This window comes from Bacillus sp. AFS031507, assembly GCF_002584635.1.
Classification (GTDB): Bacteria; Bacillota; Bacilli; order Bacillales; family Cytobacillaceae; genus Neobacillus.
This window is the reverse complement of the sequence record NZ_NUOW01000007.1, coordinates 1-57,671: the sequence shown is the minus strand read 5'-3', so window position 1 is coordinate 57,671 and position 57,671 is coordinate 1. Positions and strand designations below refer to the sequence as shown.

Annotated in this window: 56 protein-coding genes (1 of these 56 running past the window's edge); 21 read left to right on the top strand and 35 right to left on the bottom strand. The window is 41.2% G+C overall.

Going from position 1 to position 57,671, the window contains the following annotated elements; translation table 11 throughout:
• The 3 genes in view from COE25_RS08845 to COE25_RS30645 are tightly spaced (at most 17 nt apart) and all read right to left on the bottom strand, a layout consistent with a single transcriptional unit that may run on beyond the window.
• Window positions 1–820: the 5' portion of a molybdopterin molybdotransferase MoeA gene (locus COE25_RS08845; RefSeq protein WP_088084794.1), read on the bottom strand. Its footprint begins 413 nt before the window's first position; the window shows 820 of its 1,233 coding nt (coding positions 1–820); its start codon is at window positions 818–820; its stop codon lies off the left edge, out of view.
• A gap of 17 nt (window positions 821–837) precedes the next feature.
• Window positions 838–1,467, bottom strand: a complete 630-nt coding sequence (gene mobA, locus COE25_RS08840; RefSeq protein ID WP_257208748.1) for a molybdenum cofactor guanylyltransferase — start codon at window positions 1,465–1,467, stop codon at window positions 838–840.
• A 12-nt stretch (window positions 1,468–1,479) separates the two neighbouring features.
• A complete protein-coding gene (locus tag COE25_RS30645) occupies window positions 1,480–1,773 on the bottom strand; it encodes a hypothetical protein (RefSeq protein ID WP_180247464.1) in 294 nt (97 codons plus the stop codon).
• An 84-nt stretch (window positions 1,774–1,857) separates the two neighbouring features.
• Here COE25_RS30645 and pdxK point away from each other — a divergent pair, with 84 nt between their 5' ends.
• The 3 genes from pdxK to bshB2 all read left to right on the top strand — a co-directional run bounded on the left by pdxK (window position 1,858) and on the right by bshB2 (window position 4,105).
• Complete coding sequence (gene pdxK, locus COE25_RS08830; protein ID WP_088084795.1) at window positions 1,858–2,700, top strand: pyridoxine/pyridoxal/pyridoxamine kinase; 843 nt, start codon at window positions 1,858–1,860, stop codon at window positions 2,698–2,700.
• Window positions 2,701–2,910: 210 nt separating this feature from the next.
• Window positions 2,911–3,243, top strand: coding sequence for a YojF family protein (locus COE25_RS08825; protein ID WP_098932519.1), 333 nt, complete (start codon window positions 2,911–2,913; stop codon window positions 3,241–3,243).
• 190 nt (window positions 3,244–3,433) lie between these two features.
• Window positions 3,434–4,105 carry a bacillithiol biosynthesis deacetylase BshB2 gene (gene bshB2, locus COE25_RS08820; protein ID WP_098932353.1) on the top strand — a complete coding sequence of 224 codons (672 nt, stop codon included), beginning with the start codon at window positions 3,434–3,436 and terminating at the stop codon, window positions 4,103–4,105.
• Window positions 4,106–4,142: 37 nt separating this feature from the next.
• Here the strand turns inward: bshB2 and COE25_RS08815 are convergent, their stop codons facing one another.
• Complete coding sequence (locus COE25_RS08815) at window positions 4,143–4,886, bottom strand: Crp/Fnr family transcriptional regulator (RefSeq protein ID WP_098932352.1); 744 nt, start codon at window positions 4,884–4,886, stop codon at window positions 4,143–4,145.
• Between the two features lie 244 nt (window positions 4,887–5,130).
• On the opposite strand from COE25_RS08815, the gene COE25_RS08810 reads away from it, so the two are divergent.
• The 7 genes from COE25_RS08810 to COE25_RS08780 all read left to right on the top strand — a co-directional run bounded on the left by COE25_RS08810 (window position 5,131) and on the right by COE25_RS08780 (window position 11,901).
• The gene (locus COE25_RS08810; RefSeq protein WP_098932518.1) at window positions 5,131–5,565 is read left to right on the top strand and encodes a c-type cytochrome; all 435 of its coding nucleotides are present in this window, start codon (window positions 5,131–5,133) and stop codon (window positions 5,563–5,565) included.
• A gap of 17 nt (window positions 5,566–5,582) precedes the next feature.
• Window positions 5,583–7,448, top strand: coding sequence for a Sec-dependent nitrous-oxide reductase (nosZ, locus tag COE25_RS08805; protein WP_098932351.1), 1,866 nt, complete (start codon window positions 5,583–5,585; stop codon window positions 7,446–7,448).
• Window positions 7,449–7,656: 208 nt separating this feature from the next.
• Complete coding sequence (locus tag COE25_RS08800; protein ID WP_098932350.1) at window positions 7,657–8,226, top strand: hypothetical protein; 570 nt, start codon at window positions 7,657–7,659, stop codon at window positions 8,224–8,226.
• Window positions 8,227–9,567, top strand: a complete 1,341-nt coding sequence (gene nosD / locus COE25_RS08795; RefSeq protein WP_098932349.1) for a nitrous oxide reductase family maturation protein NosD — start codon at window positions 8,227–8,229, stop codon at window positions 9,565–9,567.
• Window positions 9,531–10,328, top strand: coding sequence for an ABC transporter permease (locus COE25_RS08790; RefSeq protein WP_098932348.1), 798 nt, complete (start codon window positions 9,531–9,533; stop codon window positions 10,326–10,328). The genes nosD and COE25_RS08790 overlap by 37 nt, the downstream gene beginning before the upstream one ends.
• Complete coding sequence (locus COE25_RS08785; RefSeq protein WP_098932347.1) at window positions 10,325–11,002, top strand: ABC transporter ATP-binding protein; 678 nt, start codon at window positions 10,325–10,327, stop codon at window positions 11,000–11,002. Before COE25_RS08790 ends, COE25_RS08785 begins: the two co-directional genes overlap by 4 nt.
• Window positions 10,999–11,901 (top strand): FixH family protein, encoded by a 903-nt coding sequence (locus tag COE25_RS08780; protein WP_098932346.1) that lies wholly within the window; start codon window positions 10,999–11,001, stop codon window positions 11,899–11,901. The genes COE25_RS08785 and COE25_RS08780 overlap by 4 nt, the downstream gene beginning before the upstream one ends.
• A gap of 61 nt (window positions 11,902–11,962) precedes the next feature.
• Here the strand turns inward: COE25_RS08780 and COE25_RS08775 are convergent, their stop codons facing one another.
• From COE25_RS08775 to COE25_RS08765, 3 genes are all read right to left on the bottom strand, one after another.
• Window positions 11,963–13,030, bottom strand: a complete 1,068-nt coding sequence (locus tag COE25_RS08775) for a PQQ-dependent sugar dehydrogenase (RefSeq protein ID WP_098932345.1) — start codon at window positions 13,028–13,030, stop codon at window positions 11,963–11,965.
• 15 nt (window positions 13,031–13,045) lie between these two features.
• A complete protein-coding gene (locus COE25_RS08770; protein ID WP_098932344.1) occupies window positions 13,046–13,900 on the bottom strand; it encodes a Cof-type HAD-IIB family hydrolase in 855 nt (284 codons plus the stop codon).
• A gap of 71 nt (window positions 13,901–13,971) precedes the next feature.
• Window positions 13,972–14,640, bottom strand: coding sequence for a DNA alkylation repair protein (locus COE25_RS08765; RefSeq protein WP_098932343.1), 669 nt, complete (start codon window positions 14,638–14,640; stop codon window positions 13,972–13,974).
• A gap of 138 nt (window positions 14,641–14,778) precedes the next feature.
• Here COE25_RS08765 and COE25_RS30640 point away from each other — a divergent pair, with 138 nt between their 5' ends.
• The gene (locus tag COE25_RS30640) at window positions 14,779–14,934 is read left to right on the top strand and encodes a hypothetical protein (protein ID WP_168241344.1); all 156 of its coding nucleotides are present in this window, start codon (window positions 14,779–14,781) and stop codon (window positions 14,932–14,934) included.
• A 38-nt stretch (window positions 14,935–14,972) separates the two neighbouring features.
• Here the strand turns inward: COE25_RS30640 and COE25_RS08760 are convergent, their stop codons facing one another.
• The 4 genes from COE25_RS08760 to ybaK form a co-directional block, all read right to left on the bottom strand.
• A complete protein-coding gene (locus COE25_RS08760; protein ID WP_098932342.1) occupies window positions 14,973–15,206 on the bottom strand; it encodes a hypothetical protein in 234 nt (77 codons plus the stop codon).
• Between the two features lie 306 nt (window positions 15,207–15,512).
• Window positions 15,513–15,950 carry a hypothetical protein gene (locus COE25_RS30635; protein WP_180247463.1) on the bottom strand — a complete coding sequence of 146 codons (438 nt, stop codon included), beginning with the start codon at window positions 15,948–15,950 and terminating at the stop codon, window positions 15,513–15,515.
• 127 nt (window positions 15,951–16,077) lie between these two features.
• Complete coding sequence (locus tag COE25_RS08750) at window positions 16,078–17,181, bottom strand: PRK06851 family protein (RefSeq protein ID WP_098932341.1); 1,104 nt, start codon at window positions 17,179–17,181, stop codon at window positions 16,078–16,080.
• 100 nt (window positions 17,182–17,281) lie between these two features.
• A complete protein-coding gene (gene ybaK / locus COE25_RS08745) occupies window positions 17,282–17,758 on the bottom strand; it encodes a Cys-tRNA(Pro) deacylase (RefSeq protein WP_098932340.1) in 477 nt (158 codons plus the stop codon).
• 305 nt (window positions 17,759–18,063) lie between these two features.
• Here ybaK and COE25_RS31485 point away from each other — a divergent pair, with 305 nt between their 5' ends.
• Both COE25_RS31485 and COE25_RS31480 read left to right on the top strand, forming a co-directional pair.
• Window positions 18,064–18,807, top strand: coding sequence for a cobalamin-dependent protein (locus COE25_RS31485; RefSeq protein WP_257208747.1), 744 nt, complete (start codon window positions 18,064–18,066; stop codon window positions 18,805–18,807).
• A 340-nt stretch (window positions 18,808–19,147) separates the two neighbouring features.
• Window positions 19,148–19,825, top strand: a complete 678-nt coding sequence (locus tag COE25_RS31480) for a hypothetical protein (protein ID WP_257208746.1) — start codon at window positions 19,148–19,150, stop codon at window positions 19,823–19,825.
• 49 nt (window positions 19,826–19,874) lie between these two features.
• Here the strand turns inward: COE25_RS31480 and COE25_RS08735 are convergent, their stop codons facing one another.
• The 11 genes from COE25_RS08735 to COE25_RS08685 all read right to left on the bottom strand — a co-directional run bounded on the left by COE25_RS08735 (window position 19,875) and on the right by COE25_RS08685 (window position 33,076).
• Window positions 19,875–20,582, bottom strand: a complete 708-nt coding sequence (locus COE25_RS08735) for an ABC transporter ATP-binding protein (protein ID WP_088084811.1) — start codon at window positions 20,580–20,582, stop codon at window positions 19,875–19,877.
• Complete coding sequence (locus COE25_RS08730) at window positions 20,582–21,361, bottom strand: ABC transporter ATP-binding protein (RefSeq protein ID WP_088084812.1); 780 nt, start codon at window positions 21,359–21,361, stop codon at window positions 20,582–20,584. Before COE25_RS08730 ends, COE25_RS08735 begins: the two co-directional genes overlap by 1 nt.
• Complete coding sequence (locus tag COE25_RS08725; protein WP_088084813.1) at window positions 21,358–22,311, bottom strand: branched-chain amino acid ABC transporter permease; 954 nt, start codon at window positions 22,309–22,311, stop codon at window positions 21,358–21,360. The genes COE25_RS08730 and COE25_RS08725 overlap by 4 nt, the downstream gene beginning before the upstream one ends.
• 15 nt (window positions 22,312–22,326) lie before the next feature.
• Window positions 22,327–23,205 carry a branched-chain amino acid ABC transporter permease gene (locus tag COE25_RS08720; RefSeq protein WP_088084814.1) on the bottom strand — a complete coding sequence of 293 codons (879 nt, stop codon included), beginning with the start codon at window positions 23,203–23,205 and terminating at the stop codon, window positions 22,327–22,329.
• Window positions 23,206–23,388: 183 nt separating this feature from the next.
• Window positions 23,389–24,561, bottom strand: a complete 1,173-nt coding sequence (locus COE25_RS08715) for an ABC transporter substrate-binding protein (protein ID WP_088084815.1) — start codon at window positions 24,559–24,561, stop codon at window positions 23,389–23,391.
• 320 nt (window positions 24,562–24,881) lie between these two features.
• Window positions 24,882–26,087 (bottom strand): MFS transporter, encoded by a 1,206-nt coding sequence (locus COE25_RS08710; RefSeq protein WP_098932339.1) that lies wholly within the window; start codon window positions 26,085–26,087, stop codon window positions 24,882–24,884.
• Window positions 26,088–26,404: 317 nt separating this feature from the next.
• On the bottom strand, window positions 26,405–28,219 hold the full coding sequence (locus COE25_RS08705; protein ID WP_098932517.1) for an ABC transporter ATP-binding protein: 1,815 nt from the start codon (window positions 28,217–28,219) through the stop codon (window positions 26,405–26,407).
• Window positions 28,220–28,269: 50 nt separating this feature from the next.
• Window positions 28,270–30,000, bottom strand: coding sequence for an ABC transporter ATP-binding protein (locus COE25_RS08700; protein WP_098932338.1), 1,731 nt, complete (start codon window positions 29,998–30,000; stop codon window positions 28,270–28,272).
• Window positions 30,001–30,175: 175 nt separating this feature from the next.
• Window positions 30,176–30,526: an ASCH domain-containing protein gene (locus tag COE25_RS08695; RefSeq protein WP_088084818.1), complete on the bottom strand. Its 351-nt coding sequence runs from the start codon at window positions 30,524–30,526 to the stop codon at window positions 30,176–30,178.
• Window positions 30,527–30,602: 76 nt separating this feature from the next.
• On the bottom strand, window positions 30,603–32,318 hold the full coding sequence (locus COE25_RS08690) for a GMC family oxidoreductase (RefSeq protein WP_098932337.1): 1,716 nt from the start codon (window positions 32,316–32,318) through the stop codon (window positions 30,603–30,605).
• 17 nt (window positions 32,319–32,335) lie between these two features.
• Window positions 32,336–33,076: a gluconate 2-dehydrogenase subunit 3 family protein gene (locus COE25_RS08685; RefSeq protein ID WP_098932336.1), complete on the bottom strand. Its 741-nt coding sequence runs from the start codon at window positions 33,074–33,076 to the stop codon at window positions 32,336–32,338.
• Between the two features lie 129 nt (window positions 33,077–33,205).
• Here COE25_RS08685 and COE25_RS08680 point away from each other — a divergent pair, with 129 nt between their 5' ends.
• Window positions 33,206–33,916 (top strand): hypothetical protein, encoded by a 711-nt coding sequence (locus tag COE25_RS08680; RefSeq protein ID WP_098932335.1) that lies wholly within the window; start codon window positions 33,206–33,208, stop codon window positions 33,914–33,916.
• Window positions 33,917–33,954: 38 nt separating this feature from the next.
• Here COE25_RS08680 and COE25_RS08675 read toward each other — a convergent pair whose 3' ends face one another.
• From COE25_RS08675 to COE25_RS08660, 4 genes are read right to left on the bottom strand one after another with little or no spacing between them, the layout of a single operon-like run.
• A complete protein-coding gene (locus COE25_RS08675) occupies window positions 33,955–34,755 on the bottom strand; it encodes an ABC transporter permease subunit (RefSeq protein ID WP_098932334.1) in 801 nt (266 codons plus the stop codon).
• Window positions 34,756–34,777: 22 nt separating this feature from the next.
• Complete coding sequence (locus tag COE25_RS08670; protein WP_098932333.1) at window positions 34,778–35,575, bottom strand: ABC transporter permease subunit; 798 nt, start codon at window positions 35,573–35,575, stop codon at window positions 34,778–34,780.
• A 4-nt stretch (window positions 35,576–35,579) separates the two neighbouring features.
• Window positions 35,580–36,464 carry an ABC transporter ATP-binding protein gene (locus COE25_RS08665; protein ID WP_098932332.1) on the bottom strand — a complete coding sequence of 295 codons (885 nt, stop codon included), beginning with the start codon at window positions 36,462–36,464 and terminating at the stop codon, window positions 35,580–35,582.
• Between the two features lie 12 nt (window positions 36,465–36,476).
• Window positions 36,477–37,100, bottom strand: coding sequence for a TetR/AcrR family transcriptional regulator (locus COE25_RS08660; protein ID WP_098932331.1), 624 nt, complete (start codon window positions 37,098–37,100; stop codon window positions 36,477–36,479).
• A gap of 310 nt (window positions 37,101–37,410) precedes the next feature.
• On the opposite strand from COE25_RS08660, the gene COE25_RS08655 reads away from it, so the two are divergent.
• Together COE25_RS08655 and pepT are read left to right on the top strand one after the other, a co-directional pair.
• A complete protein-coding gene (locus COE25_RS08655; protein ID WP_257208745.1) occupies window positions 37,411–38,379 on the top strand; it encodes a nuclease-related domain-containing protein in 969 nt (322 codons plus the stop codon).
• Window positions 38,380–38,700: 321 nt separating this feature from the next.
• Window positions 38,701–39,924 carry a peptidase T gene (gene pepT / locus COE25_RS08650; RefSeq protein WP_098932515.1) on the top strand — a complete coding sequence of 408 codons (1,224 nt, stop codon included), beginning with the start codon at window positions 38,701–38,703 and terminating at the stop codon, window positions 39,922–39,924.
• A gap of 56 nt (window positions 39,925–39,980) precedes the next feature.
• On the opposite strand, the gene COE25_RS08645 is transcribed toward pepT, so the two are convergent.
• On the bottom strand, window positions 39,981–40,922 hold the full coding sequence (locus tag COE25_RS08645; protein WP_098932330.1) for a phosphotransferase: 942 nt from the start codon (window positions 40,920–40,922) through the stop codon (window positions 39,981–39,983).
• Window positions 40,923–41,084: 162 nt separating this feature from the next.
• Between COE25_RS08645 and COE25_RS08640 the strand changes: the two genes are divergently transcribed.
• Complete coding sequence (locus COE25_RS08640; protein ID WP_088084828.1) at window positions 41,085–41,210, top strand: DUF4023 domain-containing protein; 126 nt, start codon at window positions 41,085–41,087, stop codon at window positions 41,208–41,210.
• A gap of 64 nt (window positions 41,211–41,274) precedes the next feature.
• Here the strand turns inward: COE25_RS08640 and COE25_RS08635 are convergent, their stop codons facing one another.
• The 3 genes from COE25_RS08635 to COE25_RS30630 all read right to left on the bottom strand — a co-directional run bounded on the left by COE25_RS08635 (window position 41,275) and on the right by COE25_RS30630 (window position 43,768).
• Window positions 41,275–41,880, bottom strand: a complete 606-nt coding sequence (locus COE25_RS08635; RefSeq protein ID WP_088084829.1) for a hypothetical protein — start codon at window positions 41,878–41,880, stop codon at window positions 41,275–41,277.
• A 13-nt stretch (window positions 41,881–41,893) separates the two neighbouring features.
• A complete protein-coding gene (locus COE25_RS08630; protein WP_088084830.1) occupies window positions 41,894–43,069 on the bottom strand; it encodes a ParM/StbA family protein in 1,176 nt (391 codons plus the stop codon).
• Window positions 43,070–43,627: 558 nt separating this feature from the next.
• A complete protein-coding gene (locus tag COE25_RS30630; RefSeq protein ID WP_179195681.1) occupies window positions 43,628–43,768 on the bottom strand; it encodes a hypothetical protein in 141 nt (46 codons plus the stop codon).
• Between the two features lie 512 nt (window positions 43,769–44,280).
• Here COE25_RS30630 and COE25_RS08625 point away from each other — a divergent pair.
• On the top strand, window positions 44,281–46,680 hold the full coding sequence (locus tag COE25_RS08625; RefSeq protein WP_098932329.1) for an immune inhibitor A domain-containing protein: 2,400 nt from the start codon (window positions 44,281–44,283) through the stop codon (window positions 46,678–46,680).
• Between the two features lie 154 nt (window positions 46,681–46,834).
• Here the strand turns inward: COE25_RS08625 and COE25_RS08620 are convergent, their stop codons facing one another.
• The 4 genes from COE25_RS08620 to COE25_RS32235 all read right to left on the bottom strand — a co-directional run bounded on the left by COE25_RS08620 (window position 46,835) and on the right by COE25_RS32235 (window position 51,320).
• The gene (locus COE25_RS08620; RefSeq protein WP_098932328.1) at window positions 46,835–48,022 is read right to left on the bottom strand and encodes a L,D-transpeptidase family protein; all 1,188 of its coding nucleotides are present in this window, start codon (window positions 48,020–48,022) and stop codon (window positions 46,835–46,837) included.
• A 305-nt stretch (window positions 48,023–48,327) separates the two neighbouring features.
• Window positions 48,328–48,783 (bottom strand): hypothetical protein, encoded by a 456-nt coding sequence (locus COE25_RS08615; protein WP_098932327.1) that lies wholly within the window; start codon window positions 48,781–48,783, stop codon window positions 48,328–48,330.
• A 118-nt stretch (window positions 48,784–48,901) separates the two neighbouring features.
• Window positions 48,902–50,698, bottom strand: a complete 1,797-nt coding sequence (locus COE25_RS08610; protein WP_098932326.1) for a ribonuclease E domain-containing protein — start codon at window positions 50,696–50,698, stop codon at window positions 48,902–48,904.
• Between the two features lie 499 nt (window positions 50,699–51,197).
• Window positions 51,198–51,320 carry an LPXTG cell wall anchor domain-containing protein gene (locus COE25_RS32235; RefSeq protein WP_180247462.1) on the bottom strand — a complete coding sequence of 41 codons (123 nt, stop codon included), beginning with the start codon at window positions 51,318–51,320 and terminating at the stop codon, window positions 51,198–51,200.
• 1,769 nt (window positions 51,321–53,089) lie between these two features.
• On the opposite strand from COE25_RS32235, the gene rluF reads away from it, so the two are divergent.
• Together rluF and COE25_RS08590 are read left to right on the top strand one after the other, a co-directional pair.
• Window positions 53,090–53,797 carry a 23S rRNA pseudouridine(2604) synthase RluF gene (gene rluF, locus COE25_RS08595; protein WP_088084836.1) on the top strand — a complete coding sequence of 236 codons (708 nt, stop codon included), beginning with the start codon at window positions 53,090–53,092 and terminating at the stop codon, window positions 53,795–53,797.
• Window positions 53,798–53,841: 44 nt separating this feature from the next.
• Window positions 53,842–54,381, top strand: a complete 540-nt coding sequence (locus COE25_RS08590) for a helix-turn-helix domain-containing protein (protein ID WP_088084837.1) — start codon at window positions 53,842–53,844, stop codon at window positions 54,379–54,381.
• An 86-nt stretch (window positions 54,382–54,467) separates the two neighbouring features.
• On the opposite strand, the gene COE25_RS08585 is transcribed toward COE25_RS08590, so the two are convergent.
• On the bottom strand, window positions 54,468–56,015 hold the full coding sequence (locus COE25_RS08585) for a flavin monoamine oxidase family protein (RefSeq protein WP_098932323.1): 1,548 nt from the start codon (window positions 56,013–56,015) through the stop codon (window positions 54,468–54,470).
• A 330-nt stretch (window positions 56,016–56,345) separates the two neighbouring features.
• Here COE25_RS08585 and COE25_RS08580 point away from each other — a divergent pair, with 330 nt between their 5' ends.
• The gene (locus COE25_RS08580; protein WP_098932514.1) at window positions 56,346–57,263 is read left to right on the top strand and encodes an aldo/keto reductase; all 918 of its coding nucleotides are present in this window, start codon (window positions 56,346–56,348) and stop codon (window positions 57,261–57,263) included.
• The last annotated feature ends 408 nt before the right edge of the window (window positions 57,264–57,671 follow it).

The window sequence follows — 57,671 nt, the reverse complement described above, 5'->3', positions numbered from 1 at the left end:
CTAAAGACTGGATGACATCCGTGGTATAATCCTTTGCGCCGACCGAGCTTCCGCCGGAAAGGATTAAACAATCTACCTGCTGATAGAGTTCACGGGCCTTTTGTTTAAACTCCTCAAAATCATCACGGACAATGCCGCCATATAAGACATCCACATTCCATTCGCTCGCTAATCCTGAAATCGTCAAATAGTTGATGTCGCGAATTTGCCCTTCTACTAAGGTTTCGGTTTGATAAGGAACAATTTCATCCCCCGACGAAAGGTAACCTACTTTTACTTTGCGGTAGACCGTTACAGTTGTAACCCCTAAAGAAGCGAGTGCCCCTAGTTCCTGTGGACGAAGTTTCGTGCCTGCCGTAAGAAGCGTTTCTCCTTTTTTAATATCTTCCCCGGCCCGAATCACGTTTTCTCCGGGTGCAATCTGCTTGTATGTATTTAATAGCGTATCGACATCTTCACAATGTTCAATCATGATAACGCTGTCACTTCCGATCGGAAGCATCCCGCCCGTTGGCACATAGACCGCTGTACCTGGGCCGGCTTGTGCAGTTGGAACCTCACCCATTTTCACTTCCCCTGTAACCGTAAGGAAGCCTGGCATGGATTCGGAAGAACCATACGTATCCTTGGCACGAACAGCATATCCATCCACCGTTGAACGATCAAAACTCGGCACATTTTCCTGCGCAATCACTGGTTCAGCAAGGATATAGTGAAGCGCCTCTTCGAGCACCCGTACTTCAGTTTGCTTGGTTGCCGGTATATTTTCCTCGATTAAGGCAAATGTTTCTTCTACTGTTTTTACTTTGAAAAATTGCATGGTTCTCTTTTTCCCCCTTATACTTCCTTGTTCTGCTCGTTAAAGCGGGAAAAATCCGCTTCAGCCCACTTTTTGGCGTCTTCATACTCGTTTGGGTGATTCATATTAAAAAAGACTCGTTCTAAGTCCATACTGTCTGAGTGAAGATCTTTTTCTGTTACATATAAAACCTTTAAGTGATCGAGCAAATGCTTCATCCGGAGACGGTCCGCTTCAATCCTATGGGCAACCTCATCTGCCACCCTCTTTTGGAAAACGGCAAATAAAGGGTGCTGGACTCCATTAATGACGGGGATAACCGCATCATAATCACCGCATTTTTGAACGAGCAACTTTGCAAGTTCTCCTGAAACAAATGGCATATCACAAGCTACAATAAAATTCGTATCATATTTGGAAGACAGCAAGCCGGCATGAACCCCTGCAAGCGGTCCTTTATCTGGATAATAATCCAAGGCCATCTTCAATCCTAAAAATTGATAGTCTTCAGGATGATTGGTTACAAGAATTATATCATTAAAGGACAACTTTAGCGTATCGGCAATTCTCTCAATGTTGGTTTTTTCGTTTATTTTTAAAAGCGCTTTATTGGTGCCCATCCTGCTTGATTTTCCACCTGATAAAATAATAGCCGCTGCCTTCATCATTCGAGCACCCTCTTAATTCAAATCTTTTTCTCGCCCACCGCATGATAGCCATTTTCCTGTGCCACATAATCCAAGGATCGAGTGTAAATCTAGTAAGGCTGCTGATGGTTTTTCAATATATTGTCGTATATCAATAATTTTAATATAGCCATTACATTCTTCGCAAACCTGAATTTGCGATACCGCATCGCCTTCAGAAAACAAATATCCATATGTCCAATCGTCTAAGTTGTAATTTGTTAGCTGAAAAACGGCGATTTCGTAGAATTGCATTGAGATACTATTTCTTCTAAATCGATTTACCAAGTCTTGCACTCCAGTGAATTCTGTTAAATTTATAAAATTGTTCTATAATAAGTAGGAGGTTTTAGATACGAAGGAGGAATACATATGACGATCAAAAAGGTAATGACGATTGCGGGCTCTGATACAAGCGGCGGCGCAGGAATTCAAGCAGACTTAAAAACATTTCAGGAACTTGGCGTCTATGGAATGACGGCGCTGACATCGATTGTAACGATGGATCCGAAAAACAATTGGCACCATAACGTGTTTCCAATCGCGGTTGATACTCTTGAGACTCAACTAGAAACGATTCTTTCGGTGGGCATTGATGCAATGAAAACAGGCATGCTTGGTACGGTTGAAATTATCGAATTAGCGGCGCGAAAAATGGATGAAAATAAACTGGAGCGTGTCGTTATTGATCCGGTTATGGTTTGTAAAGGGGAAGATGAGGTTTTACATCCAGAAACGACCGATGCGATGCGCGAGTTCCTCTTACCACGCGCGCTAGTTGTTACCCCCAATTTGTTTGAAGCCGGACAGCTTGCAGGAATGAAGACTCCGCGTACTGTTGCGGAAATGAAGGAAGCGGCGGTAAAAATCCACGAGCAAGGGGCAAAATTCGTGTTGATTAAGGGCGGCGGCAAGCTCCAATCAGAAGAAAATGCGGTTGACCTGCTTTATGATGGAAAGGACTTTATGATGTATGAGTCTGAAAAGTTTGCAACTACCTACACGCACGGTGCAGGCTGTACCTACTCATCAGCGATTACCGCTGAATTAGCCAAAGGGAAATCCGTTTATGATGCTGTCGATGTCGCGAAAGAGTTTATTACAGCCGCCATCCAGCAAGGCTTCAAGCTAAACCAATATGTCGGTCCGACCTGGCATGGTGCCTACCGCAGTGCACTTTCAAAAACAGAGTACTGTGAAGATTGTGTTGAATAACCATAGAGAAAAGAGCCGATCGATTGGTCGGCTCTTTCTTTTTGTGTCATCTTTTGGTGTCAGGCACCGTGATCCTCTCTTCATCGAGCATTGATTTCGCATTTTTTTCCTGATTCTAGTATGATAGTTACATTATTAATTAAAATAGACATTAGACTTAATCATTCTATTTATGAAGGGAAAGGAGGTTGCACTTTGGAACCTATTGATATGAAAGGCGCACAGGCTGCGATTACGAGCTTTGCCAATAAAGATGTCTACATTCACCTTGAAACGACAAACGGTGCCTATGCATCACATAACGACCAATCATTTTTTTCCGCTGGTGCATTCATCCGCAATGCGCTAGTCCGTTATGAATTAGGAAAAATAACAGGGAATGGCCCGTTTCGGGTTGGTTTGAAGATCAACCTTGGCTGGATTTATGCAGAAGGGATTACACATTACGAAATAGACGAAGACAATCACCTGCTGTTAGCCGGTCACGATAATGCAGGAAAACTAGCGGTTGCCTTGGAGATTTCCAGCACCCCTTTTGAATAGGCTGTGTAATACTTGCATGTTGATTTGCGCTCCAGGCGCGTGCGGTTCGCGGGCGGTCCGGGGAGCCTCCTCGGCCCCGTCCTCCCGCAGGAGTCTCGCGCTTTCCGCTCCAATCAACATGGCTAATATATCAACAATAACCATTAACACAGCCATTGATAATAGGCAAGGCCCGAAAGGAGAATGATTTATGGATAAAGAACGTCACCTCTTGGTCGTTTTTCCGCACCCTGATGATGAGGCATTTGGTGTGTCCGGGACGATTGCGACCCATGTACAGAACGGCACTCCTGTCACCTATGCGTGTTTAACCTTAGGAGAAATGGGACGCAACATGGGGAATCCCCCGTTTACCAATCGCGAAAACCTGCCGAAAATTAGGAAAGAGGAATTGAAGGAAGCGGCTCGGGTGTTGGGCATTCAAGACCTGCGCATGCTTGGATTCCGTGATAAAACGATTGAATTCGAAGACGAAGAGAAACTCGCCAATAAAATGTTAGCTTTGATTGAGGAAGTCAACCCTTCCCTTATTATTACCTTTTATCCAGGCTATTCCGTTCATCCTGACCATGATGCCACCGGTGCGGCGGTTGTACGGGCAGTTGGGAAGATGCCTGCTGCCGTGCGGCCAACCTTACACTGTGTAGCCTTTTCGAATAATTGTGTAGACGAAATTGGGGAACCAGACATCGTCAATGATATTAGCCCCGTCGCAGAAACAAAACTGGCTGCCATCCAAGCTCACCGGTCGCAAACCGAGCAGATGTTTATTGGTATGGAAGAGAAGTTGAAAAATCAAGACCCACAAATGATGAAGTGGATCAACAACGAACGATTCTGGACGTACAAATTTGATAAGTAAACGAAAAGCCCTTCGCAGCGAAGGGCTTTTTTCAATGCTAATTTTCCCGGTGCAGCAGTGTACAAAGCGTGCACCAATCCCGGATAATAATCTTCCTCGACTTCATATCAATAATCCCATCTTTTTTTAGCTTGGAAAAAACACGGCTTACGCTTTCTCTGTTCGTGCCAACGACGGTTGCAAACTCTTGCATCGTCAAGGGAATCTCAATATCCCATCTGTTTAGACCATTATTAAATTTATTTCCCAGGCGCTCTAATGTCCTCACTTTCTTCGCATATACATCGAGCAAGGCAATATCTCGTAATTGTGAGGTCATTTCCCGTAAGGCATCGCTCATATAACTGATCATTTGCATCGACAGCTCTGGGTGGTTGAATAAATCCCGTTCTAATTCCAACTTATCCAAAAAGAAGATCTTTCCATCCTGGAGCATAGTCGCTGTCGCTGGATAGTATTCTGTCCGCTTTGTAAACAAACAGGCCTCTGCAAACACATCCCCTTTTTGCTTCACACAGACAATAATTTCATTGCCATTCTCATCCTGCTTTGTCAGCTTAACAGCACCTGAATGAACAAAATACACCCCCTTGGCCACTTCCGCCTCAGAAATGATCTGTTCCCCCTTTTTCAACTCCAGCGTTTGAATCCTCTTTTCAATAATCGAAAGCGACTTTTGTGATAGATCCTTAAAAATAACAATTTTTCGAAGCAAATCCGTTTGTATTACTTCTTGATAGACTCCTAGATGCGGATCTTTTAAACAATCGACTCGATTCATCCTTCTCACCACCCCTTTATAGAACTCTACTTTTGATAAATACTTACCATCTATTGTAAACAACTCCATCCGCTGATGTAGTGACGAAATTCACAAAATGTTCATTGTTATAAAGCCAATTGAAACAATCGGTTTCACATAACGTTCAAAATCTACCAAAAAGGTGTGAGTTAGCTCACATTTTTCTCCCTCATGAGCGTTTAGGATGAAGATGTTCATTTTATATAAAAAGGGAGGAAAAAAAGTGAATAAAGCCATTATTAGTTTTGTAGTCTGTGCATTACTTGGCTTTGGACTTGGCTACTTAGTGTTTGGCGTGATCATGGGGGATTCCGAAAAACAGCCTCAGGTGGCACAAACAGAAACTACTGCTGCCAAAGAAGAAAGTACGGATGCAAAGGAAACAACAACCGTTTCAGCTAATGAGGATAACATCCTTAACAAGAAGGGCTGTCTTGGCTGTCACAGTGTTGAAGCATTAAATATTAAGGGCGGTGCCGTAGGACCGGACCTTTCCCAAGCGTTTACTAACGTGGAAGGGAAACATGGCAAGCCGATTGAAGAATTCCTGAAGGCGCCTACTTCTACCGTTATGTCAGGCGTTATTGGCAAAAATCCATTATCAGATGAAGAACGCAAGCAAGTGCTAGAACTACTTAAACAAGCTTCTGAAAAATAAAAAGGTGGTGTAATTAGATGAAAAAATGGATTCCGATTGCATCGGGTCTGCTTGCCGGGTTTGTTGCAGCAACGATCTCTTTTGCCGATTTCTCAGCAAAGACGAATACGGAAGCTTCTTCAAGCACTAAGAGCGATGCAGAAAAGGTGTATGTGCCATTCGGTCAAAAGGATGATTATTACCTATTTGCCTCTGGCGGTCACTCCGGCCAAATGTTTATTTATGGGGTTCCGTCGATGCGAAAAATTAGAACAATTCCTGTATTCTCTCAAGATTCCGCAACAGGATACGGTTTCGATGAGCATTCCAAAAAAATGATGGGCGACTATACATGGGGCGACCTTCACCATCCAGCCTTTTCAGAAACAAAGGGCGACTATGATGGAAAATATATGTTTGCTACTGATGTAGGAAACAGCCGTGCCGCCGTTGTAGACCTTAAAACATTTACGACGAAAGATATCATTCAAGTTCCGAACACTGCCGGCCCACACTGTGCAGCATTCGTGACAGAAAATACAGAGTACATGTTCCTGCCAACACGTTTCGCCGTTCCGCTTGGCCAGAAGTATGAATCTCTTGATGACTTCAGCACACAATACCGCGGTGTTATGTCTGCTGTAACCTTTAATGAAAAGAATCAAAAACTAGGTATTGCTTATCAAGTGGCACTTCCGCCATGGTCCTATGACCTATCTGATGCTGGTAAAAAAGAATCAGCTGATTGGGCGGTAATGACAACTTATAATACCGAAGAAGCGACTACTAATCTTGAAATTAACGCATCACAAGCTGATCGTGACTATATTGTTCTTTTTAACTGGAAAGAGCTTGCGAAAATGGTCAAGGAAGGCAAGTACGAAAATATTGGCGGTCAAAAAATGATTTTCCCTGAAAAACAAAAAGGCGGAATTTATTTAATTCCTGTCGCTAAATCACCACATGGTGTTGACGTCACACCAGATGGAAAGCAATTCATCGCTTCAGGAAAATTAGCACCGACAATGACTGTCTTCTCGTTTGAAAAAGCGTTTAAAGCGGTCGCAAACAAAGACTTCGCTGGTGAACGGAATGGGATTCCTATTCTTAATTACAAATCAGTGATGGAAAGAGAAGTAAACCCTGAAAACGCTTTAGGACCGCTTCACACTCAATTTGATGACAAAGGCATGGCCTATACAACGATGTTCATTTCTTCGGAAATCGTGAAATGGGATCCAAATACAGGTGAAACATTAGACCGTGTGCCTGTTCAATATTCCCCAGGACACTCTGTTGCCGCAGAAGGTGATACCGTTGCACCAGATGGAAAATGGATTATTGCTTTAAACAAGATTGCTAAAGACAGTTACTTGTCTGTCGGACCTTCCCATCCTGAGTCAATGCAATTGATTGATATCAGCGGTAAGATGAAGGTCATCCAATCTTCACCAGTAGACCCTGAACCGCACTATGCACAAATGATAAAAGCGGATAAGATTAAAACGATTAATGTATATCCTAAGGATGTCAAGAATAAGGAAGCCGTTTACAAGCAGAGTGATACGAAAATCGTCCGCAATGGCAACAAAGTTGACGTATACGGTATTGCGATGCGTTCGAAATTCATCTTTGATGCAAAAGCAAAACGACCAGACGTCATTGAAGTGAATGAAGGAGATCACGTCACCATCCATCTGACGAATATTGATTTCGATGAGGATATTACACACGGATTTGCCATCAACAGCTATAACTTAAACATGGAAGTTCAGCCTGGACAAACCAACACAATGGAATTTGTCGCGAATAAAGCGGGAACCTACCCACTTTATTGTACAAACTTCTGTTCTGCGCTCCACCAAGAAATGAACGGTTACTTCCTTGTAAAACCTAAGAAATAATATGTTGGAGATGGGTATCAATTAAATAGATTGATACCCATCCCTGTTTACAAATCTTATTATCGATAAAATCTAGTTGCAGCACCTAGCCCCTCTTTGGTCTAAGTCAATCCCTTAAGAAGGCAAAAAACGCCTTCTTGAAGGGCTTGCCTTATGCTTGTCGGGGCTGAGCAAGGCGCTTCCACTTTATAATAAAGGCGATGTTAACATGAAGGGTAAAACGAAAAAATTATCAGTGGTTTCTTCGATATTAATAGTTGTTTCAGCCATTTTGATGGTCATCTCATTATTTTTCCCGTGGTGGCAAATGATTTTCTTTGCTCCGCAATATCCAGAGGGACTAAATATCATTGTTTACCCAAATAAACTCGAGGGACAAATTGACATTGTTAATGGTCTCAACCACTATATCGGGATGGATAACTTTAGTGAAGAAAACTTCCCTGAATTGAGCTATCTTTCCTATCTTGTTGGTGGTTTAGCTATTCTTACCTTACTAACCGCCGTCTTTCGAAAAAAATCTATTCTTTATGGATTGATTGGCGTGTCTGTAATTGGCGGCTTACTTGGGGTGATTGACCTGCGGCAGGCACTTCATGATTTCGGAACAAATTTAAGCCCTGAAGCACCCATTAAAATAGATCCTTTTGTACCGCCGATTTTGGGACATAATACAGTAGCAAACTTTATTACCAACAGTGTGCTTGGCCCCGGTTCCTATATACTTATTGGAGCATTTATCCTGTTACTCATTCCGTTATGGAAGGATCGAAAGTAAATGAAAAAAACCGCGCTCTTATCTTTCATTTTTTCTCTATTTCTACTGATGAGCCCTGAGAAAAAGCTGGCCGCCGAAAATTTACAAGCAACCATCGACAGCCTGAAAGATGGGGCGGTATTACAGCTTGAAAACAAAACATATCAGGGCAATATTGTCATCAACAAAGCAATGACGATTATCGGCTCACCTAAAACCGTTATTAAGGGCGACGGAACGGGGAACGTCATTTCTATTAAAGCCCCTCATGTGAAGCTGAGCCATCTAACGGTAACGCATGGAAGTATGAACCGGAACTCTGCTGAGGAATACGCGGCCATCAAGATTTATACAAACAGCAACGTTGTCGAACATATCAACATCCGCGACTCCTTTCACGGCATATATTTAAGCCAGGCTCACGATAATACGATTCGTGCTAACCATATTAAGGGAATGGGCAAGGGCAAAATCGCCGAGCAGGGAAATGGAATTCACGTTTATTATGCAAATGATAATCTGCTTGAAAAGAATACGATTGAAGGCACCCGGGACGGGATGTTCTTTGAATATGCCAACAACAATCACAGCTATGAAAATAATATCAGCCAGACAAGATATGGACTGCATTACATGTATTCCGACGAAAACATTTTTATGAAAAATACCTTCACGATGAATACCGGCGGCGCAGCCATTATGAACTCCAATCATTTGAAGCTCGAGGATAATCAATTTATTGTTAACTACGGCAACCAATCATTTGGCCTATTACTCCTTCAAGCCAATGATAATTTTATCGCCAATAATACCTTTTACATGAACCAGCGTGGTTTGTATATCGATCAAGCGACAAGAAACGAATTTCGTCACAACAAAATCGTTCAAAACCAAATCGGAATTGAACTATGGGCGAGTTCCAATGATCAAGTATTTACATTAAACCAAATTTCCGAAAATACGATTCCTGCGGTAACTCTTGGCGGCAATAGTGAGAATAATTCCTGGAGCAAGGATGGCAAAGGGAATGACTGGGGCAGCGCGTTCCCGATCACTGATTTAAACCAAGACCGCATTGGGGATTTTTCAATAACCTATCGTTCATCTTTATATCAATTAATGGAGGACCAAGAATTATCCTATTTATTTTTAAAAAGTCCGGCCCTGAAAATATATGAAAAAATGAATGCCGCACTTACAAATGAAGCCATTATGTTTAATGACCCACACCCATTAACAGCGTCAAATAGAACACATACGAAAGCTATTTTCCTTATTGTCAGCTTACTAATTGTGGGGATTTTAATAAAGGGGAGACACCTACTATGCATTACATTTGGAAGGAATGGAAGGAAAATATAAGAGGAAAAGGGCTTTGGCTAAGTCTAAGCATTATTGTTCTCATTTCAATCGCGATTTTATTTCGTTCCTCGGCCCTTTCATTTGATAAAGGCTTTTATGTGCTCTTAATCAACTTGTTTGATACGATTATCTATTTTATTCCGATTCTATGCCTATTTATCGGGGCCTTCTCGATTTTTCAAGAAAAGGAACAAAAAACATTGATCATGCTGCTAACAAAGACAGACTCTTTCGGAAGCTTCCTAATTAAAAAAAGCCTTGGGCTTTATGCAGTCGTCCTTGTCCCGCTGATTACGTGGTTTTTCATCTATTTGTTTCTATTAAAATTTAATTTCCAACTCGATATAAAGGGCTATTTTATCTTTGTGGCAGCAATCGGTTGTATGAGTCTCGTCTTCCTGCAAATTGGTGCGGCCATCGGTAGTTTTAGCCGCTCGAGGATGCAGATTTTAGGGTTTACGATCTTCGTCTGGTTTTACTTTTTCTTCTTACATGATTTTATCTTGCTGTCGTTCTTACCTGATGTCACCTATGAAAATGTGAAACTATTTTCTTCCGTCTACTTTTTAAATCCGCTTCAAGCGATTCGAATGTTTCTAGAAACAGGCACGGGGGTATATTCCTTTGGCCATATGTCAAGGCTCTTACAAGCATTTATGTGGACGAAACCCGTATTCTTCCTGCTCGGAAATCTGTTGTTCTGGCTTATCACTTCGTTTTTAACAGCGATTGTTTTCAACCGTAAGGAGGGGTACGAATGATCAAAGTAACGAATTTAAACCAATCGTTTGGAAAAAAAAATGTCTTAGATTCCATCAATCTAGACATTAACCCAAACGAAATATGTGCCCTTGTTGGCCGCAATGGGGCCGGAAAATCAACGTTCATCAATAGTCTGCTTGGGTTACTGCCAGTGAAGCAAGGGGAAATTTTGATTAACGGGACTGCTGTTAACAAGAAAAATGTTGAATGGAAAAAGACGATTGCTTATTTGCCGGAAAAATTCATGCTATATCCGATGCTGACCGGTCTTGAAAATATCACTTTCTTTGCTGAAGCTGTGACCAAGACGGCCAACCAGGAACGGATCGAGCAGGTGCTACGCTCGGTCAGCTTGTGGGATGACCGTGATGTTCAAGTGAAGAAATATTCCAAAGGGATGCTGCAGCGCCTTGGTTTAGCAATCACCCTTTATCAGGATTCAAGCCTGCTCATTCTGGATGAACCGACGAGCGGCATCGACCCGCTCGGAAGAAAAGAAATTTTGGAGGTCCTTGGTTCCCTCCATGATAAAACGATTCTGCTGTCTTCCCACCATCTCGATGAAATCAAGCAGATTTGCACCCATGTTGCCTATTTGGACAATGGAAAAATGGAAAAGTTTACAGTAGATGAATTCTTACAAACTCATAATTTAGGAGGAATCAGTTCATGAAGACACGAATTATCTTTAGCTTGCTTCTGCTGATTGCCTTAATCACAGGATGCAGTTCAGGCCCTGACTATAAGGTAACAGTGACGAAGGACCTTTATTTCGTCAAGGACACAGCGATGCCATTTGAAATAAAAGTAACCGAAAACAACAAGGCCGTAAAAGGGCTCGATGTGTCTGCCCAATTATCAATGACCAATATGGACCATGGCAGCTATAATGTTAAGCTTGTGGAAGGCAAAAATGGGACCTACTCCGGCAAAGTGAACCTGCCGTTGGGCGGTAAATACGAGGCCGCGTTTACATTAGAAAAAGACGGCAAAAAGGCAGAGAAAGTCATCGATCTAAATGTGACCAAGCCAAAAGGTGTCGCCATCATCAACGGCGAATGGATTACCAATGAAAATGTCAGCTTCTATAAGTTTATTAACCAGTTACAGCTGGAAATCAACCGTGAGAGCTTGCAGAAAAAATACACGGGTAAACAGTTAGAGGAAGAATTGGCTTATTTAGATTCCCAGGAAAAAACACTTGAGGATAAAAATCAATTATTAACGCAAATTATCCGCCTTCGTGCGATGGCCTTACTGGCGGATGAAAAGGGCCATAAAGCTGCCGAGACTGAAGTGGATGCAGCCCTCCTCAAAGCGCGCGAACAATATAATCAGTTCGAATCCGCTAAAAAGCTAATCAATGAGTACGGCGCAGATAAATTTTGGGCAACGGAAAAACAGCAATATCGAATGATTGTCATGTCCCAGAAGGTCCAAAAGGACTTAATTGAAAAAGTCAAAAAAGAAAACCCAAAAGCCGGCGAACAAGAAATCTACTACCAAGCCCAAAAAGAATACGAAGAACTTCTCGTCTCCCAGGTGAATTCCTTAAAGATTGAGATACTCTAGAAATAGATGGGTGTCAGGCACCATGTGAAGAATTCACATGGTGCCTGACACCCTTTTCAGTTTATAAATCTCTTAATAACACACGATATAGTTTATCGTCTTTTTCATCAGGGTTTCCTCTGCCATCGGTGTTGTTGCTGACAAAGTAGAGGTAGTCGCCGTCGACATACAGGTCTCGGATTCGCCCCAGACTTGTAATAACGGGTCTGTTAATCATCTGACGCAATCCAAATTCGCGGACGGCATTGCCTCTTAATGTTGCTGCATAAAGCTTCCCATTCGCCGCAGCCAGCCCGGACGGTGCCCACGTTTCATCACCGGACTGATACAATGGGGTTACCATCCCCGCTTGCTGTTCCGCACCTTGAATTACCGGCCACCCATAATTCGCCCCTGGGGTAATCCGATTGATTTCATCATGAGCCGATGGACCGTGCTCACTTGCATATAAAGTCCCGCCAACCCACACTAATCCCTGTGGATTGCGATGTCCATAACTGTAGACATATGAGTTTGGAAAAGGGTTGTCCTCAGGAATCGTTCCATCTAAGTTCATTCGTAAAATTTTCCCATTTAACGTTTTCACATTCTGAGCCGTTTCCGGAGTGGTCGCATCACCTGTGGTGATGTACAGCATCCCATCCGGACCGATTTTCAGCCTGCCGCCGTGATGATAGGCAGCACTCGGAATCCGATCAAGCAGGATTTTCTCCTCGGACCACACAGAACCGTTCGTCCTTAGGACAATCACCCGATTAAATTGCCCCTTGCCATCATCACTATAGGTATAATAGGCGTAAGCCTTATGATTATCTTGAAACTGAGGATCAAGAACAAAGCCTAGCAGCCCCGCTTCAGCCGCCTTGGCAAGCGGCTTTTCTAAACGAACTGGCTGGCGTTCTATTTTACCGTTTTCCATCTTAACAATGTTTCCGGTTCGTTCGCTGATGTAGAAAGCTTGATTTACCCGGTCAATTGACCATGGCACTTGCAATTTTCCAGCCAAAACTTCTATATTTGGCTGATTGACAACGACCTCTTCCTCTTGGATTCTGTCGTCCTTTTCAAAAAGAGAACAGCCCGACAACAAGACAACCATCAGTAGTAAAATAGAACAAGCTTTATTCATTGACTCCTACCTTTCTTAAATTACCTCAAGAATTGCCTTCCCTACGCCACTCTCTTCATTCGTATCCGTAATCACATCACAAAGAGACTTTATGTAATAATCAGCATTCCCCATCGCAACCGATCTTCCTGCTTTTTCAAGCATGGAAACATCATTATAATTATCGCCAATCGCCATGGTTTCAGCTAAATCAATCCCTTTTAATTTCACAAACGACTCCAGTGCAATCCCCTTTTGAGCCTGTGTATTGGTAATTTCCAAATTATCATGGCCTGACGTTGAAACGACGATTCCTTCTAGCTCTGAAAGGGACTCGTTTGCTGACTCCAATCGGTCTGCATCAAAAGAGAAGGCAAGTAATTTATAGATTTGATAGTTTTCATCAGCAAATAAAAGTTCATAATCCTCGATCGTATGTACTAGGCCATCACGTAGTCTAGCCCCAGCAGCCTCAGTAATCTCTTCTCGATTTACTTCGGGATTGGCACTCATGATGATGTCAACGAGAATGGAAACCGCCTTGTCGGCATCCATCGTGAAGGCACCTTTGTTTGTGTATACTTCGAAATAAATATCCTTTTCCCTTAGCCTTGCCGCTACCTCTCTTGCCATTTTTTTGCTGATTGGTGTGGCTGAAAGAACGACTCCTTCCTTGGAGCGTACCTCTGCACCATTCGCACAGATAACCGGGCAATTTATGCCTGCTTGAGCTAGGACGTAAGTTGCTTCTTGATACGACCTTCCCGTTGCGACAACAAATTCAATTCCTTGCGCTTGTGCTTTTACGATCGCGTCCTTATTTTCCTCACTGATTAATTGCTTCGAATTCAATAATGTTCCATCCATGTCTGATGCAATACATTTAATCATGTTGTCCACCCTCTATCCATTTTCATTATTGCCATTTTAACATGATTACCAAAACATTATCTCCCATATGCTCATGCTAAATACTTACTACCCTCGCGAACACTTAACGGTGCTAACTTTGTTCCTTCAATAAATCCCTTTACAGAGGCGGGATTTGTCTTCGAATATTCCCGTAACACCCAGCCAATTGCCTTTTGGATAAAAAATTCCTTGCTGTCCGCATTTTGCTGTATGTAATGATAAAGCAATTCTTCATTCGTTTTTCCCTTATATTTTAATTGAAAAAGCAGTGCCGCTCTTCGCAGCCATAGATTGTCGTCATTGGCCCAGCCATTAATTGTTTCGGCCACCACTTCAGAGAATTTCTCGGCAATTTTTCCAACCGGCTTGGGAGCAATCGCATCAACCGTATCCCACCAAGATTTGGTTGTAATCAGTTGCTCCATAAATGGCAAATCCGTTTTCTCGAGCTTATTCAACGATTTTTCCATATAAACCAATGCTGTATATTGGTATTCTCGTTCTTCCTTCGCCCAAAGTTCTCGAATCAAATCTTGGTTAAACGGCTCTTTTAAGATCCCTGTCTCTTGAAAAAATTGCTTTTCCAGCACACTGCGCTGTGGTTTCTTGATGCCCAAGAAGGGGAAATGATCTTTCATATATTTCTTCATCGGTTCGGCATTTGCTTCATTGCGATTTTCTTCAAATAGTTGTGTTAACAGCGCAATATTTGGCGACATCCAATTCCACCTTTTCAAAAATAATACCCACTAAATCAATAGTAATTCTCTTATCTTCCAATATTTCCTTTATTTTTTTCGAATAAACCACTTTCCTAAAACCAAACTAAATCATAGTAGAAAAGGAGGGATATTACCATGACCAAGAAATACAACAAGGGCAGCAACAATCAAAACTCCCCGCAAGCAGGGCATGCAGAGGCTGAATTTGCCAGCGAGTTTGTGAGCGGTGATAACAGCAAAGGTAATAAGCGCAATAAAGGACAGAAAAGCAAGACGAATCCAAACCCTTAAAAGGTAAAAATCGACTTTCACATTTGAAAGTCGATTTTTTAGTCTTCATTATCCTCATTTAATTTTATTGATGGGTTAAAAATAAATGCACCCGAAACACCTTCAGAGGGCTGTTTTTGCTCACCTCTGAATTGATCCTGCATTTCGAGGTTTGCACTTTCTGCTGCAGAGCGTCTTTCCGTAGATGCGTGTACCTTCCCATCTTCAAGTTGTTCGTTAATCTTAATGTTTGCTTCAACCGTTTCATTTGCTGCATTCTCGTCTTTTGCCATTATGTAAGCCCCTTTGATTTCAAAGTATTTAAGTATGTTGCCCAATTCACTCCTTTGTTATCTAAACTTTTCATATAAGTTGGAATGTTTATGGTTACACTCAACCATTGATTATTAAGATGAATGGCACCAAAAGAAAGAACTGACCCATTTCAGATCAGTTCTTTCTTACTTAGTGACAACTAAATGAACGGATTCTGTTTAAATCCATTCCGTAATATTCCCAGTGGTATCCGCGCCAGCGATACCCGGCGATCGAGGTTCTGCCTACGTAGGTTGGATAATACCAGAAGCTTCTTCCATTATTCAACCAAACATAGGTATAACGGTACAGACAGTGCCTAATTCCACCTGGGTCAACCGCATATAATCCAGCTGTTTCCTGAGGGATGTAGGTTGGCGGCGGTGCAGTCGGGGCACCTCCATAATGCGGGCCACCTCCAAATGGTGGTTGATGTCCTCCACCGTGAGGCGGCGGTTGATGCCCTCCACCATGCGACGGTGGTTGGTGCCCTCCACCATGTGGCGGCGGTTGATGCCCTCCACCATGCGGCGGCGGTTGATATCCTCCACCATGCGACGGCGGTTGATACCCTCCACCATGCGACGGCGGTTGATACCCTCCACCATGCGACGGTGGTTGATACCCTCCACCATGTGACGGCGGCTGCTGCTGTTGGCCTCCACCATGCGGCGGTGATTGCCGCAGGTTGTTTTCATAAGAAAAAATTGGCATACTACCATGACCCTGAGGGTAATTGAAATGATCCAAGGCTTTAGTCCCCTTCTATTTATATTCCCTCTAATGTATGCGCCCCGCCTAATTTGGTGAAAAGCTATTAATATATATTAGTGATATTCGAACGTTTGGCTATTCTACCTTGCTTGCTGCTAACTCCCTAATTTCCTCCGCAATTTTACTCTGGATCCGTTCGACGACTGAAAAATCCATGGCGGCAATATAAATTTCCTCTAACTCATCATGAAGTTCCTTAGCCTTGGCTAAATAGGAAGTAGCCTCAAGCATTTTATTTTTGTAATTGGTTGAGATTTTAGTGATGATATCGGCAAAAATTTCATCTGTCCCGGACGCAATCAGTAATTCATACATATCAATGATTTCATCCCCATCTCTGCTTGGGAAATATTCATGTGGTGCGGTACTATCAAAGATGGCAATGCCCAGCTCCCTGAAAATCACCATATCAAGGCTGTTCGGGTCAAAGCCACAATGATAAACTTCTACATCGACCCCTTTAACCTCAGCTGCTGCCGCAAGCTTTTTCAGCATTGTTGATTTCCCAGAACCCGGACGCCCTTTAATGAAATAACGTTTTGAAATTCCTTCGGTTAGATTCGGGACATAATCTACCGGCCCTTTTGGCGTAGCAGCACCTAAAAAGCGATGGCGGATATCAGATTTTTTACTGAGCTTCATTTTTCCAAAGAAGGTTTCAATTAATTTGTTAGTTAATTGATCGGCTTTCTTAAAATCCATGCTGTTGATATAAATCTTTTCCCAATCATCGTGGATATCCAACGCTTCTTTATAGGTATCATACGCCTTATGAAAGGATTGACTAATCTGATTGGTTAACTTCATGATCGTATTTTTATGGATGGCCAGCGCACGGGCATCCCAGGCTTCACCAAGGTTAATGTATTCGTCAACCGCTCCAGGTGTTTTCGGTTCAATCACATGCGGAGCGGTACCATCGACAATTCCCACCTTTAACGCTGGGATCAACACTCCATCAATGGAATTGTTATCAGAAGAACAATGTAAAAATTCAATATCATAGCCCTTTTCAAGCCACTCATTACCGATTTTTTTCATTAATGAGGATTTACCTGTTCCTGGACCGCCTTTTAAAATAAATAACCGGTCGAGACCTTGAAGATTGGAGTCATATAAATTATGAAAGCCTCTTGCTGTATTCCCGCCTGCAAAGTAATTTTTAATTTTCCCTGCCACTCATCAACACTCCCTTTTATAGTGACAATCGTAAGATAAATTCAATTTCACCCTATCTTATGCGATTGTTATTTATAGGTGAGTGCCTAGGGAAAAAATCTTACTTAATGATGGAGACAATGTCAGCTTTTGTGACCTCTTGCAATAGAACAGGTTCTAATACGATTTGAACCCCAATTTTCCCACCACTAACAATGATTGAATCGATCGACCTGCAGCTTACATCAATAAACGTCTTATATTCTTTTTTCATGCCAATCGGCGAGCAGCCGCCGCGGATATATCCAGTCCATTTCTGAATATCCTTCACCGGAAGCATTTCGATATTCTTTTCACCGGCTGCTTTGGCTGCCTTTTTCAAATCCAATTCCTCTGCCACGGGAATGACGAAAACAAATATATTCCTGCTCGCGCCCATTGCAACAAGCGTTTTATAGACTTCCTTTGGCTCCCGGCCAATTTTCTCCGCAACAGAAAAACCGTCGATTTTCCCATCTTTATTATCGTAGGTCAGCATCTCATAGCTAACCTTTTTTGCGTCAAGAATACGCATTGCATTGGTCTTACCCTGTGCCACTTTACAAACTCCTCCCTGACTTTAAAGACTACTATCCAGTATCAGCATACTGGAACAGCAAAAATTACACAAAATCACCCAAATTCTGTGACCAGTTTGTCACTCTATTAAACCATTATTATAGTACACTAAAATTAACAAGATTAAATTACATACATTACCAAAATAGATAATATTTTCATTATCGCAATTCAGAAATTGCTTATGTGAAATTCCTCACAAATATTATATTGAAATAAGTTACATTTAATCATACATAGAGAAAGAAGTTGCTCTTCCAAACTAATCTACTTGAGGTGGAATCAATGAAATACGATTTAGTGATTTTGCATGCACCAAGTGTTTATGACTTTCGAAAAAACTCCCTGCTAGCCGGCCCCATCGGAATCACTAGTATTGCAGAATACCTTGAAAGATACGGTCTTCGGGTCAAGATCATTAATATCGCCAATCGGATGCTGATGAGTAATAAGTTTGATGTGGAAGCAAAGTTAAGGAATATTAACACCAAGGCTTTCGGCATTGATCTCCATTGGCTTCCGCATGCACACGGCAGTATCGAGCTGGCGAAAATTGTAAAAAAGCTTCATCCAGATATTCCAGTGATTTTTGGCGGACTTTCTGCCACTTATTATCATAGGGAGTTAATTGAATATCCTTGCATAGACTTTGTTATGCGCGGCGATTCAACCGAAAAGCTGATGCTGTTATTGATGAATAAAATTGAACAAGGGAATACCCACTATGCGGACATTCCCAATTTAACTTGGAAAAAGGGGAGCGGCATTGGCTGCAATCCGCTTACTTATGTACCAAAGGATTTGGATGACCTTGACGTTCCAGGATATCGTTATGCGATCCGTTCTGTGTTTAAATATCGGAATTTCCTTGACCCGCTTCCGTACAATGGCTGGCTGCAATATCCAAATACCGCTTTACTGACAGCGAGAGGCTGTTCACAAAACTGTCTCATCTGCGGCGGTTCTAAGGATGCCTATGATCAAAACTGTAACCGAAGCTCCCTTGCCTTACGTCGCCCGAAAAACTAGTTGAGGACATTAAATTCATTTCACGCTTTAGCCGGTCACCGATTTTTATCCTTCATGACCTGCGCCAGGGCGGACGTGAATACGTGAAGGAATTTTTTAGCCGGCTGAAGGAACTTCATCTTAAAAATGAGGTCGTCTTTGAGTTATTCCAGTATGCAAACGAAGGGTTCTTTCAACAGATAATGATAGCGTTCCGAAATATAATATTGAAATTACCCTGGAAACACACGATGAAAAAATCAGACGCTACAACGGGAAATTCAACTGTACGAACCCTAAAGTAATCGATACGCTTAATTTTGCCTTAAAGCATGGCTGTAAAAAAATTGATTTATTCTTCATGGTTGGGATTCCAGGACAGACCTATGACAGCGTGTTAGAAAACATTGATTTCTGTGAAAAAATCCATCTTGCCTGCAATCAAGACAAACGGATATTCTACTTCGTCGCACCACTTGCACCGTTCCTAGATCCTGCAAGCCCAGCGTTTGAAAATCCAGAACACCATGGCTATAAAAAGTTCTGCCACACACTTGAGGATCACCGCAAGGCGATTACCCAGCCTTCGTGGAAGCATATGCTTAGCTATGAAACAAAAGATATGGTACGTGATGACATTGTTAATTCAACCTATGAATCGGCACAACTACTAAATGATTTCAAATTAAAATACGACCTGATTGATGAAGAAAATTATCTAGAAATCAAATGGAAAATAGAGAAATCGATGGATTATATTGAAAAAATTGATTATGTTCTCTCTCTTCCAGCAGAGCAGCAACCTGGTGAACTAGCAAAGATTCGTGAGGAAATTGAAGAGTTAAATAAATATAGTATTTGTGGAAAGAACGAGTTAAAGTGGGAAGTTCAAAAGAATTACGCTAACTTCTTTTCGCTCACATTAGTCGGACTCGAACAGCTCTATGAAGATTATGCGAACAAAATTAGACATCTATTAAGTCCGAAAAGACGACAGCAATTCCAGATTGATACCGAACGAAGAAAAATGAATATATAAATATTAAAAGGAGCTGGGGGATTCCCAACTCCTCTTTTATAGCCAAGGCTTAGTGACCGCCTAAATAAGCATTTCTAATTTGATCGCTTTGATTAAGCTCTTCAGCTGTACCTGAAGCAACAATTTTTCCGGTCTCAATGACATAGGCACGATCGGCAATCGATAACGCCATATTAGCATTTTGCTCTACCAATAAAATGGTTGTCCCAGTTTTATTGATTTCCTCAATAATCTTGAAAATGGTTTTTACTAAAATCGGCGCAAGACCCATGGAAGGTTCATCTAATAGTAATAGACGAGGTCTAGCCATTAATGCACGGCCCATGGCGACCATTTGCTGCTCTCCCCCAGAAAGCGTACCAGATAGTTGCTTACGGCGCTCCAGCAAGCGAGGGAATAACTGATAAATCTTTTCAAAATCTTCTTGAATGCCTTTTTTATCTTTCCGTAAATACGCACCTAATTCTAGATTTTCCTCAACCGACATGTTTGAGAAAACACGGCGGCCTTCTGGTACTTGCGAAATCCCCCGTTTAACAATTAATTGAGGAACCTTGCCCTCCACATGTTCACCTTCAAACAATACTTCACCATTTTTCGGTTTTAGTAACCCTGATATGGTTTGTAAAAGCGTACTTTTCCCAGCACCATTGGCGCCAATCAGTGTGACAATTTCTCCTTGATTGATCTCGAGAGAAACTCCCTTCAATGCATGGATATTTCCATAATAAACATTAATATCATTTACTTTTAGCATTAGGAGACCTCCTCTCCAAGATAAGCTTCGATGACTTTTGGATTATTTCTAATTTGTTCAGGTGTACCATTGGCAATTAATTGACCATGGTCAAGCACATAAATTCGCTCACAGACACCCATAACAAGAAGCATGTCGTGTTCAATTAATAGGATCGTTAACGAAAATCTCTCACGAATTAACGCGATTAAATTCATCAGTTCTTCTGTTTCCTGTGGATTCATGCCGGCAGCCGGTTCATCCAGCAGCAATAATTTAGGATTAGCAGCTAATGCCCGGGCAATTTCAAGGCGACGCTGCTGACCATATGGTAAATTTTTTGCCTTTTCATGCATCACATTTTCTAGCTTAAAGATTTTTAAGAATTCAATCGCCTTTTCTTCCATTTCCTTCTCACCGGAGAAGTGGGAAGGGAGGCGGAAAATAGAGCTCAGCATCGAATGCTTGGCCAACGAATGATAGGCTACCTTTACATTATCGAGAACAGACAGTTCACTAAACAAACGAATGTTTTGAAAGGTCCGGCTGATTCCCTTTTTGGTAATTTTATATGGCGCAAAGCCATTTAGTTTTTCGCCATCTAACGTAATGCTTCCCTCGGTTGGAACGTAGACACCTGTTAGCAAGTTAAAAAACGTCGTTTTCCCGGCACCATTTGGGCCAATTAAACCGACAAGTTCACCCTGATTTAATTCCAGGTTTACATCCGAAACAGCCTTTAAGCCGCCAAAACGGATCCCGGTATTTTCTACTTTAAGCAACGTTGTTTTTTCATTCATTTTTGCACTCCTCCTTTAGCGGTTTTACCAGCTTTAAAGAATGAGGTAATCTCTCTCGTTCCTAGCAATCCTTGTGGTCGGAAAAGCATCATTGCAATTAAGACAAGACTGTAAACAACCATCCGAACCTCTGGATAACTGGAAAGGTAGGTCGAAATAATCGTTAATAGGACCGCTGCAATAACCGCTCCAGACATACTTCCAAGCCCGCCTAATACTACAAAAATTAAAATATCAAATGATTTCAAAAAGCCAAAGTTAGTCGGCTGAATGATATAAAAGTTATGCGCATATAAGGCACCGGCAATTCCGGCAAAGAAGGCACCGATGGCAAAAGCTGTAACCTTATAAAAGGTTGTATTGATCCCCATTGCATCTGCAGCAATTTCATTTTCTCTAATTGAAACACAAGCTCGTCCATGTGTCGAGTTGGTAAAGTTCACAATCACAATGATGGTTAGCAATACACAAGCAACCAGCCATGGCCACGTTGTTAAGTGGGAGACTGTCATCCCGCTTGCCCCACCGACATATTCAATATTTAAAAAGACAATTCTTACAATCTCTCCAAAGCCAAGCGTGGCAATGGCAAGATAATCTCCTTTTAATCTAAGTGTCGGAATCCCTATAATGAGCCCCGCCACAGCGGCTGCCAATCCGCCAACAAGGATGGCCACTGGAAAGGGCAGGCCCAATTTCATGGTCATGATTGCTGAAGCGTAGGCTCCAACGGCTAGGAAACCAGCATGTCCAATTGAAAATTGCCCTGTAATCCCAATAATTAAATGGAGACTTGCGGCTAGGATGATATTAATTCCGATAAAAAATAGTGTGTTTACATAAAACTGGTTCAATGACCCGCCAGTTATTAAAAATTGCATGACGACTGAAAATATAACGGCTAAAACGATCGAGGTCCAGAAAAACTTCGCTTGTTTTAAAATTGCCATCGCTAAAAGACCCCCTTAAACCTTTTCCCTGATATTTTTACCAAATAAACCTGCTGGACGGAAGATTAAGATTAAGATAAGGACGACAAATGCTACGGCGTCACGCCATAGGGAGTAGCCTGCTGCACTAACAAGTGACTCGATTACACCCAAAACTAAACCGCCAGTCATCGCCCCAGGAATACTCCCGATTCCGCCTAAAACTGCGGCAACAAATGCTTTAAGTCCTGGAATAATTCCCATCAAAGGCTCAATTTTTGTATAGTAGACACCAAAAATAACTCCGGCTGCACCAGCAAGGGCAGAACCAATCGCAAAAGTTGCTGAAATCGTGTTATTCACATTGATTCCCATTAATCTTGCGGCATCCATATCGTGTGATACGGCTCGCATGGCTTTACCAATTTTTGTTTTATGAACGATAAATTGTAGTAAAATCATTAAAATTAACGAAGTTCCTAAGATAAGTAAGGACTGACCGCTAATTTTTACCCCTAAAAGCTCTAAGCTCTTTATTGGTACGATTCCATCTGGATACGCTTCCGGCTGGGCACCACGAATATAAATGGTACCATACTCAATAAACAACGAAACCCCAATTGCGGTAATAAGGGCCGCAATTCTAGTTGCATTTCTAAGAGGCTTATAAGCAATCCTCTCGATTAAAACACCAAAGATGGCACAGGCCACCATTGAAATAAGTAATGCTGGGAAAAATCCTAAATCTAAAATAGTAATGGAATAAAACCCTATAAATGCACCAACCATGAATACATCTCCATGGGCGAAGTTAATCAGTTTTACAATACCATAAACCATTGTATACCCTAGAGCGATTAATGCATAAATACTGCCCAAGGATATTCCATTTACAAGCTGCTGTATTAATTCCATATGTCTTACACTCCTTTGGACCGACTTCACGTATCTTTTTTTAAATACAATTAAACAAAGTTTGCATGTTGGGAAACTTGCATTTCTTTTATAAAGTGGAATAGGGAGACATCACGCTCCCTATTCCTCTGGCAAACTATAAAATTTTGCTAGCTTCAACGATAGGGCGCTTCCGCTTTTCTCTTAAGGATTAATCTTTGTCTTAAATTGTTGTTCTCCGTTTTTGTACTCAAGGATAACAGCGGCTTTAATTGGATCATGGTTTTTATCAAGCTTCACTTTTCCAGAAACAAGTTCTAATCCATCTGTTTCAGCGAGTGCCTTCTGAATTTTGTTAGAATCACTGCTTCCAGCACGTTTAATCGCATCCGCAAGGAAGTATACTGTGTCATAACCTAGAGCTGTAAAGGCATCCGGAGATTTACCGTCGTATTTTGCTTTGAACGCTGCAACAAAGTCTTGAACCTTCTTATCACTATCACCTGATGAATAGTGGTTTGTAATAAATGTATTATTCAGTGTATTTGCTCCAGCGATTTCTACTAGTTTAGGAGAGTCCCAACCGTCACCACCCATGATTGGCACATTTAAACCAAGCTCACGAGCTTGTTTGATAATTAAACCTACTTCTTCATAAAAGCCAGGAACGAATATATATTCTGGTTTTGCTGATTTTATATTTGTTAAGGTTGCACGGAAATCTGTATCCTTCGCCACATAGGCTTCTTCTTTAACAATTTTTCCGCCATTTGCCTCAAAATTCTTTTTAAAAGAATCAGCAAGACCTTTAGAGTAATCGCTTGAGCTATCAATCAGAACAGCCGCGCTCTTAACCTTTAAATCATTGGAAGCGAAATTTGCTGCAACTGTACCTTGGAATGGGTCAATGAAGCATGTACGGAACACAAAATCATTTACCTTTCCATCTTTATTTGTGATCGTTGCGTTTGTTGCCGTTGGTGTAATTAATGGAATTTTGTTATCTTGAGCAATCTGCACTTGTGCTAATGTGTTTGTACTTGTTGCCGCACCGATCATCGCAACAACTTTATCCTGAGTGGCAAGTTTTAGAGCACCATTTGTAGCCTCTGCTGCATCTGACTTATTGTCAACTGTCACTAATTCTAGTTTTTTGCCATTAATACCTTTTTTGTTGATTTCTTCGATTGCTAACTCAATACCTTCTTTGGCAGATTGACCATAAGAAGCTACTCCACCCGATAGTTCAAGGTTCGCACCAATCTTAATTGTGCCTCCTTTTTCCCCATCGCTACTAGCACTTGAATTACATCCTGCCAACACACCTGCTGCAACCATAAACGACATAAAGATACCAGCCAATTTCTTTTTCCTCATGATTTACCCCCTGTTTTTTGAAAAAATTTTCCCAAACGCCTTTGTCTAACTGTTTTAAAAAAAGATAATATTCTGAAAACATTGTACAAAATATTCGGGGGTTCGTCTAGTGGTATTATACATTATTTTAAGATAATTTGCAATAAAGCAAATATATGAATTATATCCACTAAATAGCCTTTATTACACTAAAGTCGAAAAGGATTTATGTGAAACGGGAAAATGAATTCTCTTTTTTAAATATTTTGGTTAAATATGATTCAATGTTCTATATATAAAAAAAAGAGACTCCTCTATAAAGAATCTCTTTGGACTATTTATTATACTAGTTCTGTATTTTTCGTTTCTTTTCCCAATACGAAAACGGACATTGCTCCAATTAAGACAGAAATACAGAAGATCATAAAGATGGTTGAAATCGATACTTGCTGTGCGACAAGATTACCGACTAATAAGGGGCCTAACACGCCGCCAACTCTTCCAATCGCTGCTGCCATACCAGAGCCTGTACCACGCATGATGGTTGGATATTGTTCAGGGGTATAAGCGTAAAGACCTCCCCAAGCACCTAGGTTAAAAAATGATAATAGAATTCCTGAAGTCATCAACAGGGCAGTCGATTCTGCTGCACCAAAGAAATAGGCACTCACTGCTGCACCAATTAAATAGACAACTAAAACGAACTTACGGCCGAATTTTTCAATAAACCAGGCGGCTGTAAAATAACCAGGGAGCTGTGCTAACGTCATAATTAGCACATATTCAAAGCTTTTAATTAAGCTGAATCCTTTCATAATCATTACACTTGGAAGCCATAAAAACATTCCATAATAGGAGAAAACTACACAAAACCATAAAATCCAAAGCATCGTTGTTTGGCGCCTGTAATCCTTTGAAAATAAATTCCTCATGCTTTGGAAGACTGAAATTTTTTCCTTGTCCTTAACGGCCGTAAAACGGGGTGAATCCGGCAGCCCCATGCGTAGGTATAATGCATATAAAGCAGGAATGGCACTAATAAGTAATGCCACTTGCCAGCCAAACTTTGGAATAATGAAATAAGAGATAACTGCAGCAACTAGCCAGCCTCCTGCCCAAAAGCTCTCAAGCAGAACCACAATCCTGCCGCGTTTTTCGGCGGGGACACTTTCTGATACGAGTGTGGAGGCAACAGGAAGCTCTCCTCCTAAACCAGCGCCGATGAAGAACCTTAACACTAAAAAGGCGGTTAATGTGGTGGTCATTGCGGAAAGCCCGCTCCCAACGGAAAATAATAATAACGTGATGATAAATACATTTTTGCGGCCAACTTTATCTGCCATTAATCCAAAAATAAGTGCACCAACGGCCATCCCAATGGAATTGACACTTCCAATCCAACCCATCTGCCCAGGAGTCAGCTCCCATTCTACTTTTAAGGCCGCAATGATAAAAGAGAGCATGCCGACATCCATGGCATCAAACATCCAGCCCATCCCGGCAATGCCAAGCAATCTCCGGCTTGAAATTTCCTTTTTGTCTTTCATATGGATCCCCCTAAGTTGTAGCTGTTTTTTTACATTATTCCCTAATTTTCTTTACTTTAGGTACGAAAATAATCGATTAACCATAAGTATTCTAGCAGGTGTCTTTACAGTTGTCATTAATAATTTACTTTATTTTGGTAGAGGGGGGTCCGTCCTTTGCTAGAAGATTACATTGGGGTCGATAGATAATGTTATTGTAAGTTTACATTTACCCTAAAGCATCAAAAGGCGCTCTCTCGGTAAATGAAAGAAAGCCCATCAACCATATGTATTGACTAAAAGGAGAGACTGGGTCTCCCCAGTCTCTCCTCCTATACCTATCCATCCAAACCCGTTTCCACATTTTTGAACTGATTAAAAAACATATTGTAATATTTTCCTTGCTGACTCATTAACGTATCGTGGTTTCCACTCTCGATAATTTCCCCATGGTCAATGACCATGATGGTGTCGGCATCGCGGATCGTATTGAGGCGGTGGGCTATGATAAAGCTGGTCCGGTTCTCCATCAATGTTAACAAGGCTTCTTGAATATGGAGCTCTGTCCTGGTGTCAATGCTGCTCGTCGCTTCATCTAGGATCAGCAGGGCGGGCTTAGCTAAAATGACTCTCGCAATCGCCAGCAGCTGCCGCTGTCCTTGGCTTAGATTGCCGCCATTTTCAGACAAGACCGTTTCATATTGGTTTGGCAGCCGTTTGATAAAAGTATCGGCATTGGCCATCTTCGCCGCGCGTTCCACCTCATCGTCCGTTGCCTTCGTATTTCCATACTTAATATTTTCCTTGATCGTCCCTGAGAATAAATACGTATCCTGGAGGACAAATCCAAAGCATCTTCTTAAACTGTCCCTTGTGTATTCCCGAATATCATGGCCATCGAGGAGAATTCTTCCGTCTGTCACGTCATAAAATCTTGTCAGGAGATTTACGATCGTCGTTTTTCCGGCGCCGGTTGGTCCGACGAACGCGGTACTACTGCCGATATCCGCTTCAAAGCTGACATTTTTTAGAATCGCCACATCTGGTCGGTAACCAAAACTTACATTCTCAAATATGACATATCCTCTTGGATTTTCTAAGGCGATTGCACCTGGGAGATCTTCTGGCTCCTCTTGTTCATCGATGATTTCAAAGACACGTTCGGCCCCAGCAACGCCAGACTGAAGAATGTTGAAAATATTCGCCAGGTCATTAAGCGGCCTGACAAATTGCCTGGAGTAGGTGATGAAGCTGGCAATTGCCCCAATCGTAATGATGCTTTTGACCGCAAGGATTCCTCCAACTACCGCGACCACTGCAAAGCCAAGGTTATTAATGACGTTCATGATCGGCATCAAAAATCCGGACCAAATTTGCGCCTTGAGGCCGACCTCACGCAGCCTCGTATTGACCACTTCAAATTCTTCGATGACCTTTTCCTCGTGATTAAAGGCTTTGACAATTTCAATTCCAGAGATTGTTTCCTCAATATGGCCATTTAATTTTCCCAGCTCCACTTGCTGGTTTTTAAACAGGACACTCGTCCGTTTGGCGATCGTTTTTGTGAGTAAAAAGACAAGCGGTACGGTTATTAAGCTTGCTAATGTCAAGATAGGGCTCAATAGTATCATCATCATTAATGACCCGGTAATGATGACCACACCGGACATTAATTGCGTCGTTGATTGCGAGATTGTATTACTAATATTATCGACATCGTTCGATAGCCTGCTCATTAACTCACCGTGTGAACGAGAATCAAAAAAGGATACCGGCAGCTTTTGTAATTTTTTAAAAAGGGCATCCCTTAAGCTTTTGACAATTCGCTGGGAAACACCGGCCATCAGCCATCCTTGTAAAAAGGTTAACAGGCTGTCAGTCAGATACGTAGCCACCAAGATCAAGATCATCATCTCTAGAAAGCCAAAATCTACTTTCCCACCATTTATTCGCATCGAATCAATCGCTTTTCCAATCAGGAAGGGTGCAAGCAGCATCAGGGCTGCGTCCATTACAATAAAAATAAAAATAACCGTGAGCATTTTTCGTTCTTTGCCGAAGTATTGCCAAAGTCTTTGCAATGTCCCTTTAAAGTTCTTTGGCTTGACAACAGGCCCACGGCGTTGGGCTCCGCCAAAACCGCCTGGTCTCATCGGCGGCGGAGCAGGGGGAGTATTCCCAGTCTGTACGTTTCCCTTTGACACTACGGATGCACCTCCTTGCCAACTTGAGATTGGTAGATTTCCTGATAAACACGGCAATCCTTCAATAGTTCCTGATGTGTACCAACCCCAACAACTTCGCCGCGGTCGAGGACGACAATTTTATCGGCATCGATAATCGAGGTGATTCGCTGGGCAATTAATAAACAGGTAAGCCCTTTAGCATATTTCTTCAAGGCCTCCTTGATCTTCGCCTCGGTTGCGACGTCAACGGCACTTGTACTATCATCTAATATCAAAATTTCTGGTTTCTTTACTAAGGCTCTAGCAATGGAAATCCGTTGCTTTTGTCCGCCGGAAAAATTGACGCCCCCTTGGCCAATCCTTGTTTGGTAGCCCTCCGGTGACCTCTCAATAAAATCATGTGCCCCGGCCATTGTCGCGGCCGTAACCACTTCTGCATCTGTTGCCTCTTCATTACCCCAGCGAATATTTTCCGCGACACTCCCCGTAAACAAAATGTTCTTCTGTGGCACGATCGCAATTTTCTCTCGTAATTTCTTCGGACTAACCAGTTTACTATCAACACCGTCTACTTTAATCGTACCGCCCACCGTATCGTAGAAACGGGGGATGAGTCCGACCAGCGTGCTTTTCCCTGATCCTGTTGAGCCGATGATTCCTACTGTCTCTCCAGGTAGGATGGTAAGATTAATATTTTTTAAGATTGGCTCGCCTGTTGCTTGTTCATAGGAAAAAGAAACATTTTCAAAGTCGATTCGGCCTTTTTCAATAGAATTTAACCTAAGTTCCTCATTCCAAGAAACGCTATCCACTTGAGAAAATACCTCATCGATTCTCCCTGCCGACGCCTTTGCTCTAACAAACATCGTAAAAACCATCGAGATCATCATCAATGAAAATAGGATTTGCGTCATATAGTTGATAAAGGCAATAATATGGCCGACCTGAATATCGCCCGTATTCACACCATTGCCGCCGATCCAAAGGACAACAACAATCCCTAGATTAACGGTAAGCATAATCGCTGGGCTGAAGGAGGACATCAGACGATTTGCTGAAATGGCTTGATTTTTATAATGGTCATTTACCTTCGTAAACTTGCCAACCTCGACATCAAAGCGATTAAACGCCTTCACAACTCGGACCCCGGATAGGTACTCCCGCATGACACCATTCACCCGGTCCAATCCATTTTGAACACGGGAAAAGAGGGGAAAGCCCAATCTCATATTAAAGATGATTAATAGCGCAACAATTGGAACCACAACCGCCAGGACCACGGAAAGCTGCAGGTTTAACCGTGTGGCCATAATTAAACCACCAATGGCTAACAACGGGGCTTTGACAAAAATCCGCATCAATCCATTTACAAACACCTGGACTTGTGTCACATCATTCGTCAGTCTGGTAACAAGGGAGGCGCGGTCAAATTTATCGATGTTTTTAAACGAAAGCGTTTGAATTTTTTTGAATAAGTCCGATCTTAACTCCGTCCCGAAGTTTTGTGAAACAATACTAGCGACTACACTTCTAGTGGAAGCAGCGATTGCTCCACAGGCCGTAATGAGCAGCATAAATCCGCCCATTTTCAAAACATAACCAATATCCTTGTTGGCCACACCTTCATCAATAATTTTCGCCATAATGGTTGGCTGCATCAAATCACTAATCGCCTCAATGGTAAGGAATAAAACCGCTATGCTAAAAGATTTCCAGTACTTCTTTATGTATTTTGATAAAAACTTCATTCACTCACCCAGCCTCTCGGAAATCCTCTCTAGGAATATTATAATTTTTTTACTTCGATTAACCAAATAATTTACCTGTAAATGTAAGGTATATTTCGAAGGCCTTTTTGGGATTAGCATTGAAAATTCCATAAAAAAAGGGCCCACTTTTGAAATGGACCTCGAGCATTTAAGACTATTTTTGAACAGGGCTAAACTCATGAACCCACACGCGCATTTGCGGCAGCCATGGCATTCCAGGATGAATACTTAGAATCGATTGTTTATAGGCTTCCACATTTTCGAAGCCCTCACGGCGTGCATCATCATCCGTTAATTCACCTAATGACTGCGAATAGACACGGTCTACCACAAAGTCACGGCCTTCCAATGTCATGATTTCACCAGGATCCGCATAGCGGCCATTCCGGCGCGTCGCTGTTTTTTCACCTGAAAGTACCTTCTTTACATCTCCTTCAAGTGTGACTAAGCGTTCCACGGAACAAGTTTTTGGCGGCAAGGTATTGTTTTCATTTTGTGTTGTCATTTGCTTCTCCTCCTATTTCTAATTCATTTACTTATATTATCACTATCGTTATCATTAAATCCATTTTCAAGGAGAATTAAACAACCTGTCCGCCTTTATCATGGTATTTAATAATTCCTTCAGCCGCACGGTAGGCTAAGGCGCCAACGGTATCCGTCGGATTATAGCCAGAGTTATGCGGAAATGCAGATGCTCCCACCACAAACAAATTATCGACGTCCCACATTTGCAAATAATTATTGACGGCCGAGGTCGTCGGATCTTTCCCCATAATCACACCGCCTGTATTGTGGGTCGATTGATAGGTGGTGATATCATATGGACCTAAATCCTTCATCGCATCGATGTGGTCTGCTCCCATTTCTTTAAGGATTCCTTCACATTTGGAGGCAAGGAACTTGGCCAGCTGCTGATCTTGATTTTCAAAATCAAAGGTAATCCGGATTAAAGGGTCCCCGTAAGCATCTTTATAGCTTGGATCAAGGTCTAGATAGTGATGTTGAAAAGGCATCGAGGAACCTTGGGCGCCAACGGATAAATAGCGGTTGGCATATTTAACTGACTTTTCCTTGAACTCTTTTCCCCATGTAGGCTTGCCTCCAGGGACCGGGTTATTTTGAATCGGCCTTAATCCCGTTTGACTGAGAGAAACCATCCCGCCATGAATAAAGCCAACCTTGGAGTGGTCAAAATTATCACCATTATAATCATCCAATACCATTCCGAGCGAACCGGCGCCTGCAAACGTATTAAATTCTTTATCATCAAAAAAACCTATGGCATTCCCTTTGATCACTTGATAAGCATAATTTTTCCCAATCACGCCTTTTCCTGTACCTGGATCGTAAGGTTTGCCCACATTCGACATTAATAAAAGGCGAATATTATTGAATACATAGCTTGTTAAGACAACAATATCAGCAGGCTGTTCAATTTCTTCGCCTGTTGTCACATCTGTGTACATAACCCCGGTGACCTTATTCCCCGTTTTTAATATCCTCCTCACATTTGAATGGGTTCTAATTTCAAAATTCCCCGTTTTGTTTGCGATAGGAATAACGGTTACGACCGGATCGGCCTTTGCTCCATATTCACAGCCAAAGCGCTCACAGTATCCGCAATATTGACAGGCCGATCTTGCGATTCCATCTGGATTTGTATAGGATTCAGAAAGGTTAGCAGACGGCATCATATAGGGATGGAGCTTCAATTTTTTCGCAGCCTCCTCAAACATCTGCAATGGAGGCGACTTTTTCATCGGTGGAGTTGGATACTTACTTGATCGTTTGCCAGCAAGCGGATTTTCTTCCCCGGAAATACCTGTAAGTTTTTCAAATTTATCATAATAGGGCTCGATTTGATCATAGGTAATTCCCCAATCTTGAATTGTCATTCCTGCAGGAATTTTATTTTTGCCATACCTATCAACTGTCTTACTATAGATTTCAAAATCATACGGCAAAAAACGGAAGGTCTGTCCATTCCAATGGACACCTGAACCCCCTAATCCATCTCCAAGCAGAAATGAGCCATATTGTCGCATCGGTAGTGCACGGATTCTTTCATTACTGCGAAAAGTAATCGTTTCTTTTGATAGGTCTTGCATCATCCCATAGCGCAATGCATACCGAAGTTCATCATGGACCATAAAGTAATCTTCCGTTTTTCTTTCCTTACCTCTTTCCAAACCGACCACTTTCAGTCCTTTTTTGGTCAGTTCAGACGCAATGATTCCGCCTGCCCAACCCACGCCAATAATAACTACATCTACTTTCGGTAATTTCCTCACCATCGTTTCCACCTACTTTCTTAATGATTCATATGGGATTTTAGACTTTGCGGATTGATTTCCTTAAAATCCTTATCAATAATGTCTGTATAAGCCATTTGACTGCCAGGATATTTCTTCATTTTCCAGCCGTCCATATTTTTATTTCCACCGTATAATGGATCACTATAAGCGCCTTCTAGTGTGGCTCCCCTAAGCATTTGAAAAAATCCACTCGGAGAAATGGTCGTTAAGTTTACTTTATCTTCCTCAAAATCTTTCAGAACGGCATCCTGCTCTTCCTCTTTTAACTCAGTGAATTTTTTCTTATAAACGGACATACTATGATTTTGAAGTTCCCTCAGCCCGATATCAAAAATATCTCTGCGCCTTAACCGTCCCTGGTAGCCTTGAACCTTTTCACCTTTGAAAAAGGGTGCCTGCATATATTCCCTTGCATTAAAGCCCCAATCACCAGCCAACTGATGGTCAATAAAGAAAGCCACACCTAGAGCCTTTGCTCCCGGCCCATGGTCATCCTCCGGAAAAATCCTTTCTGTTGCTGCTTCGGTCAATTGGAATTGTTCAGGTGTAAAATACATCAACGCCTGATTAAAATTTTCAGCTTTTGTCTGTGTTACTTTTTCCTCTTTTTTACGATTTAAAGGGAGTAGACTGCCCAAGACACCACCAACAGCCAGCCCGCCCACGGTGAAACCGGTATTACGAATGAATTTCCTTCTAGATAACGATTCTGGATTTTCCTTGTTTTCTTCAGCCATCTTTTATACCTCCAGTATTTTCGACATTATTCTCTCTTAATAAATACTTTTCTCAATATGTTCCGAAATATTCCATTCATAATTAGATAATTCATGGGGAAACTACATTTAAAAAAAGGAGGCTATTTTATGTTTAAACGAAAGTGGAAAATCTGGGGGTTCCCGATTGCTGCCTTATTAGTGCTGTCGGGATGTTCAGCCCAAAACGGAGTGAAGGGAAATGAGGTCGGGGCTGCAGAAAATCTTGACTATCATGATCCGGCCGTTAATAAAAAAGGAAATGGGAATGTCCATGGACATCATAATAGTCCAAATGTCATTCCAAGTGTGGACAGAGCTAAGAAAGATACCACAAACAAAAATGGTCAAACAACAAGCGGGGTTGGAACGAATGTCTATAGCTTGATTGGCAGTTCCAGCCTCCATGACGGCGGGATTTCCTCCCATTTGGAATCACGCCTATCTGGAGAGGGGATTCCAGGAATAAAAGTATTTGTCTTAGATGACACCATTATTCTGGCAAGAGCACAACCGGAAGTGACCTCCACTCGCTATGATGAATTACAAAGCAAGGTGTTAAAAAACACCGCAGGAGAATCTGGAACCGGTAACCTCGATGGGGTTGACCCTTCGAAGTTGAATAACGATGACAATTTAGATCGAGCAAAAGATTTGATGGATAAAGCCTTTAATGGCCATGTTCAAATTTTAACAATTACAAACCCAAAAGCATTGCCGCTCATAGATGGAATAAAGGCAAATATTAAATTAGATACTCCTTCCTATAGCAAGCTTTCAAGTGATATCAATACCCTTGTAAAAATGACACGCGAAAAGTAGTCACAAAAGGAAAGGCCTGACAAAAGTCAGGCCTCTCCTTATGCATTTAAATCTTTCTTTTTATAAAAAGTGAAGGTTACTACTAATAATGCGGCAATGATAATCACGGATATGACGATGAAAATCGCCTCGAGGCCACCGGCAAACATCACATTTTTTGCATCAAAATATTTAAAGGGGGTGAAGTATTTCATGCCTTCAATATTCTCGTTCAAATCAATTGCAATCGATAACATATACGTAAGAAGAAGCACACCGGTTGCTATAGATGGCGCTGTCTTCGGTTTCTTTTTTACAGCCGCAAGCGCGCTTCCGATGACCATAAACAAAACCTGTAAAATAAACATGCCGACCATTGTAAGGGCGATATCCCCATTAACCGTTTCACCTGCGCTATTGTATTTCCCAACCAAAATAATCAATGAACCCCAGGTGACAAGATTGAAGATGACAATATTTGTGAAGGCGGCCAATAATTTTGCGCTAATAATGGTATTTCTGGAAACTGGTTTGACAAAGAGAAACTCCGCTGTTTTATCCCGTTCTTCTTTGGCAATAATTGAAGCTCCGAGCATCGCTGCATGGATCGTCGCCATTAATAATAAATAAATATACAGCAAGGAATAATAACCGCTAATCTTTGATAAATCAACGACACCGAAACCCATGACTGCCTTCATCGATTTGGGCAGATCGGCAATCAGATCATTGATCGATTGGCCCGATGAGGAATAGGCCTCATATTTAGCCATGCCTGATGCCACCATGAGGAAGACACCAATGCTCCAAAATATCAGCGATTTCCGATAAGATTTCAGTTCTTTTAAAAATATATTCATGACAAACCCCTCCATTTCGCAGCTATACAGCGTGGATATCCTTTTTTAAATAAACAAAATAACTCGCCGCGATGGCCAGAATGATAATAACGGCGCCAGCCACTAAAAAGGATGCTTCGAAGCTTTCATGTTTGATGATATAGGCGGTGTCAAAATACTTAAACGGAGAAATATAGCGTTTTTCCTCCTCACCCGTTGTGCTGCTAAAAAACCCCAGAAAATAGAACGCAAAGACGGTCGTAAGGGAGACGGTTAATACCGACTTAATCTTAGGGACAATCACCGACATCATCACCCCTAAGGCTAGGAAAATCAGCTGGATAAAAAGCATCGTCAGTGAAAGCATAATAAGTACCTTCAGGCTAAAGTCATCTGTCTTGACTTGAAATGCCAGGATTATCGTTACAGCTAGATAGATAATATTAGTAATGATGAGCGAGACAAAGGCTGCCATCAGTTTCGCTGTTAGAACAGTTGGCCGGGTAACAGGCTTCGTTAACAGGAAATCGGCTGTCTTTTCGCGGACTTCCTTACTGACAATGCTCGTGCCAAGATTCATCCCCTGAATTGCTCCACACAGTGTAATGAACGACAACGGAAAACAATAGAAACCTAGAATGGTAAAGAAATTCCCAAGGTTAAAGCCGATGGCATTCCGGATAGCCTCGGGATAGCCTTCCATGATTTTTTGGAAATCCTCTGCATCCTTAGCAAAGGCAGGATAGAATGACATAAATAGAGCGATGATCAACACTAACGATACCGACCAAATAATCGTCGACTTCCGATAAGCCTTCAATTCATGAAAAAAGATATTCATAGTCTTAGGCCTCCTTTTCGTAGTAATGCATAAAGATCTCCTCAAGGTCTGGCTCTTCAATCCACAGATTCACAAGTTCAATGTCAGCAATCTTTTTCAAGATAGCATTGATGTTTCCTCTAAATAAAAAGCTAGTCGTCGTGTCCTTAACTTCTAAATTATTGACGCCGCTGATGCTGAAGTAGCTTGGATCGAGCGGTGCTTTCGTTTCAATTTTGAACTTTTTATAGTTGTTTTCTTGTAAGGTACTAATCTTTTCAACCGTGACGATTTTACCTTCTTTAATGATCGCAACACGGTTACATAAGCGTTGAACCTCACTAAGTATGTGAGAGGAAAAAAGGATCGTCGCCCCTTTTTTGTTCTCTTCCTCTAAGAGTTCAAAGAATTTTTGCTGCATGAGCGGGTCAAGTCCGCTGGTTGGTTCGTCAAGGATAATCAGCTTCGGTTCATGAAGCAGCCCTTGAACAATCCCCACCTTCTTTTTATTTCCCAGGGAGAGATCATCAATTTTTTTATTAAGGTCGAGGTCCATAATTTCAGCCAATTCCTTGATTCGCTTACTGCAATCCTTTTTATAAAAACTAGCTGAATATTTTAATAGATCCTTAACCTTCATATTGTCATAGTAAAAAACTTCAGAAGGCAAATAACCGATTTCCTTTTTAATTTCAGGTGCAAATTGAACACAGTCTTTGCCAAAGATGGTCGCACTGCCGCTGGTAGGGTAGATAAGCGACAAGAGTGTTCGGATTGTGGTTGATTTACCGGCGCCATTTGGCCCAATGAAACCAAAAATCTCGCCTTCTTCGACATGAAAGCTAATGTCCGTGATCCCTCTCGACTTGCCATACGTCTTTGTCAAATTGTTAATTTCAATTACATTCATCGTGACAGCCTCCTATTTGTAGAAACATTTAATCAAAACCTCAAAATACTCCTCTGCTTCGGCTTGGATCGCTTGATAATTAATCTCGTGGGTTGGCGACAACTTGGCTTTTTGTATCGCCTCATCACTCATCTTTTCAAACGTCCAGTTGATGATTTTTATTATTTTTGTCAGATCGACATCATCTCTAAATTTGGAAAAATCAATCCCCTCATACGCTCTTTCCAAGTTGATATGTGTCAGTTCTGATTTTTTTCTATCAAATTCAATCTTAATTTCAGCAGATTCCTCCAAAAATACCTCTTGGATAAACTTAAAGATATCTGGATACGTCCCAAGCATATCCGCTTTGATCATGATGGCATGCCGCATACGCCTAAAAAAGTCAGTCTCTTTGAAATTAATTTTCTTGTAAAATTCATCGGTAACGAGTTCGTAGCAATAATCAAATAAAAATAAGAACAGCTGCTTTTTGTTCTGAAAATAATGAAACAGCAATCCCTTTGAAATACCCGCCTCTTTGACGATTTCATTGGTCGATGCTCGGTCATATCCTTTCTCAGCAAATTCCTTTATGGCGGCATTAATAATTCGGTCTTGTTTTTCTTTATCTAAGTTGAGAAATTTTGAAAACATTGTCGCGGCCCTCCTATTTCGGTTATTGACCACATCAGTCAATCACATTGTACTCCCGTTGACTCATTCGGTCAATATCAGTCAAGCCCTATTTTTTACAAAAATATGAAATAGTTATTTGAAGTATAGTATGCCCTTTGGGGACGTGCTACGATGCAAGATGACAGATAGATTTTAAGGAGGTGATTGTAGATTACTATTAACGACAGAGTTGTATCATTACGGAGGTGATCGAAGATTATTATTAAAGACAGAGATGTATCATTGATGGAGGTGATTGTAGATTATTATTAAAGACAGAGATGTATCATTGACGTTAGAAGGATTAATTGCAGCTCAGCAGCGGTTATCAGCTGGCCATTCGCTCCAGCCAGTACTGGCTGCTAAACGAGCATCCGTTGAGGCGGGTATTGGAGGAGAGGAAAGAGTAGCAGAAGTCTTCCGGAAGCACCCATTTTCAGTTGAACACCACATTTTCCACGATTTATCTCCCACATGGTCCGAAAATTTTCAAATGGATACGTTTGGGCTGACTCCTTGGGGTGGCGTGGTTTTAGAGGTAAAGAATATTGGCGGAAGCCTGGAGTTCAAGGACAATCCCCCTCAATTAATCCGAACACGGGAGGATGGACATAAGGATGGTTTTGAGAATCCTGTTGTCCAATTGGAAAGAAATCGTGGGCTAATTAGTGATTGGTTTCTGAATCGAAACATCCTGCTCCCAATCTACGGGGCAGTCGTTTTGGCTTACCCGAAACAAATGGTTACCGTTCCTCCTGCAAAGACTAAAATCTTGTTCCCCAGCTTAATCTCCTCATTTATGAAAAGCATCCCACAACAAGCAAATAAGTTGGACCAAGAAACCTTTCAATGGCTGTCCGCCGAACTTCTAAAAAGTCATCAACCGTTTATCCCAAAACCGATATGCGCAGCCTACGGTATTCCTTTCGGGGATTTTCGTTCTGGGGTGAGGTGCTTGCCATGCGGCAGGTTTGGCATGGTGAAGCTGCCCCGGACCTGGTGCTGCCCATATTGTGGAGCGAATGATCATCTTGCCCACCTTAGGACTTTACGAGAGTGGTTTTTGATTTTTAATAGAACCATCACGAATAAGGAATGCCGGGAGTTTTTGGGGGTAGGGGATATCCATACAGCCAAACGCATATTGCTAGGTATGAATTTGCGAAGCCAGGGGACTTATCGAGATCGTTGTTATTTTATGGATTTTAGCTGTAAAAACCTCAGCCAGAACCAGGAAACCATAATAATTCACAATTGAGGAGTAGTTTCGCCGGTAATTGACTCTTATCCACCAGTTAATAGCGCCTATCCGCCAGTATTGGATAGTTATCCGCCAGTTATTTCGGCTTTCGCCAGTAAAGTGGACTTATCCGCCAGTATTGGATAGTTATCCGCCAGTTATTTCGGCTTTCGCCAGTAAAGATGCCTTATCCGCCAGTTAATAGCGCCTATCCGCCAGTATTGGATAGTTATCCGCCAGTAAACCACACCATTCAAAAAGTTTCTAAAAACGTGTAACCGCTCTCTCATAATGATATGATAATCATGAATTCATCCAAAAAAGGGGAGTGTAGTGCAATTGAAAACCGAACTCATTGAAAGATTTACTTCCTATGTAAAAGTGGACACACAATCCAATGAAAACAACGAAACTTGTCCTTCAACAGAGGGGCAGTGGACATTAGCCCGCATGCTTGTCGAGGAATTGCAAACCATCGGGATGCATGAAGTTACCATCGACGAGAACGGCTACGTGATGGCGACCTTACCGTCAAACACAGAAAAAGTAGTGCCCACCATCGGCTTCCTGGCCCATGTCGACACTGCCACTGACTTTACTGGAAAAAACGTTAACCCGCAAATCGTCGAAAATTATGATGGCAACGAAATCGTCTTAAACGAGGCGCTAAAAGTTGTGATGTCTCCGAAGGATTTTCCAAGCCTACCCGACTATAAAGGACACACCCTAATTACGACCGACGGAACCACACTGCTTGGAGCGGACAACAAAGCCGGAATCACTGAAATCATGACAGCAATGGCTTACCTGATTAACCATCCGGAAATTAAGCACGGTAAGGTCCGCGTTGCGTTCACCCCAGATGAGGAAATTGGCAGAGGTCCCCATAAGTTTGACGTTGCGGCCTTCGATGCGAAGCATGCTTATACCGTCGATGGCGGTCCGCTAGGTGAGTTAGAATACGAGAGCTTCAATGCGGCAGCGGCGAAAATCACGATCAAAGGAAACAATATTCATCCTGGTTCCGCAAAAGACAAAATGGTCAACTCGTTGAAAATTGCGATGGAATTACATAGCCAACTCCCAGCACAGGAAGCACCAGAACATACTGAAGGATACGAAGGCTTCTTCCATCTGCTATCATTCAATGGAGATGTCGAGCTCACAAAGCTCCACTATATTATCAGAGATCATGACATGGAAACCTTCAAGTCGAGAAAAGCGTTGATCGAAAACATCGTCAATGGACTCAAGGCCAAATACGGTACAGACACCATCAACCTCGAACTGAACGATCAATATTACAACATGGGTGAAAAAATCAAGCCGGTCATGGAAATTGTCGACATTGCCCATGAAGCGATGGTGAACCTAGACATTAAGCCAATTGTCAAACCAATCCGCGGCGGCACCGATGGCTCCCAGCTTTCTTACATGGGACTGCCAACACCAAATATCTTTACAGGCGGCGAAAATTTCCACGGCAAATTTGAGTTTATCTCCGTGGATAATATGATCAAAGCTACCAACACCGTCATTGAAATCATCAAATTAACAGAATAAAAAGCTTAAATTTTAACAAAAAAAGCTAACCTTTACTAAAAACAAGGTTAGCTTTTTCATAAAATAAGAGCTGCAGCGCACTGTTGAAGACTAGAAACGGTTTCTTCACGCTGGGTATTCAACTGCGCAACAGACCATTTCCCGCCGTTCTCCACTAGGTCCTTCTGAATCAGCAGGATCATCCACATCGAATACACGGTCGCAAATAAATAATACTCTTTGAAAAAATAATCCCGATCAATCTCAAACTTAACTAGACTAAGATAGGACTCCAAGATGCGATCCCGAAGTGGACTGGTTATTTTTTTCGGGAAGAGGGGATGGGACATATCAATGAGATGGTACAAATCCCAGTACGGTGAGTTAAGATGGGTATGCTCCCAGTCCAATATCTTCAACTCATCGCCGACGATCGCAAAATTCCCCGTATGTAAATCGCCGTGGGTTAACACCTTTTTCTCTAAAAAATCCAGGTGATTAATTTGTGAGAAAATGGCATCGATGAGCTCTTCCTCGATTTTTAACGATGGCAATAAGCGGTAAAACTCATCCTTCTTATCACAAACATCTGATACTATTTCCTCTATTTTTGGCTTCAAACCTGTTAAAGGGACATTTCCCAATTCCTCAATGGGGAGCGAATGCCACCACGCCACCCATTTGATCACACCCATTACACTTTCTTCTTTAAATTCGTGGGAGAGTGGGCCAAGATCCTCAAGAATCATCCAGTTTAAATCAGTCCGTTCACTTATGGAATAGGAGATAATTTTTGGATAAATCGCTGGAAATATGGGGAGAATATGTTCATGGACCCAGACCTCTTTGCCTAATTGGCCATCGTTTGTCAGTGGTTTAAAAATATAGCTAGTTGATGGAGTTAGGTAGAATCTTTCTACAAATCTCCCATTCATCCCCTTATAGAGGATTTCCTTTTTAAGGATGATCTCCTCATTTAAATTTCCATCAGCCCGGACAATATTGTTAAGCAATTCCATGGGCTCACCACCGCATCTATTAATAGTTTCATAGATTTATTTATTTTCAACTATGACTATAATGTTTATTCTTATTCACAACAAATGAAATGCATTACAGAATATTTCCTACCTGTTTGGTCAAAATAACATTGGTTCGATTTTTCAAGGAGGTTAAGCAGAATGGATAACAAAAGTACACACGAATTTGTAGAACAGCTTCATGAAAAACAGGAAAAAGATAAGAGAAATAAAGAACGTCAAGCAACAGGCCAAAAAAGTCAAAGGATGCCTAATAAACAGCATTAATTACAAAAAAGGGCCAAACCTCTCAACCGCGCATAGGCGGTGTGTGAGGTCTGGCCCTTTTAATTTATTTATTCATGTTTGCAAGAAATCCGCCAAGTAAGTCGTCAATATCCGGCTCGACTTCGTTTTCCTCTTCTTCAATTAACGGCTGCTTTTCTTTTGCAATTTCCCAATCAAACTCACTGAGGTCATCTTCCATATCACTTAAGTCGATAGGGGAGGGCGGGACCTCCTTACCTACAGCGACCTGCAGATAACTTTCATCTCTTTGAAGTTCCTCGGGAAATACTTCTTCCTGAAGGTACAAAGCTTCGTCGATATCGATTGAATGACTATTTAATGAAGCAAGCAGCGAAGTCGAGCGAACCGGGTCAGAAATCAGCTGAAAGAGAATACTTCCAAGTAATGCTTCAGAATGTTCATGCTTTAACCAATTTCGCTGGGCTTTCGTTAACTTCTGGGGGAGGGGGATCGTAATTGTCTCCTTTTCCCTCGAAACAGAACTACTCACACCTTGCATCACAAACTCTGCAATTTTACTGGAAAAATTCCTTCTTTCTGTATCCTTCAACTTTTGTAAATGTTTTAAAATATGGTCAGGTGTATCAGAGGGGACACGAAAGGATATCGCTTGACCCCGCTGAACCTCATTTGAGGCTGCTTTTTTCATATAATCACCTTACTTAGCTTTTTACAGGTTCAACTCTAACTGGCTTTTGTTTCTCTGCTTTACGAACAAAGTCGTTGATGAGTTTATAATATGCATTGGCCATCATCCAAATACTCTCTTTTTCATCTTCAAAGAAATCAATATTATAACCGTCTAAATTGTTATTTAACGTTTTAAGATATTCCTTTAAGACATTGGCTCCGCCACCGACAAAGTAACAAATTTCCGTTTGCGAATTTCTCTGCCAAACATTACGTAATAAACGATATTGTTTTTTAGCTAAATCAAGCAGGATTCGGTCGGTAATATCATGAACGCTTGTCCGGCTACCTTTAACCATAATATGATTACGATCGCTTTTCTTAGTGATAATCTCAACCACATCACGGCGGCTATCGAGTTCAACCCCATGCTTTGTTCTAATCTCTTCGCGAATGGCTTCTAATGATTCTGAAACCCCTAGATTAAATCCTTGTGCTTTATCATCATCAACATTACGATTTTTGATGACTGCAATATCCGTTGATAATCCGCCGATATCTTGAATTAAGATGCGCTTATCAATAAGTTCCTTATTGATTATTTTCCCGCTGTTGTCCAAAACAAGGTTAATAAATGCAGCGAATCCTTCAGGATATACTTTTACTTCTTCAAATTTAATATTTACTTTCAATCCTTGGTACTTTGGTGTGACAAGGAATTCAACTTGATGAACGGAACCAACTAATTTAGAACGATAGCCAGCATCCTTGCCTTCTTTTACTTCACGAAGGGGAAGACCTGTTCCCAATGTATAGTTAGCATCAATCACATTTTTTGTACGCGGAAAACCATGTGAATTATTTTCCTTTACTGCGTCTAAAGCTAATGTTGCAAAAAGCATAATTAACGTTTGATCTTCCTCTGACTTGCTGCTGCCAGGGTCTAGTTCAGTGGCGTTAATACTTTTAGTAGCTAAATTACCAATACGATAAATTCCGTTGTTCTCTTTTAAAGCAGGGGAGTGGACTTTGATGTGAATTCCATCCAATGGATTTTTATTATCAAGTTCTTCAATCCCAATAACAGGTCGATCTTCTGTATCCCTAGCAATTATGTTAGGAATATTCAATTCATAGTCTAGTTCTCCGAAAATGGCCTTAATGGAGTCATTCCCAACATCAATAGCTGCAACTCTGGATTTAGTCATAAACATCATTCCTCTTCATTTATAGATTTATTTTTTAAAAGCAGTTATGTAATTCTAGTTACACCTTTAAGGGTATAGAAGATTGATAGATTCTTCAATGATTTATAAGTAAAAAAAATATAACTGTAAAAATGTAAACAACATGTAAACTTCAGAAGGATGTAAACATTATTGTATACAACGATAACAAACTTGTAAACATCGTGCAACTCCAAAGTGTACACAGTTTTGTATACATGCAAACACTTTCGTAAACACAAAGTATACAAATTGTAAACAAGTATACATAAACCGTAAACATGTATGCGGAAATGTATACAAACACACCAGTAACGTAAACATGTATTCAAAATTGTATACTTGCCAATGCCCTGCTGTCCGATCCACCCTCTATTGATCAATACTTTTATCAGCAAAAAAGCACCCCCTTTAATGTGTGCTTTAACCATTAATTTATCATGAGGGAGGAAGAAGGACACAGGTCCCCTACTCATCACTCATCGAGCTGGCAACCATATATTTTCCTACATATAAGCACTACCATTTCTCCTTGTAATTTTACCAGCCCGTCACTACTTCATTTTTCCTATTAAGTTTGTATTCCTCTAACAAATAGGAACTATTTGAATCAACAGCCTCATCTTTGTCGAGATAATCCCACTGATTGTTGCTGACAAGAGCTTGAGGATTATTATTCATGTTATATCATCGAGAACTCATCATCTGCCTTCAGAGCTTATTTAGCCAGTCTTCATGAAACGAGAAGTATCCAGGCAACAACATTCCACACCGTCCTCAAGCCAGCCTGTTTTCAGGTATCGCTGTTATCAAGTTTTTGTAAACAACGATTACAAACTTGTACACACAGCGCCATTACGCGATGTGTACGAATTTGTATACATGTTTACGCCTTTGTAAACACAAAGTATACAAAATGTAAACATGTATGCAGAAATGTATACTTGCCGATGATCCCTCAATGTCCGATCTCACATAGATTTAAGTGCACCTCCCCTCTTCTAAAATCGTTAACTAATAAACTATTAAACCAGACTACTTGTAAAAATTTAATCTATAAGTTTGTTATTAATTAGCGAAGAATAGTAGATTATCACTAATTTTGTCGTAATGTAATTTTAATATTCACAACATTCAGTCACTATTGTATGATTAAAAATGCACTATAGACAAATTAATTAGGGGGAATACGTTTGGTAAAGAAAAATCGAGCACTGAAGGTTTTTTCTAGTATTACCGCAAGTACGATCATTGCTTCCAGCTTGTTTGTTGGAACGCTGGGAGGCTCTACCTTAGCTCCACAGTCCGCAGCAGCAGCTACGAAAGTACCCTCATCATTTGACGCAGGGATTGCAAATGACGAAAAATTAATTGAAATGTTGAAGCGCGAAGGAAAACTAGCAAAGAATGCAAGTCCGGCAGAATCTGAAAAGGCGTTAAAAAGCTATTTAAAAGGAAAAAGGAAACATACAGAGACAAAGGATCAGTTACCTAAAGGAATTGGTAATTTCAAAGATATAGAACCATCAATATCCAATGGACTTAAGAGTGGAAAGGGCAACAAATTAGGACAAGCAAAGAAGAATACTGTCGATTCTGTTCAAAAAGAGCCGTATACCGATGATGTTCGTAAGGACAAAGTCCTAGTAATTAAAATTGATTTCCCTGACTTTGCTCATAACTCAATTAAAAAAGAAGAAACAGACATGTTTTATGAAAATTATTCTCATGAACACTTCCAAAATATGATTTTCGGTAAAAATGGATATATAGGACCTGATGGAAAAAATTACATTTCAATGAAACAATATTATGAACAGCAATCTGGAGGCAGCTATACCGTTGAAGGTGCTGTTGCAGGCTGGTATACTGCAGATCATCCTGCTGCTTTTTACGGCGGTAACGTACCTACCCCTGATGGTAGTGATGCAAAGCCTAAAAGTCTTATATATGAAGCACTTCTAAAAGCTGCTGCAGACCCCAATATTAATTTAGGAGATTACGATAAGTGGGATCGTGATGATTTAGATGGAGATGGTATCCACGCAGAGGCAGATGGAGTCATTGACCACTTAATGGTTATCCACTCAGGTGTTGGGGAAGAAGCCGGAGGTGGAAGTTTAGGTACTGATGCGATTTGGTCGCACCGTTGGGACTTTGGAGGATATATTTTAGTTCCAGGTGAAGTATCTGATAGTAATAATTTTGGTGGTAATCGCTTAACTGCCTTAGATTACACCATCGAACCTGAAGACGGCGCGGCTGGTGTCTTCTCCCACGAATTTGGTCATGACTTAGGTCTTCCGGATGAGTATGATACTCAATACACTGGGGCAGGTGAGCCAGTTGAGTACTGGTCACTAATGTCAAGCGGGAGCTGGGCAGGTGCTATACCTGGTACAGAACCACCGGGAATTAGCCCATACTCAAGACAGATGCTCCAAAACTTACATGGAGGGAATTGGTTATTAGGAGATACTCTTAAGTCGAGTGACATCACAAAAGCAGGTAATACTGTACTTCTTGATGAAGCAGTTACAAAGGGCACGAATAATGATGCGGTAAGAATTGACCTTCCTGATAAAGTAAATATACTTAATACTCCAAAAGACGGATCATTCGAATACTTTGGCGGTAAGGGTGATGAGACTGACCACCATATGTCGGCAACAGTTGATTTAACAAGTGCTACTAGTGCATCTCTCGATTTCGATGCTTGGTATAACATTGAAAAAAATTGGGATTACGCCATGGTACAAGTATCAACAGATGATGGGGCCACTTGGGAGTCTTTAGAAAGTTCAAAAACTAGTACTACCCTTGATACTAATGGAGATCCTTACATTAGAGCAAATCTTCCTGGTTATACAGGTTCAAGTAATGGCTGGATTCATGAAACCATTAATTTAAGTGCCTACAAAGGGCAAAAAATTCAACTTCAATTCCGTTCCATGACTGATGCGGCTGTAAATTTAGATGGCTTCTTTACGGATAATGTTAAAGTTACCGCTGACGGAAATGAAGTATTCTTTGATGGTGCTGAAGGAGCTTCAAAATTTACATTGGACGGCTTTGAAAAGCATGATGGTAAGTATACAACTAAACACTATTACCTACTAGAATGGAGATCCCATAACGGTGTTGATCAAGGCCTAGCTCATATCCGTCGTGGAGCAAGCTTAATGTCCTATGATCCTGGACTAGTTGTCTGGTATGTAGATGAGTCCTATGGGGACGACAACTGGACTGGAATGCACCCTGGAAATGGCTTCCTAGGAGTCGTCGATGCAGACCAGCATACCACCTATTGGAGTGATAAAGCCGTTGCGGCTACTCGCTACCAAGTCCATGATGCGGCATTTGGACTAACCAAAACAGATAAAATGTTCTTAGACTACTCTAATATCCCAGGATTTGGTGTCACAATGAAAGATAACTTCTCTCAACGTAACCCATTATTTGATGACAGCGCAAACTACAGTAACCCTGGACTCGTTGATGCTGGCCGTAACGTGCCAAATTACGGATTAAAATTCCGTGTGGTTGGAGAAAGTCCTGATGGCACAGTAGGTAAAGTCTTAATCTTCAAATAAACTAATAAAAAACCTACCTTCAGAAGCTTCTGAGGGTAGGTTTTTGCTTATTTATATCCCTTCAAATACTCATGGCTAAACAGCAAAAAAGCGCCTGCTAGAGGCACTTTAAGCTATCTATTAATCTATGAGGCATTTTATCCTGCCAACCTATTTATCCTTCACTCATCGCGCTAGCAACCATGTCAGCACCTACATACAGGTAATACCATTTCTCCTTATAATTCAACCAACCAGTCACTACCGACTCTTGACTGTTAAGTTTGTATTTTTCCTCTAATAAATTGGACCGATCTGCCGTTACTTCTTCATTTTTGTCGAGATAATCCCACTGACTGTTGTTGGCAAGAGCCTGAGTATTTTTCAAGACACCACTACCATTGAGATAGAACCAGCGGCCTTCCGAATTGACCCAGCCCGTTTTCATCAATCCTGAATTATCGAGATAGTACCATTCTCCAGCATCTGCTAGCCAGCCAGTTTTCATGGCTCCGCTGCTATCAAGATAGTACCGATTCTCAGCGATAGATAACCAACCTGTTTTCATTACACCTTTGTTATCAAGATAATATTCCTTCCCACCGTCTGCGACCCAGCCCGTTCTCATCGCACCTGTTTGATCGAGAAAATACCTATTTCCATTATCGTCCAGCCAGCCCGTTTTCATTTCACCTTTGTTATCGAGATAATATTTCTTATCACCCTGGGTTATCCAACCGGTTTTCATCACACCAGCTTCATCAAAGAAATACCTTTTTCCGTCTATCGACTGCCAGCCCGTTTTTACTTGGCCATCCACATAATAATACTTGTTGCCGCTAAGTTCCACCCAGCCACTGCCATAACCGTTGGCCTTTGCAATCGAATCAAAGCTGCTGTTTGAATGGGTGATGACTACCAATGTGTACTTGTTGACATGGCTATAAAGCCAACGTACTTCCGAATTGTGCATCCGTACACAACCTGAACTTGCATAAGTACCAATCGAATTTTCATTTGCATTCCCATGAATAGCATAGGTGGTACCATAGGTGCCCCGAGCTTCTAATCCCAGCCACCGATTACCTAGCGGGTTGCGAGGATCCCCACCCGGAATTTTCAATTTATAATAGGGGCGATTAACGATCTTAGTTACAACTCTAAAAGTCCCTTCTGGTGTAAGAGACCTCGATCTTCCAGTAGCAACGCTGAATGTTCTAACTAATTTACCACTATCATAGAATGCAAGGGTATTTGTCTTTTTGTTAATAATAATTAATTGTGACCCACTGCTTGCATCTGCTTGGCTTGTAAATAAGAATACACTGAACAGCAAAACAAAAATAATAGATAGTTTTTTCATCGTAATCTCCCCAATTATGTAGTTATTACTAAACGTAACATATGTAATCAAAATATTTTGTCAAAAATTGGAGAGAAAATGGTGATAATTTCCTGCCTGTTTAGAAATTTTGATTGTAAATCTTTACTTTTTCGACATATTACTTCTCATTCCATCTCTTAATAAATCGTATAAAAAAGGAGAAGAGAGATACTCTCTCTTCTCTAGCTATGAAGATTATGTAAGTATTGTCACTGCAAAGAAAAAACTTTACCCTACTTCTCTTTCATTGACATAATCTTACAAACTCAAGTTGTAACTCATCCTTATCTGCTTGGCAATTTCACCACAGATGAAAACTGAACATTTGTCGTATGCGCAGTTTGGTGCTGAATGGTTTTGCCGTTACGAAGGGTTACATCAACACTGTTTGCGACCGAATGGCTTCCTGATGCCTGGATCACTTGGCTTGGCTCTGTAGTAGCAGCTGTTTGATCCACAGCACCACTTGCACTATTATCACCCAGGTCTACAGAAGTGGTACCTGTTTGAGTTGCTGTTGCAGGTCCTGAAGTATTGGCAGCTTGCACTTGTGTTCCATTGGCGCTTCCTGCATTTACTCCACTTGAACTGTGACTAGTGGTAGACTGGATTCCGAAATACTTACTCCAAGATGGAGTAACACTTTGAGTTTGAGAAACCTCTGCAGCGCTAGCGGCACTGCCTATACCTGCAGTTAATAATCCAACTGCCAATAAAGAACCTACGCTTTTTTTCAACATAACCAAACCCTCCAAAGTTTTCTATAATAATCAAGAAATAATGACTGCATCATTTTTTAACAGAAAGCTCCATCCAGCAAATTACCAGATGGAGCTGAATTCATTTTAAAGCTATAAATTAATGTGCACTTTGCCCTTGAATGACAACTGAGCTAGAACCTTGAGTTTGGCTGATGTTAGCACCAACCGCAGTTGCTGTTTGGTTTTTAGTGCTGCTAGCAGCCTGTCTTTGTTTTGCACTACCAGAAGCAGCTTGTGCTTGTTGAGTAGTAGTTTCTGCTGCTTGAGTTTGATTATTATTTACCCCTGCAGTAGTAGCAGATTGGCTAGTAGCCTCAGCAGCTGCTTGGTCTTGTTCAACATTGCCTTCTCCAGCTTGAGTTTGAGTAGTTTCAGCTACTGCTACTTGAGCTTGGTCGTTAGCTACGCCTGTAGCATCAGCTTCCTGAGATGTAGAAGTAACGGCAGCTTGCTCTTGGTCCGCACCGCAGTCTGCTGCTTGAACTTGAGTTGTTTCAGTTGCTGCTACTTGAGCTTGGTCGTTAGCTACGCCTGTTGAAACAGCGACTTGGACTGTTTCATTACCAGAAGCTTGCTCTTGATCAGTACCTAATGCACCAGCTTGTTCTTGAGCTGTTCCATTAGCTGATTCTTGAACTTGATCATTGGCTACACCAGTTGTATCAGCCACTTGGGAAGTAGCGTTTTCAGAACCTTGACCCTGGCTTGCACCGAAAGCTCCTTCTTGAGCTTGGGAAGTAGCATCCACTGATCCTTGAGCTTGGTTGTTATATTTTCCTTCAGCCCATGCATCTTGTTCTGTACTGTTAGCAGAACCTTGACCTTGAACTACGCCTACTCCAACGGCAGCTTGGTCTTGTTCAGTAACACCTACAGCAGCTTGAACTTGATCATTCTTTTTGCCATCGGCAACAGCATTTTGCACTGAATCATTTGCAGATCCTTGAGCTTGAAGAATGCCTGCACCAAGAGCTAATTGGTCTTGTTCAGTTACTGTTGCATTTACTTGGGCTTGATCATTTTTATACCCATAAGCGTCTTGATATTGTGATGAATTGTTAGCAGAACCTTGTAATTGACCAATCAATAGGCCTCCTGCTGCTTGACCTTGAGAGCCAACATTAACGTTCGCTTGAGCTTGATCATTTTTGGCCCCAGTTGCCACTTGTGTTTGGTCTCCAACATTTGCAGAACCTTGAAGTTGACCGATAAGAGCACCTAATGCACCTTGAGCTTGTGCCCCTTTATTGACAGAAGCTTGACCTTGGCTGTTGCCAAAACCACCCGCTGATTGATCTTGAACATTAGAATTTCCAGAGCCTTGACCCTGACCAATTAAAACACCCAATGCACCTTGAAGTTGAGCATTTTTATTCTTGCTAGATTGGTCTTGGTTATTAAAGGCACCGCTTGTATTTTGATATTGACCAGTCTCGCTGCCAGATCCTTGAGCTTGCAAAATTAGCGCGCCCAATGCACCTTGGCCTTGAAGTGAACTATCTTTAGAACTTTGTTTTTGTTTTGATTTAAAATCATAGGTTGCATTCTGATCTTGATAGGATAGTTTTGATGCCCCTTGATTTTGGCTAATAAGGGCACCAGCTGCTCCTTGAAGTTGAACAGATGTTTTTGACGCCTTTTGTTTTTCCTTTGTTTTAAAGGAATGTGTAGCCGTTTGGAATTGGCCTGTTGCATCACCAGCGCCTTGATTTTGCGATATAAATGTTCCTAACGCAACACTAGCTCCATATTGGTTAGAATTGGCGACATGTTTTTGGTTTACACCAGAAGATGCAAAAGCAGAGGTAGAACCGAGTAAAGTTCCTGCAATTACACCTACGCTAACTACTTTCTTCATGTTCAGTACGTTTTTAATTTTCAAATAATTTTTCACCTTTCATTCCTCCACTTTATAAATATTTGGAAATTTGTTTCCCACAATTAGTATACGACCTTCGTATGATGTAAGAAAAACCCCATATCCGGCCGTTTTTTCCTTATAAAGAACAATTTTCGTTCGTTATTAAGGTATATCTCTCTTTTTCTTTATTTTTCATTTTTTAAAAAGGCTCTCTCCAGGCGCGTGCGGTTCGCGGGCGGTCCGGGGAGCCTCCTCGGCGCTAAGCGCCTGCCGCTCCAATCAACATGGCTATAAAATCAATAATGACCTCTAACACAGCCTTTAAAAAGATAAAAATATAGCTAAACTACCTATAAATTATTCCGGCTATAAAGTAATTAGAAACGCCTTTTGTTCTTTATAAGGAACGAACATTGATTTCATTAGTCAACCTTGGGTAAAAAAAATGAGCGTAAGATTGACAATGTCAATCTTACGCTCATTTAGCATCCATTTTAAACTGGTAATCTTGTATTCTCTTTTGAAGGAACGGTTACACCCTTTTCCTCCTAATTAATACGAATACGGAGCCCGCTGTAACCAAAAGCAACCCAAAGATAAGGTAATTATAGGTATTTGAAGCTGTAATCGGCAGTGAATTTGCCTTATCTGACACTGCAGCTGTATAAATTACATTTTCTGGTTTAGATTCAGCAGGTTTTTGTACTTCTGTTTCAGTGGTTGGAGATGATACTTGCCCATTTTCAACTGGAGGTGAAGTTACTACATCTCCTCCATTACCTCTATCTTGTGGCGGATTTTCATTTTCCCCTGGTGGCGGTGTTACCGGGTCCCCTCCATTATCTCCGCCTTGGGGCGGATTTTCATTTTCTCCNNGTTACTGGATCTCCTCCATTGTTTGAATCTGGCTTGTCATCATTATTAAACAAATTTACAAAAAATGTAATCCCTAAAAAACTGCTCATTGTTGTCTCAAAACTTTGTAATTCTTCATTAAAATGAACCATTGCTGAATTTTCAACAACAAGATTTCCCCAATCAAATTGCTTCTCGTATTTATGTTGAGGTGCATCGCTGATTTCTGTACCATCTAATTTAAACTGATGATAATACAAATCAACCAACTCATTATTTACGACGATTTCTTGGAAGACTTTTACCATACTGCTAACGGAATCCTTGACAATCTCAACATAGTTTCTGGTTGTTACACTCACTCCTGTTTCTACGATTTTCTTTAATGTATCGACCACTTTACTTTTGACTTCTGCTGTTTGGGTTTGTTCCACCTTTGCAGAACCAGAAGTGCTCAAATATTGATTTTGCAGGGCTTCTATTGTGGTTTGCTGCTTCTGATCATCCACCTTTGTTTCAGAGGCGCTAAGCTGCTGTCTTTGGTTGATGCCCACTCCTGTTAACTGCTCCTGTAAGAAAACAGCTTGTTCTTCTGCGCTTATTGATTGTGACTGGCTTGCCTGAGCATTCGTCCCTTGATTTTGTGATAGAGGATCTCCTAAAGGTAAAGTGACCTCTTGAGTTTGACCAGATGTTACATCGATCTCTTGCTTTTGGTCTGCGTCTACTTTTCCAGACGAAACACCTGATTGCAGTTGACCAGCCTCAATTTTAGTGATTTGGCTTTGGTCTAAGTCTCCATTTACATCACTATCAAGTTTGTCATTACAGGAAACAGATGCACTGACGGATTGCTCTTGACAAACGGCATCATTCGCCATTTGGTTTTGGACAACCTCTGCCTCACCATTTACATCTTGTGATTGATTACCGTATGTATCTGTTGATTGGTTCTGATCCATAGTATCTTCAGAAACGGCATCTTTCTGTTCACTTGTGGCAGGCTTATCTTGTCCTGCATCTGATGGTGCAACTTGATCCTGCTCAGCCGTATTTTCATTTTGCTGTTCGGGTGATTCAATTGGTTCTTCTGCTAGTGTAGATGTCTGACTTAATTCGACATCTACAACTCCCTCCGGCGAATCTGATGGAATATTAGCCTCTGTGTACCCAGTACTGTCTGTATCAGCAGCAACAGTTTCTTCTGCAGCTGCATACCCAGCATGTAATCCCATTGTAGAGAATTGGAATAATAAAATAGCAAGAACGAGCTTTTTAAGCATCCTTTTCCCTCCCTTCAAATAAATTATATCGAACATTAAGTTCATTATATAGAACAAAATATAAAAATAAAATCCCTGTTTTTTGTTGTTTTTCACTATAAAGAACGTTTTTCTTTCACTATAATACGTTTTTCTTTCATTTTCTTATATTTTCAATTTTTATAATCAATGGTTTAAAAGATAAGTTCTATATAAAACTTAAAACGGTGTCAGGCACCGAAGACTTGAAAAAAAGGCAGTAGTTGGGTATGGTAAACTTACAATTCTCCACTTAAGGGTGTGTATCATGCGTATTAATAAATTTATTAGCGAGTCTGGCAAGGCATCTAGAAGAGGAGCAGATAAGTTAATTAGTGAAGGAAGAGTTACGATTAATGGAAAAGTTGCGGTGATCGGGAGCCAGGTTGAGCCCGGGGATGATGTCCGTATTAGCGGCAGCCCGATTAAAGTGGCTAAAAACTATGTCTATATCGCTTTAAATAAACCCGTTGGGATTACCAGCACAACGGAAAGACATATAAAGGGAAATATCATTGATTTGGTCAATCATCCCTTACGGATTTTCCATATTGGCCGTTTAGATAAAGAATCAGATGGATTAATTCTCTTAACGAATGATGGAGATATTGTTAACGAGATTTTGCGTGCCGAAAATAGGCACGAAAAAGAATATATCGTGACAGTCGACAAACCGATCACACCTGAATTTTTAAAGAGAATGGCAGCGGGTGTGGAGATTCTAGATACAAAGACACTACCATGTAAAGTAACGCAATTGTCTAAATATGTATTTCAAATCATCTTAACACAGGGTCTAAATCGGCAAATCCGCCGAATGTGTTCTGCCCTTGGCTATGGAGTTGTCAGGTTGCAGCGGACGCGAATCATGAATATTCATTTAGGCAATCTACCGATCGGACAGTGGCGCGACCTATCTAAGAAAGAACGCAATCAATTGTTTGCAGACTTAAACTATCAGCCGAAAGAATGGTAAAATAGAATTATGTTTTTTATTTGGAAACCTTTGAGGTGGATCATTTGGATATTGGATCGAAAATCCGTGCAATACGTAATAGAAAAAAAATCACCATTGCGCAAATGTGTGAGGGGACTGGACTTTCAAAGGGGTTTATCTCAAATGTCGAGAACAATAACACCTCACCATCGATTAGTACTTTGCAAACCATTGCAACCTTTCTTGGTATCCCTTTACCTTATTTATTATTAGAAAAGAAGCAGCATATGCGCGTCGTTCGAAAGGCTGAAAGGACTCACTCCACCTTTAACCATTTGAAGGTTGAGCATCTAACCTCCAAAGGTGGATTAAGAATGATGCTGGTCGAATTCCCTGCTGGTGCTTCCATGGGTGAATTAAATGCCCATGAAGGAGAAGAATGTCATTTGGTTTTGGAGGGAAAAGTCCTGGCCGAACAAGGCGAAGACTCAATGATCATTGACGAAGGCGATTCCTTCAGTTGGAACGCTAGTGTCCCTCATTTCGTAAAAAATATTGGTGATGGTAAAGCAGTTGTGTTAATTTCCATCTATTCTGATAGCGAACTAAATGACATTTTCTAAACACCGTTAGCTTTCCCTTAGAAATTCACAATAAAAAATGCTGACACATAGGAACAACAGATTCCATATTTGTCAGCATTTTTTTCCTAATCTACTTTTATATCATTGATTACTTCATGTGCTGCCCTCTCACCAGTCTCGACCGCCCCATTTAAATAACCAGGAAACTTAATCGAAGTGTGCTCACCGGCAAAGAGGATATTGCCTTCCCGCTCTCCCAAAATACCAGCAAATTTTGTATATTGGCCAACTTTCCAATAGGAATAGGCTCCTTTAGTCCATTGGTTACTTAGCCAATGTTCTACGGTTGCTAAACCATTCCATTTATTATTACTTCCAGGCAGTACAGGCTCAAGCTTGTCCAAAAATTCTTTCGTCTTCTCTTCTAATTCTCGATCTGTGGAAGTAAGCAGTTGCGCCGCTGTTTCACCTCCTAGGAAGTTAACAAGAATTCCTGAATTACCTGGTTGAGATCGAGATGATTCAAAGGTCTGTTGATAGCCTGTATCCGCAAATGTTTCACCATTATTTCCAAGCACATTCCAGAACCGATTAACAAATTGTACATGAAGTTTTGTGTTTACCCCCATTCCGAGCTCTTCAATTGCTGTTTCCTTTAACGGACGAAATCTTGCATTCTCATAATCTATTGTTCTTAAAATACTAAAAGGAAGTGCAAGAATAACTTTATCGGCTAAGACCTTCCATTCCTTTTCTTTATTTCGAAAAACGAGCGTTATTTTATTTTGAACGGACTGTTCAACCTTAATCAATTGGGCATTACATACGATTTGCCCCTGAAGTTTTTTTGCTAATAAAGCAGGGAGCTGGTCATTCCCGCCCCTTATATGAAAGCATTCATCTGAATCACCGTACATTCGAAAGGGCTCATTTTGTGCAAACCCTAACATATAAAGTAGATTTAAGGCACTTTGCTGGTGAGCATCCGCTCCATTTTCAATGGAATAGGCAAGCGCTAGTAATTTACCAAATCTTGAATGGATGCCTTCTTGTACCGTCTCATTGATATAATCGACTATAGACATATGATCGAGTTCAAATCCTCGCTCAGTATAACTATTATAAAGGGTCGTTTCACCCACTGCTTTCAGATCCTTTTGTAGTTTAGGGAGGATTTTTATAAAATCATTAGTTACTTCATCAAAGGAGTAAGGGCGTTGATCAAAAAAATAAAATGGTTCGGTGTTAACGGGTTCTGTCATGATTAAATTATCTAATTCTAATCCCAACTCTTTGGCGAGTTCTTGAATTTCGATATGGCAGGTATCTATTAATTCTCCGCCACGCTCGACAATTTGCCCGTCGTTGAAGTACCCTCTTCTTGTCCAACAACGTCCCCCAACCCGATCGGTCGCTTCATAAATAGTTGATGTGATCCCAGCCTGTTTAAGTCGATAAGCACTCGTGAGACCTGCCAATCCGGCTCCTACAATGACGATCCTAGGAGCAGCCTTTCCACCCTCATTCGTATAATTTTGTGGTGTAAGTAGAGCATTTTGTAAATTATTATTATCTAGCGTAATAGCTTGTCCAGTACTTAATGGTTTCTTCGTTTCAGTACCTGCCAACAAAAATGATTTCTGCAGTATACTTGCCAATGGCGTTCGTGCCAAGAAAAACCAGCCCCTTTATGCAAAAATAAAACCATGCTAAATGATCGATTAACTATCGTGTAATAGTAATTACCATTAAAATATGCATGGCCGGTTGATTTGCTTGAGGCAGGAAGCCTGTTTCCGGATTTATTTTTTATCGCTGCTTCGATATGGATGTAGCCGCTGCTGTTTAAAAATTGCCTATTACTAAACCCATGTGTCAAAATAGGGAAGAATAGGTAAAAATAGTTTCACTCATTCTGGTAATGTGGTTGGAAGAAATAGTCGAATATCCGCATTACCTATCGACATCGTTCGCCAAGTATAACAAATTGGAGGAAACAAATGATGAGAACCATTAAATTAGGTAGCAGTTCATTAGAGGTGCCAGTCATAGCAGTTGGCTGTATGCGTATTAACTCGCTAGAAAAAACAGAGGCTGAACGCTTTGTCCAATCTGCTTTAGAAGAAGGGGCAAACTTCTTCGACCATGCGGACATATATGGAGGCGGAACATGTGAAGAAATTTTTGCAGATGCCATCCACATGAACGCGGAAATTCGTGAAAAAATAATCCTGCAATCCAAATGCGGCATTCGCAAGGGAATGTTTGATTTTTCGAAAGAATATATTTTAGAATCAGTCGACGGAATCTTGAAACGGCTGAACACCGAATATCTTGATGTTCTCCTTCTGCACCGCCCGGATGCGCTGGTCGAACCTGAAGAGGTTGCCGAGGCCTTTGATACTCTTGAGAAATCAGGAAAAGTGCGCCATTTTGGTGTCTCCAATCAAAATCCGATGCAGATCCAACTGCTTCAGAAATTTGTGAAGCAGCCACTTGTGGCTAACCAATTGCAATTAAGTATTACCAACGCCAATATGATTTCTAATGGCATCAATGTAAACATGGAAAATGATTCTGCAATTAACCGGGACGGCAGCATCCTCGATTTTTGCAGACTAAATGAAATTACCATTCAACCTTGGTCTCCATTCCAATATGGATTCTTTGAAGGAGTATTCCTTGGAAACGACAAATTCCCAGAATTGAATCAGCAGATCGATGAAATTGCCGCCAAATATGAAGTGAGCAACACGACCATCGCTACCGCCTGGCTGTTACGTCATCCCGCCCACATGCAGCCTGTGATCGGAACGATGAATATCGACAGATTAAAGGACTGCTGTAAGGCAAGCGAAGTTCAGTTAACACGTGAAGAATGGTACCGTATCTATCGTGCAGCAGGCAATATTCTCCCGTAAATAAACACTCCAAAAAACAAGGCACGGCGAATGCTGTGCCTTGTTTTGATGGGAAATTAGTTTTTAAAGAAAAAACAAATGGTATTTAAGGAAAATAATAGGATAATATAAACTTAAAATTCATTTTATGTAACACTATTGTAAAAATAGAAGTAACGCGCCCAGATAGGACTCCTACTGGGTCTTTTGCATTTTAGAAGCCTTGGAGGGATGTATTTTCAGATTTTTAAATGAATTTAGAAATACTATCGCAATACTATTGCCACGGATGTAAACGATTTAACATCTCCCTGTTCTTTGTTTCAGAAAATTCTATGTTACGATGATAAAAACTTAGCAACCAAAGAACATGGAGGGTAAAAGAATGCTTAAAAGAATTATATCAATAATAGCAGTTGCTGTACTCTC

Bases quoted from the DNA above. Each gene is read 5' to 3' on its own strand.
- COE25_RS08720 (WP_088084814.1), bottom strand. From the start codon at position 23,205: ATGGAATTAATACAGCAGCTTGTAAATGGAATATCCTTGGGCAGTATT.
- COE25_RS08725 (WP_088084813.1), bottom strand. From the start codon at position 22,311: ATGGCAATTTTAAAACAAGCGAAGTTTTTCTGGACCTCGATCGTTTTA.
- COE25_RS30635 (WP_180247463.1), bottom strand. From the start codon at position 15,950: ATGGTAGTATGCCAATTTTTTCTTATGAAAACAACCTGCGGCAATCAC.
- COE25_RS08785 (WP_098932347.1), top strand. From the start codon at position 10,325: ATGATCAAAGTAACGAATTTAAACCAATCGTTTGGAAAAAAAAATGTC.
- COE25_RS08825 (WP_098932519.1), top strand. From the start codon at position 2,911: ATGAAAGGCGCACAGGCTGCGATTACGAGCTTTGCCAATAAAGATGTC.
- COE25_RS08660 (WP_098932331.1), bottom strand. From the start codon at position 37,100: ATGTTTTCAAAATTTCTCAACTTAGATAAAGAAAAACAAGACCGAATT.
- COE25_RS08800 (WP_098932350.1), top strand. From the start codon at position 7,657: ATGAAGGGTAAAACGAAAAAATTATCAGTGGTTTCTTCGATATTAATA.
- COE25_RS08675 (WP_098932334.1), bottom strand. From the start codon at position 34,755: ATGAATATATTTTTAAAAGAACTGAAATCTTATCGGAAATCGCTGATA.
- COE25_RS30630 (WP_179195681.1), bottom strand. From the start codon at position 43,768: ATGAATAATAATCCTCAAGCTCTTGTCAGCAACAATCAGTGGGATTAT.
- COE25_RS08770 (WP_098932344.1), bottom strand. From the start codon at position 13,900: ATGATTAAATGTATTGCATCAGACATGGATGGAACATTATTGAATTCG.
- COE25_RS08645 (WP_098932330.1), bottom strand. From the start codon at position 40,922: ATGGAATTGCTTAACAATATTGTCCGGGCTGATGGAAATTTAAATGAG.
- nosD (WP_098932349.1), top strand. From the start codon at position 8,227: ATGAAAAAAACCGCGCTCTTATCTTTCATTTTTTCTCTATTTCTACTG.
- COE25_RS08760 (WP_098932342.1), bottom strand. From the start codon at position 15,206: ATGGCAAAAGACGAGAATGCAGCAAATGAAACGGTTGAAGCAAACATT.
- COE25_RS08705 (WP_098932517.1), bottom strand. From the start codon at position 28,219: ATGAGACCAGGCGGTTTTGGCGGAGCCCAACGCCGTGGGCCTGTTGTC.
- COE25_RS08780 (WP_098932346.1), top strand. From the start codon at position 10,999: ATGAAGACACGAATTATCTTTAGCTTGCTTCTGCTGATTGCCTTAATC.
- COE25_RS08670 (WP_098932333.1), bottom strand. From the start codon at position 35,575: ATGAATATCTTTTTTCATGAATTGAAGGCTTATCGGAAGTCGACGATT.
- nosZ (WP_098932351.1), top strand. From the start codon at position 5,583: ATGAAAAAATGGATTCCGATTGCATCGGGTCTGCTTGCCGGGTTTGTT.
- COE25_RS08685 (WP_098932336.1), bottom strand. From the start codon at position 33,076: ATGGCTGAAGAAAACAAGGAAAATCCAGAATCGTTATCTAGAAGGAAA.
- COE25_RS08775 (WP_098932345.1), bottom strand. From the start codon at position 13,030: ATGAATAAAGCTTGTTCTATTTTACTACTGATGGTTGTCTTGTTGTCG.
- rluF (WP_088084836.1), top strand. From the start codon at position 53,090: ATGCGTATTAATAAATTTATTAGCGAGTCTGGCAAGGCATCTAGAAGA.
- COE25_RS08730 (WP_088084812.1), bottom strand. From the start codon at position 21,361: ATGAATGAAAAAACAACGTTGCTTAAAGTAGAAAATACCGGGATCCGT.
- mobA (WP_257208748.1), bottom strand. From the start codon at position 1,467: ATGATGAAGGCAGCGGCTATTATTTTATCAGGTGGAAAATCAAGCAGG.
- COE25_RS08735 (WP_088084811.1), bottom strand. From the start codon at position 20,582: ATGCTAAAAGTAAATGATATTAATGTTTATTATGGAAATATCCATGCA.
- COE25_RS08690 (WP_098932337.1), bottom strand. From the start codon at position 32,318: ATGGTGAGGAAATTACCGAAAGTAGATGTAGTTATTATTGGCGTGGGT.
- COE25_RS31485 (WP_257208747.1), top strand. From the start codon at position 18,064: ATGAAATACGATTTAGTGATTTTGCATGCACCAAGTGTTTATGACTTT.
- COE25_RS08630 (WP_088084830.1), bottom strand. From the start codon at position 43,069: ATGACTAAATCCAGAGTTGCAGCTATTGATGTTGGGAATGACTCCATT.
- COE25_RS08815 (WP_098932352.1), bottom strand. From the start codon at position 4,886: ATGAATCGAGTCGATTGTTTAAAAGATCCGCATCTAGGAGTCTATCAA.
- COE25_RS08665 (WP_098932332.1), bottom strand. From the start codon at position 36,464: ATGAATGTAATTGAAATTAACAATTTGACAAAGACGTATGGCAAGTCG.
- COE25_RS08710 (WP_098932339.1), bottom strand. From the start codon at position 26,087: ATGAAAGACAAAAAGGAAATTTCAAGCCGGAGATTGCTTGGCATTGCC.
- COE25_RS08715 (WP_088084815.1), bottom strand. From the start codon at position 24,561: ATGAGGAAAAAGAAATTGGCTGGTATCTTTATGTCGTTTATGGTTGCA.
- COE25_RS08640 (WP_088084828.1), top strand. From the start codon at position 41,085: ATGGATAACAAAAGTACACACGAATTTGTAGAACAGCTTCATGAAAAA.
- COE25_RS31480 (WP_257208746.1), top strand. From the start codon at position 19,148: ATGGTTGGGATTCCAGGACAGACCTATGACAGCGTGTTAGAAAACATT.
- COE25_RS30640 (WP_168241344.1), top strand. From the start codon at position 14,779: ATGACCAAGAAATACAACAAGGGCAGCAACAATCAAAACTCCCCGCAA.
- bshB2 (WP_098932353.1), top strand. From the start codon at position 3,434: ATGGATAAAGAACGTCACCTCTTGGTCGTTTTTCCGCACCCTGATGAT.
- COE25_RS08620 (WP_098932328.1), bottom strand. From the start codon at position 48,022: ATGAAAAAACTATCTATTATTTTTGTTTTGCTGTTCAGTGTATTCTTA.
- pdxK (WP_088084795.1), top strand. From the start codon at position 1,858: ATGACGATCAAAAAGGTAATGACGATTGCGGGCTCTGATACAAGCGGC.
- COE25_RS08680 (WP_098932335.1), top strand. From the start codon at position 33,206: ATGTTTAAACGAAAGTGGAAAATCTGGGGGTTCCCGATTGCTGCCTTA.
- COE25_RS08615 (WP_098932327.1), bottom strand. From the start codon at position 48,783: ATGTTGAAAAAAAGCGTAGGTTCTTTATTGGCAGTTGGATTATTAACT.
- COE25_RS08635 (WP_088084829.1), bottom strand. From the start codon at position 41,880: ATGAAAAAAGCAGCCTCAAATGAGGTTCAGCGGGGTCAAGCGATATCC.
- COE25_RS08580 (WP_098932514.1), top strand. From the start codon at position 56,346: ATGAGAACCATTAAATTAGGTAGCAGTTCATTAGAGGTGCCAGTCATA.
- COE25_RS08790 (WP_098932348.1), top strand. From the start codon at position 9,531: ATGCATTACATTTGGAAGGAATGGAAGGAAAATATAAGAGGAAAAGGG.
- COE25_RS08765 (WP_098932343.1), bottom strand. From the start codon at position 14,640: ATGTCGCCAAATATTGCGCTGTTAACACAACTATTTGAAGAAAATCGC.
- COE25_RS08695 (WP_088084818.1), bottom strand. From the start codon at position 30,526: ATGACAACACAAAATGAAAACAATACCTTGCCGCCAAAAACTTGTTCC.
- COE25_RS08700 (WP_098932338.1), bottom strand. From the start codon at position 30,000: ATGAAGTTTTTATCAAAATACATAAAGAAGTACTGGAAATCTTTTAGC.